Annotated in this window: 56 protein-coding genes, 2 tRNA genes and 1 pseudogene (2 of these 59 cut by a window edge); 24 read left to right on the forward strand and 35 right to left on the reverse strand. The window is 62.2% G+C overall.

Annotated elements, in window-relative coordinates; all coding sequences use genetic code 11:
- The 4 genes from I6F28_RS19180 to I6F28_RS19195 form a co-directional block, all read left to right on the forward strand.
- Positions 1-41: the end of an aldo/keto reductase gene (locus I6F28_RS19180; protein ID WP_225140507.1), read on the forward strand. The gene continues 970 nt to the left of window position 1, outside the view; 41 of the gene's 1,011 nt are visible here — the last part of the coding sequence; its start codon lies off the left edge, out of view; it ends in the stop codon at positions 39-41.
- 12 nt (positions 42-53) lie between these two features.
- Entirely contained in the window at positions 54-1,367 is a 1,314-nt protein-coding gene (locus tag I6F28_RS19185) for a tetratricopeptide repeat protein (RefSeq protein ID WP_225140508.1), read from the forward strand.
- Positions 1,368-1,596: 229 nt separating this feature from the next.
- Positions 1,597-2,202, forward strand: coding sequence for a hypothetical protein (locus I6F28_RS19190; protein ID WP_225140509.1), 606 nt, complete (start codon positions 1,597-1,599; stop codon positions 2,200-2,202).
- Between the two features lie 414 nt (positions 2,203-2,616).
- The gene (locus I6F28_RS19195; protein ID WP_036027019.1) at positions 2,617-2,919 is read left to right on the forward strand and encodes a hypothetical protein; all 303 of its coding nucleotides are present in this window, start codon (positions 2,617-2,619) and stop codon (positions 2,917-2,919) included.
- A gap of 50 nt (positions 2,920-2,969) precedes the next feature.
- Here I6F28_RS19195 and I6F28_RS19200 read toward each other — a convergent pair whose 3' ends face one another.
- The 4 genes from I6F28_RS19200 to I6F28_RS19215 form a co-directional block, all read right to left on the reverse strand.
- Entirely contained in the window at positions 2,970-4,244 is a 1,275-nt protein-coding gene (locus tag I6F28_RS19200; protein WP_225126894.1) for a flavin monoamine oxidase family protein, read from the reverse strand.
- Between the two features lie 9 nt (positions 4,245-4,253).
- Positions 4,254-4,961 carry a RibD family protein gene (locus I6F28_RS19205; protein ID WP_225140510.1) on the reverse strand — a complete coding sequence of 236 codons (708 nt, stop codon included), beginning with the start codon at positions 4,959-4,961 and terminating at the stop codon, positions 4,254-4,256.
- Positions 4,962-4,980: 19 nt separating this feature from the next.
- Positions 4,981-5,643 carry an FABP family protein gene (locus I6F28_RS19210; RefSeq protein ID WP_225140511.1) on the reverse strand — a complete coding sequence of 221 codons (663 nt, stop codon included), beginning with the start codon at positions 5,641-5,643 and terminating at the stop codon, positions 4,981-4,983.
- 188 nt (positions 5,644-5,831) lie between these two features.
- Positions 5,832-6,080, reverse strand: coding sequence for a hypothetical protein (locus I6F28_RS19215; RefSeq protein WP_025032359.1), 249 nt, complete (start codon positions 6,078-6,080; stop codon positions 5,832-5,834).
- A gap of 295 nt (positions 6,081-6,375) precedes the next feature.
- On the opposite strand from I6F28_RS19215, the gene I6F28_RS19220 reads away from it, so the two are divergent.
- From I6F28_RS19220 to I6F28_RS19235, 4 genes are all read left to right on the forward strand, one after another.
- A complete protein-coding gene (locus I6F28_RS19220; RefSeq protein WP_225140646.1) occupies positions 6,376-6,921 on the forward strand; it encodes a sigma-70 family RNA polymerase sigma factor in 546 nt (181 codons plus the stop codon).
- Complete coding sequence (locus I6F28_RS19225; RefSeq protein WP_225140512.1) at positions 6,918-7,559, forward strand: ChrR family anti-sigma-E factor; 642 nt, start codon at positions 6,918-6,920, stop codon at positions 7,557-7,559. The genes I6F28_RS19220 and I6F28_RS19225 overlap by 4 nt, the downstream gene beginning before the upstream one ends.
- A gap of 106 nt (positions 7,560-7,665) precedes the next feature.
- The gene (locus I6F28_RS19230) at positions 7,666-8,223 is read left to right on the forward strand and encodes a sigma-70 family RNA polymerase sigma factor (RefSeq protein WP_036039874.1); all 558 of its coding nucleotides are present in this window, start codon (positions 7,666-7,668) and stop codon (positions 8,221-8,223) included.
- Between the two features lie 18 nt (positions 8,224-8,241).
- Positions 8,242-8,544: a hypothetical protein gene (locus I6F28_RS19235; protein WP_109145369.1), complete on the forward strand. Its 303-nt coding sequence runs from the start codon at positions 8,242-8,244 to the stop codon at positions 8,542-8,544.
- Between the two features lie 59 nt (positions 8,545-8,603).
- Here I6F28_RS19235 and I6F28_RS19240 read toward each other — a convergent pair whose 3' ends face one another.
- Together I6F28_RS19240 and I6F28_RS19245 are read right to left on the reverse strand one after the other, a co-directional pair.
- Positions 8,604-9,005 carry a DUF2177 family protein gene (locus tag I6F28_RS19240; protein WP_036039858.1) on the reverse strand — a complete coding sequence of 134 codons (402 nt, stop codon included), beginning with the start codon at positions 9,003-9,005 and terminating at the stop codon, positions 8,604-8,606.
- Between the two features lie 123 nt (positions 9,006-9,128).
- On the reverse strand, positions 9,129-9,944 hold the full coding sequence (locus I6F28_RS19245; protein WP_370142805.1) for a DUF1295 domain-containing protein: 816 nt from the start codon (positions 9,942-9,944) through the stop codon (positions 9,129-9,131).
- A gap of 158 nt (positions 9,945-10,102) precedes the next feature.
- Here I6F28_RS19245 and I6F28_RS19250 point away from each other — a divergent pair, with 158 nt between their 5' ends.
- The 3 genes from I6F28_RS19250 to I6F28_RS19260 are packed head-to-tail and all read left to right on the forward strand — an operon-like array spanning position 10,103 to position 13,431.
- Positions 10,103-11,416, forward strand: a complete 1,314-nt coding sequence (locus tag I6F28_RS19250; protein ID WP_109145371.1) for an NAD(P)/FAD-dependent oxidoreductase — start codon at positions 10,103-10,105, stop codon at positions 11,414-11,416.
- 5 nt (positions 11,417-11,421) lie between these two features.
- The gene (locus I6F28_RS19255) at positions 11,422-12,210 is read left to right on the forward strand and encodes a DUF1365 domain-containing protein (RefSeq protein ID WP_109145372.1); all 789 of its coding nucleotides are present in this window, start codon (positions 11,422-11,424) and stop codon (positions 12,208-12,210) included.
- Positions 12,211-12,213: 3 nt separating this feature from the next.
- A complete protein-coding gene (locus I6F28_RS19260; protein WP_225140513.1) occupies positions 12,214-13,431 on the forward strand; it encodes an SAM-dependent methyltransferase in 1,218 nt (405 codons plus the stop codon).
- A gap of 6 nt (positions 13,432-13,437) precedes the next feature.
- Here I6F28_RS19260 and I6F28_RS37510 read toward each other — a convergent pair whose 3' ends face one another.
- The 5 genes from I6F28_RS37510 to I6F28_RS19295 all read right to left on the reverse strand — a co-directional run bounded on the left by I6F28_RS37510 (position 13,438) and on the right by I6F28_RS19295 (position 20,212).
- Positions 13,438-16,005 (reverse strand): bifunctional diguanylate cyclase/phosphodiesterase, encoded by a 2,568-nt coding sequence (locus I6F28_RS37510; protein WP_276573432.1) that lies wholly within the window; start codon positions 16,003-16,005, stop codon positions 13,438-13,440.
- A gap of 339 nt (positions 16,006-16,344) precedes the next feature.
- The gene (locus tag I6F28_RS19280) at positions 16,345-17,010 is read right to left on the reverse strand and encodes a DUF2182 domain-containing protein (protein ID WP_346656741.1); all 666 of its coding nucleotides are present in this window, start codon (positions 17,008-17,010) and stop codon (positions 16,345-16,347) included.
- A gap of 174 nt (positions 17,011-17,184) precedes the next feature.
- Positions 17,185-17,817, reverse strand: coding sequence for a DUF1326 domain-containing protein (locus I6F28_RS19285; protein WP_057027610.1), 633 nt, complete (start codon positions 17,815-17,817; stop codon positions 17,185-17,187).
- 487 nt (positions 17,818-18,304) lie between these two features.
- A complete protein-coding gene (locus I6F28_RS19290) occupies positions 18,305-19,129 on the reverse strand; it encodes an alpha/beta fold hydrolase (protein WP_225113367.1) in 825 nt (274 codons plus the stop codon).
- A gap of 63 nt (positions 19,130-19,192) precedes the next feature.
- Entirely contained in the window at positions 19,193-20,212 is a 1,020-nt protein-coding gene (locus I6F28_RS19295; protein WP_225140515.1) for an alcohol dehydrogenase catalytic domain-containing protein, read from the reverse strand.
- Positions 20,213-20,359: 147 nt separating this feature from the next.
- Here I6F28_RS19295 and I6F28_RS19300 point away from each other — a divergent pair, with 147 nt between their 5' ends.
- Positions 20,360-21,301 (forward strand): GlxA family transcriptional regulator, encoded by a 942-nt coding sequence (locus tag I6F28_RS19300; protein ID WP_225140516.1) that lies wholly within the window; start codon positions 20,360-20,362, stop codon positions 21,299-21,301.
- A gap of 109 nt (positions 21,302-21,410) precedes the next feature.
- On the opposite strand, the gene I6F28_RS19305 is transcribed toward I6F28_RS19300, so the two are convergent.
- The 13 genes from I6F28_RS19305 to I6F28_RS19365 all read right to left on the reverse strand — a co-directional run bounded on the left by I6F28_RS19305 (position 21,411) and on the right by I6F28_RS19365 (position 30,818).
- Positions 21,411-22,130 (reverse strand): hypothetical protein, encoded by a 720-nt coding sequence (locus tag I6F28_RS19305; RefSeq protein ID WP_036027003.1) that lies wholly within the window; start codon positions 22,128-22,130, stop codon positions 21,411-21,413.
- A gap of 239 nt (positions 22,131-22,369) precedes the next feature.
- A tRNA-Phe gene (locus tag I6F28_RS19310) sits at positions 22,370-22,445 on the reverse strand.
- A gap of 186 nt (positions 22,446-22,631) precedes the next feature.
- Positions 22,632-22,814, reverse strand: a complete 183-nt coding sequence (gene yacG / locus I6F28_RS19315) for a DNA gyrase inhibitor YacG (protein ID WP_036027000.1) — start codon at positions 22,812-22,814, stop codon at positions 22,632-22,634.
- Positions 22,815-22,980: 166 nt separating this feature from the next.
- Complete coding sequence (locus tag I6F28_RS19320; protein ID WP_057027605.1) at positions 22,981-23,610, reverse strand: Maf-like protein; 630 nt, start codon at positions 23,608-23,610, stop codon at positions 22,981-22,983.
- Positions 23,611-23,764: 154 nt separating this feature from the next.
- Positions 23,765-24,232 (reverse strand): arsenate-mycothiol transferase ArsC, encoded by a 468-nt coding sequence (locus I6F28_RS19325; protein WP_225140517.1) that lies wholly within the window; start codon positions 24,230-24,232, stop codon positions 23,765-23,767.
- 6 nt (positions 24,233-24,238) lie between these two features.
- A complete protein-coding gene (locus I6F28_RS19330; RefSeq protein ID WP_025032375.1) occupies positions 24,239-24,736 on the reverse strand; it encodes a UPF0262 family protein in 498 nt (165 codons plus the stop codon).
- On the reverse strand, positions 24,733-26,028 hold the full coding sequence (hisD, locus tag I6F28_RS19335) for a histidinol dehydrogenase (RefSeq protein ID WP_225113372.1): 1,296 nt from the start codon (positions 26,026-26,028) through the stop codon (positions 24,733-24,735). The genes I6F28_RS19330 and hisD overlap by 4 nt, the downstream gene beginning before the upstream one ends.
- 139 nt (positions 26,029-26,167) lie before the next feature.
- Positions 26,168-26,611 (reverse strand): DUF2948 family protein, encoded by a 444-nt coding sequence (locus tag I6F28_RS19340; RefSeq protein WP_036014359.1) that lies wholly within the window; start codon positions 26,609-26,611, stop codon positions 26,168-26,170.
- Positions 26,612-26,751: 140 nt separating this feature from the next.
- Positions 26,752-27,576 carry an alpha/beta fold hydrolase gene (locus I6F28_RS19345; RefSeq protein ID WP_225140518.1) on the reverse strand — a complete coding sequence of 275 codons (825 nt, stop codon included), beginning with the start codon at positions 27,574-27,576 and terminating at the stop codon, positions 26,752-26,754.
- A gap of 171 nt (positions 27,577-27,747) precedes the next feature.
- Complete coding sequence (locus tag I6F28_RS19350; protein ID WP_225140519.1) at positions 27,748-28,257, reverse strand: hypothetical protein; 510 nt, start codon at positions 28,255-28,257, stop codon at positions 27,748-27,750.
- A 191-nt stretch (positions 28,258-28,448) separates the two neighbouring features.
- Entirely contained in the window at positions 28,449-28,757 is a 309-nt protein-coding gene (locus I6F28_RS19355) for an EthD family reductase (RefSeq protein ID WP_225140520.1), read from the reverse strand.
- Positions 28,758-28,883: 126 nt separating this feature from the next.
- Positions 28,884-30,590: an FAD-dependent oxidoreductase gene (locus I6F28_RS19360; protein ID WP_225140652.1), complete on the reverse strand. Its 1,707-nt coding sequence runs from the start codon at positions 30,588-30,590 to the stop codon at positions 28,884-28,886.
- Between the two features lie 39 nt (positions 30,591-30,629).
- Positions 30,630-30,818, reverse strand: coding sequence for a hypothetical protein (locus tag I6F28_RS19365; RefSeq protein WP_225140521.1), 189 nt, complete (start codon positions 30,816-30,818; stop codon positions 30,630-30,632).
- Positions 30,819-31,135: 317 nt separating this feature from the next.
- Here I6F28_RS19365 and I6F28_RS19370 point away from each other — a divergent pair.
- The 10 genes from I6F28_RS19370 to I6F28_RS19415 all read left to right on the forward strand — a co-directional run bounded on the left by I6F28_RS19370 (position 31,136) and on the right by I6F28_RS19415 (position 39,429).
- Positions 31,136-31,210: transfer RNA gene (locus I6F28_RS19370), tRNA-Thr, on the forward strand.
- Positions 31,211-31,273: 63 nt separating this feature from the next.
- Entirely contained in the window at positions 31,274-31,624 is a 351-nt protein-coding gene (locus tag I6F28_RS19375) for a RidA family protein (RefSeq protein ID WP_225140522.1), read from the forward strand.
- A 388-nt stretch (positions 31,625-32,012) separates the two neighbouring features.
- Positions 32,013-33,257 (forward strand): site-specific integrase, encoded by a 1,245-nt coding sequence (locus tag I6F28_RS19380; protein ID WP_225140523.1) that lies wholly within the window; start codon positions 32,013-32,015, stop codon positions 33,255-33,257.
- Positions 33,258-33,509: 252 nt separating this feature from the next.
- Positions 33,510-33,752: a hypothetical protein gene (locus tag I6F28_RS19385; RefSeq protein ID WP_225140524.1), complete on the forward strand. Its 243-nt coding sequence runs from the start codon at positions 33,510-33,512 to the stop codon at positions 33,750-33,752.
- Between the two features lie 112 nt (positions 33,753-33,864).
- Positions 33,865-34,146: a hypothetical protein gene (locus I6F28_RS19390; RefSeq protein ID WP_225140525.1), complete on the forward strand. Its 282-nt coding sequence runs from the start codon at positions 33,865-33,867 to the stop codon at positions 34,144-34,146.
- Entirely contained in the window at positions 34,146-36,293 is a 2,148-nt protein-coding gene (locus I6F28_RS19395; RefSeq protein ID WP_225140526.1) for an AAA family ATPase, read from the forward strand. Before I6F28_RS19390 ends, I6F28_RS19395 begins: the two co-directional genes overlap by 1 nt.
- Positions 36,294-36,519: 226 nt before the next feature.
- Positions 36,520-36,912: a hypothetical protein gene (locus I6F28_RS19400; protein WP_225140527.1), complete on the forward strand. Its 393-nt coding sequence runs from the start codon at positions 36,520-36,522 to the stop codon at positions 36,910-36,912.
- A 1,196-nt stretch (positions 36,913-38,108) separates the two neighbouring features.
- A complete protein-coding gene (locus I6F28_RS19405; RefSeq protein WP_225140528.1) occupies positions 38,109-38,309 on the forward strand; it encodes a hypothetical protein in 201 nt (66 codons plus the stop codon).
- Positions 38,310-38,326: 17 nt separating this feature from the next.
- Entirely contained in the window at positions 38,327-39,040 is a 714-nt protein-coding gene (locus I6F28_RS19410; RefSeq protein WP_225140529.1) for a hypothetical protein, read from the forward strand.
- The gene (locus I6F28_RS19415; protein WP_225140530.1) at positions 39,037-39,429 is read left to right on the forward strand and encodes a hypothetical protein; all 393 of its coding nucleotides are present in this window, start codon (positions 39,037-39,039) and stop codon (positions 39,427-39,429) included. Before I6F28_RS19410 ends, I6F28_RS19415 begins: the two co-directional genes overlap by 4 nt.
- A gap of 182 nt (positions 39,430-39,611) precedes the next feature.
- Here the strand turns inward: I6F28_RS19415 and I6F28_RS19420 are convergent, their stop codons facing one another.
- From I6F28_RS19420 to socA, 7 genes and pseudogenes are all read right to left on the reverse strand, one after another.
- Positions 39,612-40,217: a GIY-YIG nuclease family protein gene (locus I6F28_RS19420; protein ID WP_225140531.1), complete on the reverse strand. Its 606-nt coding sequence runs from the start codon at positions 40,215-40,217 to the stop codon at positions 39,612-39,614.
- Positions 40,218-40,302: 85 nt separating this feature from the next.
- A complete protein-coding gene (locus I6F28_RS19425; RefSeq protein ID WP_225140532.1) occupies positions 40,303-42,483 on the reverse strand; it encodes a GmrSD restriction endonuclease domain-containing protein in 2,181 nt (726 codons plus the stop codon).
- A 73-nt stretch (positions 42,484-42,556) separates the two neighbouring features.
- A complete protein-coding gene (locus I6F28_RS19430; protein ID WP_225140533.1) occupies positions 42,557-43,720 on the reverse strand; it encodes a GIY-YIG nuclease family protein in 1,164 nt (387 codons plus the stop codon).
- Entirely contained in the window at positions 43,707-45,776 is a 2,070-nt protein-coding gene (locus I6F28_RS19435) for a DEAD/DEAH box helicase (protein WP_225140534.1), read from the reverse strand. Before I6F28_RS19435 ends, I6F28_RS19430 begins: the two co-directional genes overlap by 14 nt.
- Positions 45,773-48,549: pseudogene (locus tag I6F28_RS19440) on the reverse strand (class I SAM-dependent DNA methyltransferase). The gene I6F28_RS19435 and the pseudogene I6F28_RS19440 overlap by 4 nt, the downstream one beginning before the upstream one ends.
- A 302-nt stretch (positions 48,550-48,851) precedes the next feature.
- Entirely contained in the window at positions 48,852-49,577 is a 726-nt protein-coding gene (locus I6F28_RS19445) for a hypothetical protein (RefSeq protein WP_225140535.1), read from the reverse strand.
- Positions 49,552-50,103 carry a type VI toxin-antitoxin system SocA family antitoxin gene (socA, locus tag I6F28_RS19450; RefSeq protein WP_524536109.1) on the reverse strand — a complete coding sequence of 184 codons (552 nt, stop codon included), beginning with the start codon at positions 50,101-50,103 and terminating at the stop codon, positions 49,552-49,554. Before socA ends, I6F28_RS19445 begins: the two co-directional genes overlap by 26 nt.
- A 784-nt stretch (positions 50,104-50,887) precedes the next feature.
- Between socA and I6F28_RS19455 the strand changes: the two genes are divergently transcribed.
- Positions 50,888-51,091 carry a hypothetical protein gene (locus tag I6F28_RS19455; protein ID WP_036026980.1) on the forward strand — a complete coding sequence of 68 codons (204 nt, stop codon included), beginning with the start codon at positions 50,888-50,890 and terminating at the stop codon, positions 51,089-51,091.
- A 125-nt stretch (positions 51,092-51,216) separates the two neighbouring features.
- Here the strand turns inward: I6F28_RS19455 and I6F28_RS19460 are convergent, their stop codons facing one another.
- From I6F28_RS19460 to I6F28_RS19475, 4 genes are all read right to left on the reverse strand, one after another.
- Positions 51,217-51,693, reverse strand: a complete 477-nt coding sequence (locus tag I6F28_RS19460) for a cyclic nucleotide-binding domain-containing protein (RefSeq protein WP_036014373.1) — start codon at positions 51,691-51,693, stop codon at positions 51,217-51,219.
- 270 nt (positions 51,694-51,963) lie between these two features.
- Positions 51,964-52,752, reverse strand: coding sequence for a class I SAM-dependent methyltransferase (locus I6F28_RS19465; RefSeq protein ID WP_036026978.1), 789 nt, complete (start codon positions 52,750-52,752; stop codon positions 51,964-51,966).
- Positions 52,753-52,851: 99 nt separating this feature from the next.
- Complete coding sequence (locus I6F28_RS19470) at positions 52,852-53,490, reverse strand: ferric reductase-like transmembrane domain-containing protein (protein ID WP_036026976.1); 639 nt, start codon at positions 53,488-53,490, stop codon at positions 52,852-52,854.
- Positions 53,491-53,503: 13 nt separating this feature from the next.
- On the reverse strand, positions 53,504-54,007 hold the full coding sequence (locus I6F28_RS19475; protein ID WP_225140537.1) for a peptidase associated/transthyretin-like domain-containing protein: 504 nt from the start codon (positions 54,005-54,007) through the stop codon (positions 53,504-53,506).
- 252 nt (positions 54,008-54,259) lie between these two features.
- On the opposite strand from I6F28_RS19475, the gene I6F28_RS19480 reads away from it, so the two are divergent.
- A protein-coding gene (locus I6F28_RS19480) for an LLM class flavin-dependent oxidoreductase (RefSeq protein WP_225140538.1) crosses the window boundary here: on the forward strand, positions 54,260-55,220 show its 5' portion. The gene runs 47 nt beyond the window's last position; the window shows 961 of its 1,008 coding nt (coding positions 1-961); the start codon lies at positions 54,260-54,262; its stop codon lies beyond the right edge, outside the window.

A 55,220-nucleotide genomic window follows, 5' to 3' on the forward strand; every position in this document is an offset into this window, starting at 1 on the left:
CGGCCTATCCGATCGAAGGCCGCCGCGCGCGGACGGCGTGAGGGGGGCCTTCGATGGCGCTTCAAGACCGCTACGGCCTGCCGCTCTCCACCACCTCGCACGAGGCAGCATCCGCCTATCGCGACGGCGTCGACCTCATGCTCGCGGGCTGGACCGGCACGGCGGAGATGCTGGAGCGCGCGATCGCGGCCGACCCTGATTTCGCGCTGGCCCACATCGCCCGCGGCCGCGTTCATGCCTTCTACCAGCAGGGCGATCTCGCGCGGCAAAAGGCGGCACGCGCGCGCGAGCTCGTGGCCGGGCGCGGCAGCGAGCGCGAGCGCTCGCATGTCGAGACGCTGGCGCTCGCGATCGAGGGCCGGCTGCCGGAGGCGATCGCATCGACGCTGAAGCATATCGACGCATGGCCCCGCGACGCCGTCGTGCTGTCGCTGCCGCTCGGCGCGTTCGGCCTGTTCGCCTTCTCCGGCATGGCCGATCACGACCGCGCCCGGCACAAGCTCTGCGAGAACGTCGCGCAGCATTACGGCAAGGACTGGTGGTTCCTCACGATGTCCGGCTGGGCGATGACGGAGAATGGCGACGTCGCGCGCGGCCGCGCCGTCACCGAGCGCGGCTTCCATCTGCGCCGGGAAAATGCCCACGCCGCGCATGCGGTGCTGCATGCGATGTTCGAGGATGGATCGATTGAGGACGCCGATCGTCTCGTCGACGAATGGCTCCCGGCTTACGACCGCGCCGGCATCCTCCACGGCCATATAAGCTGGCATCAGGCGCTCGGCGCGCTCGAGCATGGCGATGCGGCGCGGGCGCTCGCGATCTATGCCGACGTGCTTCGGCCCACTGCCACGCAGGCGCCGCCGCTCAACGTCATCACCGACAGCGCTTCGCTGCTGTGGCGCCTGTCGATGTACGGTCATGCGGTGCCGAAGGCGCTGTGGCAGGAAGCCGACGCCGCCGCGCAAAAACTGTTTCCGAAATCGAGCCTGTCCTTTGCCGACGTCCACATGGCGCTATTCGCAGCCGCGACGCAGAATCGCGAAGCGCTCGCCGCCCGCCTTGCGGCGATCGAGCAGCGGCTGGCCGACGGCAAGCTGCCGGCGGGCCCTGTGGTGCCGGCGATCTTCCGCGCACTCGCGGCTTTCGCCGATGAGGATTACCGGACTTGCGTGCAGATGCTCGCGCCGGTGCTCGGCGAGGTGGTGCGCATCGGCGGCAGCCACGCCCAGCGCGAGCTGATCGAGGACACCTATATCGTCGCGCTCATGCGCAGCGGTGAGCTGCCCCGCGCCCGCGCCGTGCTGGACGCCCGCCTCCACCGCCGCCCCTCCTTCCGCGACAGGCGCTGGCAGGCGGCAATGGGTTAGGTTATTGTTTGAGCATGATTTTTTCGGAAAACCGCTACGCACTTTTTCGGATCATGCTCCGCCACGAAAAAAACACCGCCCTGATGGCATGTGGCCGCCGGGACGGATCGGGCGATTTGGACGAATCGCCCTCGGGGTTGACGCGGTGATATTCCAGACGGGATTTGCAGCACAAACGGGATCGCAACCAACTTGCGGTTCGATGGTTACGGTGCGGAACTCTTCCGCCATGGCCCCCTGGCTCATGAGCCCGACGACGCGCCTTCGCCGATTGGTCCTCGCCGCGTTGCTCGTGATCGCGGCAAGTCCTTGTTTTGCCGAGACTTCCAAACCCGTTCCGGTCAACAATCCGCCCGCGCAGCCGAACGCCTTCATCGATCTCCTGGCGCTGATGTCCGGCCACTGCAAGACGTTCAGGGTCGCGGGCCGCACCTTCCCGTGCAAGACGGTGGCCTATGCCCATGGCGACACGGGCCGGGTCAATTTCGCGGTCGCGGTCGACGATCCCTCCGATGACAGCCACGTGGTGTCGTTCTCCGGCGAGAATGGCAAGCGCGCCGACGACAATTCCTACGAGCTGCGGATCGACCGCGTGCTGCTCAACTCCAAGAACCGCCCCAAGGTCGACGGCCTGCCGGTGCCGGCCGAGCAGACCTCGACCGGCATCTGCCGCCAGACCGGCAACTTCGCCGCCAGAAAGGTGAACGACGTCACCTGCTCGGCGACCGACAGCGAGGGCCGCAAATACGAGCTGCTGTTCGTCTCCGACGGCACCCCGGTCAGCGTGCGCCGCATCCGTCAGTCGGCCCCGTCGATCCAGGACCCGTTCAAGTAGGTCCGTGTCCGCTGGCGTCAACGTGTACGATCGCGCTGATGCCACGGAGCCCTGGCACTGCGCTCAGCTATCACGGTCGTACATTCATCGCAGACAGGATGCGATCCTCGCTGCGCTCTCCGAGCGACACCGCTTTCCTAATCCGCATCCGTGCCAGTTGCGAAAATCTACATGCGCCACTCTCGTGTCCCGGACTCGCACCGCATCGTCGAAGAGAAGCTGCGCCGCGTTCGGGGCGCGAGTCGCAGGCCATGCCTCTTCATGCGACGATAGATCGCGCGGCCTTCGCTCGTTCACAAACGTTAACGTGCGTTCATCGGGGAACTGAAAATCTGCGTCGTTTCGACGCCCGCAGTGGCTGGAACGCGCGGGATACTCATGTGTTGTCACACGACCTTCAACTGGAGTGATGACATGAAATATCTCATTGCCGCGATCGCCCTTGGTGCTGCGGCGTTGGCCGGTGGATCGGCGAGCGCGGCCGGCAATACAAGTGCCAAGCAGACCGCGCAGGAAAGCCAGACCACCGACATCAGCGCGCACCGCAGGCATTACCGCCACCATCATCATTGGCGGCATCATCACGGCTATTACCGGCCGTATTACAGGAGCTACGGTTATTACCCGCGGCACCACGGCTATTACGGCGGCGGGCCCTACGGCTATTACGGCGGAGGCCCCGGCGTGACGTTCAGCTTCGGCGGCGGCCGCTGGTAAGATCTGGAGACAGACGCGACGAGAGGCCCGCATCAGATGCGGGCCTCTTTTCATTGTCCCCGAAGGATCATGTTCGCCGTCTCCAGGCCGCTCGCCAGTGCCGCCTCGACCGTGCCCATGTCGCGGCCGCGATAGAGCGCTTCGCCGGAAAACAGCACCAAGCCGTCGCCACGCGCGAGGATCGCCTGTGCCGCTCGGGTGCGCGGCGTCGCCCACGAATAGGCGCCGCGCGCGAACGGATCATGCGCCCAGTTGGTCGCGGCGGACGCCACCAGCTCGCGCGCGATGTGATCGCGCGGCAGGCCGAAGATTGCGGCGAGCGAGCCGAGCCCGGCATCGATCAATGCTCGCGCGTCGAGGCTTTCCAGCTCCGCCGTGCGCGGGCCGCCGAACCAGCCCGTCAGCACGGGATGCTGGTCCGGGTAGCGCGTCCACCAGACCGGGATCGCCTCATCCGACAGCAGGAAGGTCATGTCCGCAAGGTCTTCCTTGCGCTCGCGCCACCATGGCCGCGCGAAGCGCAGCAGGATCTTGATGACGTTGCCAAAGCCGATGTCGTCGACAGCAGCCAGCTTGGCACGCGCGCCTGCCGGTAGCGCGATCTCGCGCAGCAGCGGCAGCGGCACGGTGAGGATCATGCGGTCGCAGGCGTGCACGTCGCCGCCGGCGCAGCGAACGATCACCGCGCCGCCCTCCTCCGCAATCGCCGACACGACGCTGCCGAGGCGGATGGTGACGCCGTGCCTGCGGCAGTCGGCCGTCATCACGTCGATCATCGCGCCGTAGCCGCCTTCGATGCGCGCCTGCGGAGCGTGCCCGCCGTCCATCCATTCCGCGCGCAGCGCCAGCGTGGAGGCGCGTTCGGGATCGGCCGCGTCATAGCCTTCGACCATCCGCTCGATCGAATGGCGCAGCGGCGCGTAATTGTCGCCTGCAAAATGCCGGCGCAGGAAGTCGGCGACCGTGAGGTCGTCCTTCAAGTCCGCCAGCTTGGCCTGAAGCTCCGCTTCATGGGGATCGTCACGCGCCTCGCGTGTGAGCTTCGTCCCGTCAAAGCTCCACTGCTCGCCTTCGATCTCCTGAAGCGACAGGCCGGCCTCGCGCAGCAATGCGCGCGTGACCGGCGCCTCGCCATGGACGAACTCGGCGCCGCCGTCGGCGGCATAGCCGAACTGCGAGGCCGGCAGCGGATGAATGCGGCCGCCGCAGCGCTGACGCGCCTCCAGGATCGTCACCTTGCGGCCGGCACGCGCCAGCTCGCGCGCCGCCATCAGGCCGGCCGCGCCGGCGCCGACGATGACGATGTGCTCGGACGGATCGGACATGGCCGCGCCTTACCGGCTCACGGCTTGCGGATCGTTCTGGATCAGATAGCGCAGCAGCAGGACGTCGCCGCCGAGCTCGCGCGTGCTCTCCAGCGTCATCGCGGCGATCGGCGCGCGCCGGTCGCTGTCCGCCTCGGTGGAATCGAACACGAACGGGGCGCCTTTTGCGCCGTCGATCGCAGGGCTGAGGATCAGGTTGAATTCGTCGATGAGGCCGGCGCGCAGGAACGCGCCGTTGGCAACGCCGCCGCCCTCGACCAGCAGGCGCTTCACGCCGAGCTCGCGGCTGAGAATGTCCAGCGTCAGTGCGAGGTCGATCTCGGATTGGCCGGCAAAGATGTAGGACACGCCCTCGCCGCGGAGGCCAGCGAGATGCGAATCCGGGACGTTCTCGGTCAGCACGACGACGATCGGATCGCCGCCGATCTCCGCGCGCCCCCAGCCGATCTTGCCCTCTGCATCGAGCACGACGCCATAGGTCTTCGCGTCGCGCCGGGCGAACCAGTTTTCGCGCGGAAATTTCGCGTCTGTCGGGGGATAGGGCCTGCCCTTGGCGAACTCCGAACCCGTGACGCGGCCGATCACCCAGGCATCGCCGCCGAGCTCATCATGGATCTTCTCGAACCAGTCCGTGCCCGCGCCCTTCGGACGCCAGCGGCTGGGATGCGTGCGCCCGTCGAGGCTGGAGTGCATCAGGCAGATGACATACGGTTTCATGCAATCCTCAGGGCAGCGCTCAGGCCGCGGGTCCACCGCGCGCGGCACGATCGTTCACAATCGCCGCCAGCGGATTAAGCCTGGGTGGCGCTATGAGCTGGAGCGTGTTGGTGTCGTGGTGATTGAACGGCGCGCCGCGCACGAACAACTCGGTCTGGATCAGATAGGTCCAGCTGCCGTCGTCGTTGAAGGTGATGTCGCAGCGGTAAGCATCGGTGCGAAAGGCCTGCTCCAGAAAATCGGTCGAGCAGATCCCGTAGGCGGTGTCGCCGCGCTTGGCAGTGACCGAGATCGTCTTGTCGTCGGGCCCGGCCTTGCCCGAGGCCAGCAGCACCTGCCCGCGCGGGATCGCCAGGGTCTGCATGATCAGCCCGGTCGCCGGCTCCCACAGCCAGTAGCCGACCTGGTCGTGGAAGGTGATGTCTTCCTCGGGCGTGTTGATGTGGATGTGGTACCGCAGCCCGTACAACAGCTGCGGCCCGTTGGCCTGCGGATCGATCGGATCCATGCGGATGTGCTCGATGAAGGTCCGCCGCTCCGGCCCTTCCGCCTTCGGATTGATGTCGATGCCCTTGTCCGCCTGCCAGGTGCCGGCAAGACGCCGAAGCGGGCCGAGATTGGCCAGGCCGTCGGGCGAGACGTCGTCGGGTTCGGTGAAGATATCGGCGGGAATGGGGAGCATGGCGGCCTCGCGGGGGTGCAGAGACCAGCCATAACACGGGCAGGCGGCGGCCTGAATTCAACTGTTAGCGGCACAGCGTCGGAGGCATTCGAGCCATGCGAGGATGCGCATTGCATCCCGCGCCCGCCTCTGGCGCTGCAGCCGGCCGGTTGACGAAGACGTCGAGGCTGGCGCGCCCCGCGACCGCTTCAGGCCGCTTCCGACACCGATCTCGCACGCTGCTCGAGCACGCCGATCGTCGCGACCAGATTGTCGCGTCGGGCGCGAAGGTTGGCCGCGAGAAGCGGATAGGTCGGCTGAACCGGGTCGAACACCCCGGCGCGCGCCTCTTCCTCGAGAATGTCGGTATTAATCAGCCGAACGCGCCACCATAGATCGGCGATCAACGCGTCGAGCCGGAGTTCGTCAGCAGCACCAGAACGGGACACTTCCTGCATCACTTGCCTCAACCTGAAACGGCCTCTCCGCCGAGGCCTGGACTTGGGTCATGGATGAGCAAGCGGAGTGCCAGGACCGGCGGCGCGCAGGCGCAGGCTTCGGAACCGACAATTGAGCAGCTCACAGTGATCTGACGCCCGTTCCCGCCCGTTCTCAGCCTCAGAGGTCGCTTGTCGAGGCGCTATGATCGCTGCTATCCGGGCTTTAGACGTGCCAATCCGGGCTGAAGCTGGTTTGACCCGGCGGTTTGAGGCGCGGCGGTCGATTGGTACGAGCAAAGGGCCGAAGGCAAAGGTGGACTGGGCTGATTTGATCGGACGCGTCGCCTCTCACCACGACCGGGAGGCCTTCAAGGGGCTATTCGAGCATTTCGCGCCCCGTATCAAGGGGTTGATGCAGAAGGCCGGGTGCAGCCCCGACGAAGCGGAAGAGATCGCGCAAACCGCGATGTTCGCGGTGTGGCGGAAAGCAGGCCTGTTCGATCCCGCCACAGCGGGAGCGGCGGCCTGGATCTTCACGATCGCGCGCAATCTGCGGATCGACCTGCTCCGCCGCAGAGCACGGACCGACCGCCTGGAAGCCGTCTCCGAGCTGCCTGATGCACCGGACCCGGCCGAACCGGCTGACGCCGTCATTTCGCGCGGACAGGACGCCGCGCGCATCGAGTCCGCCATCAAGCAACTCTCGGCAGAGCAGATCATGGTGGTCAGGCTGTCGTTCATCGAGGAGAGGGCGCATCCTGAAATCGCGAGCCTGCTTGGTATTCCCCTCGGTACGGTGAAATCGCGGATCAGACTGGCGATGAACCGGTTGAGAGACATATTGGACGAAGACACATGACGATCAGCCACCATCCGCCTGAAGATCTTCTGGCCGATTTCGCGGCCGGCAAGCTGGAAGAGGCCCATCAGCTGGTGGTCGGGGTGCATGTGGCAGGATGCGCCCGGTGCAGCCGCTTCGTGCGCGCCATAGAGCAGCTTGCGGGTGCGGCGCTGGAGGAGATCGAGCCGGTGCCGACCGCGCCGGATGCGTTCGACCGCGTCATGTCGCGAATTGAGAATTCTCCCGCCGCTCGTGCGGCACCTCCCCCCGCCTCCGTCACGGATCATGAAGTTCCGCCGGCCCTGCGAAATTACCGCATCGGCAAGCGCCGGCGCATCGCACCCGGTCTGAGCATGCGGCCGATCGAGCTTTCCGGTTCGGGCAAGGCGCGCGCCTTCCTGCTTCGGTCCGCGCCGGGATCGCGCATGCTCGAGCACACGCACACCGGCACCGAGCTCACGCTCGTGCTCGAGGGCAGCTTCAGCCACGAGGGCGGTCGGTTTGGTCCCGGTGATTTCGACTACGGCGACGACGAGGTCGAGCACCGTCCGATCGTCGGCGACGAAGGCCCATGCCTCTGCCTGGTCGCGATGACCGGCGACCTGCGTATGAACGGCTTGCTCGGCCGTCTGATCGGGCCATTCGTGCGGCTTTGATTCTCCTTCCGTCCTTTCCGTCGGAGTGATCCGGGCCTGTACCCGAAGCGTTCAGAAAGAAACGCAAGGGAGACAGGACATGGCCTGTTCAAGCCTGGCAAGTCAGGTGCGGAGCGAGAGGTTACCCGAACTGCTGGCGCGCGTTTCCTCAGGTGAGGTGCGAGCCTTCGCGGAGCTTCATGCGCTGACACGCGCCAGGTTGCGCAGGATCGTGCTGGCCGTTGGCGCCGCGCCTGACGACGCCGACGACATCCTTCAGGAAAGCTTTCTCAAGATCTGGCGCAACGCTGCGCGGTATGATTCCAGGCGGGCCCCGGCTCTTGCGTGGATGTCCGCGATTGTCCGCAATACCGCAATCGACCATTTGCGGATTCGAAGACAGCCGACTTACGAACTGGACGAGGCGCTCCTGTTTGCATCGGCGTCCACTGCCTCGCCCGCCGAGGATTTCGATTACGCCAGCGCCGAACCGATTGCACGCGCAGTGCTGGCGCGGCTTCCGGAAGATCGCCGCAGGCTCGTCGCTCTGGCTTACCTCAAAGGCGAGAGCCGCGAGAGCTTGTCGCGACGCTTCGGTGTGCCGGTCGGCACCGTCAAGACCTGGCTGCACCGGACCATCGCCGCAGTACGCAAGGATTGCCTCGCGGCATCGGCTGCGGCCTGAAGCCGGAGAAATGCTGGCATGGCCGCGGACATCATCGAGTTTCCCGAGCGTGGGCGCGAGGACCGGCTTGTCGCTTCCGTCGCGCGGCTCGAAGCCATCATCAGTGAGGTCGAGCGGTTTGCGCCCGACGATCCCAGGGCCGGCCTCGATGGACTCCTTGCCGCCATGGAGCGCATGGGCCATCAGCTGGTCGACCTCGCATGCCTCCTGCTCGACGATGAGACGAGAGCGCAGGCCCAGAATGCACTCATATCCTTGACCGACAAGATTGCGGAAACCAGGGACACGTTCGACCGGCTCGGAGGGCGAAGCTCGACCTGACTTGCCCTGCACGATTGACCGAAATCAACTCGGCTTTGCGCGCGGCAGGCGGCCCATGTTCAGTGGGCCAGCTTCTGGGCGACGAGAAATCCAATCAAGGAGCTGACCCCGGCCAGCAAGGATCCCCAGCAAACGTCCGCAAGTGTCAGTCCGGTCGACCAATTCCGCAAGGTCGCCTGATTGGTGAGATCATAGGTCGCATAGGTGAAGCAGCCGAGCAGCAGGCCGGACGTGAAAGCGCGCAGCGCGCTTCCGTCATGATGCGCCGGCAGCACGGCGAACCAGATCAAGCCGATGGGATACAGCAGATAGAAGACGGCGGCGGCCGCCAGATTGGGCTCGGCACGCAACATATCGCCCAGCACCGGCCGGTAGAGCCGCGCAACCATGATGTTGAGCCAGACCATGTCGACTGCAACGAAGGTCACGGCCACGGCAAGATAGGTGAAGAGAAGATTCATGTCCGCATTCCCCGTGCACTGCATCTGGCCGATTGTCGAGCCGGCCAGCAGATAACGCCCGTGGATTCAAGCCGGATCACACGAGCGCAGGCATGTCCGTCATGGGCGTAGCGGCAAAACAAATCACAGCGCCTGTTTGGGTGGCCATGGGAAGAAAGCGTTGGTCCGGGCCTGATACTGCCGATACAGGTCGCCGCGCGATTGCAGCATCTGCTCCTCGAGCGGCGGTATCCCGGTCACATGCACAAGGATCCAATACATGATCGCTGGCGCCGCCAGGCTGGCCCAGCCCCAGGCGTATCCGGGCGTGAGCGCGATGACGGGGTAAGCCAGCCATCCCAGCCATTCGAAGAAATAATTCGGATGACGCGACCAGCGCCAAAGTCCGACATTGCAGACCTTCCCCTTGCTCGACGCGTCGTGTTTGAAGCGCCGCAGCTGCCGGTCTGCCAAGGCCTCGCCAGCGACGGCAATCAGGATGATGACCACCCCGACATAATCCTGCAGCCGCAGTCCCGGCGCCGGCGCGTGGCCTGCGAGGAACACGGCGAATGGCAGCGGCAGTGAGACCAGCGCCTGCGATTGCAGGAAGAAGAACATCCGGCGCGGGGCATCCGCCCCCCATTCGCGCGCATAGTTTGCGTATCTGGGATCGTCGATCCCGGCCGCGGAGCGACGCGCGATGTGCGTCCCGAGCCGCAACGACCAAAGCAGCACCAGCCCTGCAACAAGCGCTTGGCGAGCCGGCAGGGAGCCGTCAAGCGGCCACAAGGCAGCGGCCGCGCCGATGAGGCCGGTCGCGTAGGACCATATCGCATCCACCCATCCGGAATTGCCGGTGCGCTGCTGGACGACCCAGGCCAGTCCCATCAAGACACAGAAGGCCAGCGCAATTAAGCCGATCGCCTGAACCTGCACGAGAACCATGCTTTCACCCATGTTGACCTGCCCTCGATACGTCCGCAGCGGAAGCCGGTTTCGCGCCGCAAGGCGGGGCGCACCTGGCCATGTGATCCGCGCCGTCCCGCCGAACGTTTCTCACGAAACTGATTGTCGCAACGACCGTAGCTGGCGATACAGCATTGGGGGCGAGAGGTATGCGTTTGGCCGTGATCGGGACGGGAATTGCCGGCAACGCTGCCGCGTGGCTCCTGTCGAGGCGCTATGCGGTGACGGTGTACGAGCGGGAGCTGCGGCCGGGCGGGCACAGTCATACCGTTCGCATCGACTATGATGGAGAGGCCATCGATGTCGATGTCGGCTTCATCGTCTACAACGAGACGAACTATCCGCAGCTGACGGCGCTGTTCGCGCATCTGGGCGTGAAGACTGTCGAGACCTGCATGAGCTTCGCCATGTCGGCCGACCATGGTCGGTTCGAATGGCGGGGTGGCGGCGAGACGGCCCTGCAAACGGCCTGCGGCCTGTTCGCGCAACCGCGCAATCTCGTCTCCCCCTCATACTTCCGCATGCTCGGCGAGGTCGCGCGGTTCAACCGGCAGAGCGTGTCCGATCTGCGCACCGGCAAGCTGCACGGCCTGACGCTCGGCGAGTATCTGCGCAAGCAATCATTCGGACCCCGCCTGTTCGCCGATTATCTCGGACCGATGGGAGCGGCCATCTGGTCGTCCTCGTCGGCCGACATTCTGTCCTTTCCGGCAGAGAACTTCGTCGCTTTTTTCGACAATCACCGGCTCTTGCACCTTGACCGGCCGCGCTGGCGGACCGTCGAGGGTGGCAGCCGGCGCTATGTCGACAAGCTCACTGCTTTGTTCAAGGACAACATTCGGCTAGGCTGTGCCGTGACGTCGGTCAACCGGGCGGAGCATGGCGTGACCATCCGCGACAGTCATGGCGGGGCGGAAACCTACGATGCCGTGGTAATGGCTTGCCACAGCGATCAGGCCTTGGCTGCGCTGTCGGATGCCGATGCCCGCGAGCGGTCCATTCTCGGCGCGATCAGGTATGCTCCGAACGCGATCTATCTGCATCGCGATCGCAGTCTCATGCCCAGGCGCCGGCAAGCATGGGCTTCCTGGAATTTCCTGCAATGGCCGCGACAAACGCCGGCCCAGAACGACGTGGCGGTGACCTATTGGATGAACCGGCTGCAGGGCATCGACGACCGTAAGCCATTGTTCGTCAGCCTCAACCCTCCTTTCGAACCGGCGGCCCACCTGACGTTTGCAAAGTTCAGCTTTGCTCATCCTCAATACGACCTGGCTGCGTTCGCGGCGCAGCGACGGCTCCCCGCAATTCAGGGCCGACGCCGGACCTGGTTCTGCGGTGCCTGGACCGGCTATGGCTTTCACGAGGACGGCTTGCAGTCCGGCATCTCCGTTGCGGAGGCCTTGGGCGGCCAGGTTCCCTGGCGACGCTCGGACTCGCTGCTGGTCCAAGCTGCCGAGTAGCCCCGATGGTCCGAACCAACCCCGACAAAGCGGACGATGCGACAATGCCCGCCGCGCTCTACTGGGGAAAGGTGATGCACGCACGCTGGCGGCCTGTGCATCACAGGTTCACCTATCGCGTGATGAGCCTCTTGATCGACCTCGACCGCTTGCATGAAGCACCTCGCCAGTCCTGGCTGTTTGATGTCAATCGAGCAGCCGCCTTCAGCTTCCACGAGCGCGATCATGGCGACCGCAAGGGCGCGGGCCTCAGCCAATACGTCAGGCGAATCGCCGCGGAGCGCGGCATCGACCTCTCGGAAGGCCGCATACTCCTGCTGTGTTATCCCCGGGTTCTGGGCTACGTGTTCAACCCGCTTTCGATCTACTTCTGCTATGGGGCATCGGGCGATCTTGCGCTGCTGATCTACGAGGTCCGCAACACCTTCGGGGAGATGCATTCCTACGTGCTGCCCGTGCAGGACGCGCGACCGGACTGCGCAATCAGGCAGAGCCAGGCCAAGGAGTTCTACGTATCACCCTTCATGGAAATGGGGACGCATTACCGTTTCAGCATTTCTCCGCCGGAGCAGAATGTAGCAGTCAGAATCGTACAGACGGGCGATCAGGGCGCGATGTTCGCCGCAGCGTTCCGCGGACGACGCCGGGCGCTCACCAGCCGCGCGCTGCTGGCGGCGCTCGTCGGTCTGCCCTTCCTGACGTTCAAGGTGATCGCAGCCATTCATTGGGAAGCGATGCGGCTGTGGCTCAAAGGTGTGCCGTACTTGCCTCGTTTGAAACAACGCGGGATTTGATCCATGGACCTGGCAGCCGCTCATCAAGCCGCTCAATTCGATGGTGTCCCATTCCTTGCCCGGCTGGCCTTGCGCCTCGCATCGCAGCTCCGGCGCGGCACCCTCCATGTGCGCCTTCCCGACCAGCGAATGGTCACGTTGCGCGGCCAGCTTCCGGGTCCGTCGGCTACGATCGAGCTGAAGAATTACAGGTTTGCGCGCAGCCTCGTCATCGGCGGCGACATCGGCATGGCCGAGGCTTACGTCCGCGGCGACTGGACCACGCCTGATCTCGCCCAGCTTCTCTACGTGTTCTGTCTCAACGACGATCTGGTCGACAATGCCTTTGCCGGAAGCATGCTGGTGCGCCTGTGCCGGCGGGCGCTCCATCGCCTCCGCCGCAACACCAAAGGCGGTTCGCGGCACAACATCCACAAGCATTATGATCTCGGCAACGAGTTCTTCGCTGCGTGGCTCGATTCGAGCATGACCTACTCATCGGCTCTGTTCTCGGCCGAGACGCCCGACCTGCCGGCCGCGCAACGGCACAAATACGAACAGCTGGCGAAGGCGATCGAATTGCAGCCCGGCCAGACCGTGCTCGAGATCGGGTGCGGCTGGGGCGGGTTCGCCGAATTTGCCGCAAAGACTTACGGCGCCAGCGTATTGGCGCTCACCATCAGCAAGGAGCAGCACGAATTTGCCAGTCGGCGAATCCACCAAGCCGGGCTCGCCGAGAAGGTCGAGGTGCGGCTGCAGGATTACCGGGATCAGGAAGGCCGATTCGACCGCATTGCCTCCATCGAGATGATCGAGGCCGTCGGCGAGCAATTCTGGCCTGCCTATTTCAGCCAGCTGTACCAGCGCCTGAAACCGGGCGGTCTGGCGGGCATCCAGGCCATTACGGTCCGCGACGAGCTCTTCGGCCTTTATCGGCAGCGCGTGGACTTCATCCAGAGATACATCTTTCCAGGAGGGATGCTGCCTTCGACCAACATCCTGCACGGGCTCGGCGAACGCTTCGAGCTGCCCGTGATTCGCGAGCGTGTGTTTGGACAGGATTATGCCAAGACACTTTCACTCTGGCGGGACAATTTCAGCCGCGCATGGATCGACCTGACCTCTCTCGGCTTCGACGAGCCGTTCCGCCGGCTGTGGGAATATTACCTGTGCTACTGCGAGGCCGGGTTCAGGGCCGGAAAGATCGACGTCAGGCAGCTGGTGTTTGCACGGCGGGCGTGAGGCAACTCACGCCACCCGCCGCTTCCGGCGCGCCGTGGGGGCTTGCCAGGAGAGTTCGGTGAGCGGCACGGGCTTGCTGAAGTGAAATCCCTGGCCGAGCGGGATGCCGAGTGATTGGAGCCGTCTGACCTGTTCGGAGGACTCGACCCCCTCGGCGACGATCGACAGCTTCAGCGTCTTTGCGAGCTGCACGATGGATTTCAGCACGGCGACGGTCTCGCAGCGATCGATCCTGTCGATGAAGGATTTGTCGATCTTGACCTTGTCGAAAGGAAAGGCCGTCAAATAGGACAACGACGAGTATCCGACACCGAAATCGTCGAGGGCAATGGAGACGCCGAGCGCCTTGAGGCGCTGGAGCGTCCTGAGGTTCTCCTCGGTGTCGGCGAGAAATACGCTTTCGGTGATCTCGAGCTCGAGCCGGGTCTGCGGAAGCCCGCTCTGCGTCAACGCAAAGGTCACGGTGTCGACGAGATTGGCGCTGGCAAATTGCAGGGCGGAGAGATTGACAGCGACCTTGATGTCGCCCGGCATGCTCATCGCATCGCGGCAGGCCCTGGCGAGCACCTGGTGGCCGAGCTCGACGATCAGTCCCCCCGCCTCGGCAACCGCAATGAACTCCGCCGGAGGGACGTAGCCCCTGGTGGCGTGATGCCAGCGCGCCAGGGCCTCGACCGATTTTACCCGACCAGTGCCGAGCTCGATCACAGGCTGATAAAACAGCTCTATCTCCTCACGCCAGATCGCTTCACGCAGCTCGATCTCGAGCACGTTGCGTTGATCCGCTTCCGCCTTGAGCTCCGGTGAATAGACGTGGAAGCAGTTTCTGCCGGCATTCTTCGACCTGTAGAGCGCAAGATCGGCGTTGCGAAGGATCTCGTCGACCCGCGTGCCGTGCTCGGGCACGAGCGCAAGGCCAATGCTACAGCCGCTCACGACGGGGTGGCCATCGATGTGAAAGGGTTCGGCAATGGCTTCGACCAGCCGCGCGGCCAGGCTTTCAGCGCCGTCGCGCATCGCGGCCCCGCCGGCTGCCAAGATGACGGCAAATTCGTCGCCGCCGATTCGCGCCGCCGTATCGGCATCACGGATCTGCGCCTTGATCCGGTCGGCAACCTGCTTCAGCAACGCGTCGCCGCATTGATGGCCGAGCGCATCATTGACCGACTTGAACTTGTCGAGATCGAGCAGGAGTACGGCGAACGCGGGCTCCGGCCGGCGCGGGCGGGCCAGCGCCTCGTCGATGCGCTCCTTGAACAGATTGCGATTGGCAAGGCCGGTCAGGCTGTCGTAATGCGCGAGCCGCTCGATGCGGTCCGCCGACGCCTTGCGCTCGGTGATGTCCTCATGCGTGGCAACCCAGCCGCCGCCCTCGCGCCGGCCGTACGAGATGTAGACGACCCGTCCGTCCGGAAACTGCACGGTGTTCGAGATCTGCTCCGACTGGGCGAGCCGGTTCTTCAAATCGACGAGGTACGCTTCGACGTCGAGCACGGCGGTCTGCTTCGCGAACACCTCCCGGAAGTCCATGCCGATCCGGATGTCTTCCGGCACGAGGTTGTAAAGTTCGAGCCATTGCCGGTTGAACGCGATCAGACGGTCGCGGCCATCGAACATGCTCAAGCCCTGGGGAAGGTTCCTGAGCGCATCCTCGAACTTGCTGGCAAGATCGCGCCGCTCACGGTGGGCGCGATCCAGCGCCTGCTGCCGTCGCCAATGAAATGTGGTCGCGGCGAGGATGATGAACGTGAGCAGCACCGCGCCGCCGAGATAGACCTTCTGCCTGAAGGCGGAGCGGGAATAGATCTCCTGCTCCGAAATGCCGACGGTGAAGATGAGCGGAAACGCGCGCGACCTGCGCGCCGTGATCAGTCGGTCGCTGCGGTCCGGTCGGTTCTCGTTCCAATATTGCGCATAGAAGCCGTCGCCCAGTTCGCCCGCGACGCGGCTCGGCGCGCTTTGTCCCAGCACTGACCCCTGGTCCACGCCCCGGGCGGCGAGCACCACGTGGCTCGCATTCCTGAGCACCAGCGTTCCTCCGACGCCGAGCTTTGCGGTGTCGTAGAACCTGCCGACGACGTCGACGCTGATCGAGCCGACAACCACGCCGACGGGATTGCCGGCGAGATCGAACAGCTTTCTCGCGAGCTGTATCGTCCACTTTTTGGACGCGCGGCCCAGCACCGGCTTCGCCACGTAAAGGCGATCGTCGACCTGCGACATGGTATGAATGAAGTGCTCGCGATCACCGAGATAAAGCGGCGGACCGGAATAGCCCGCCGTCGTCTCGATCATGTATCCGTCCGATCCGATCAGAGCGAACTGGACCACGTCGCCGGTGGCGAGGCGGGCCTTGTCGGACCAGAACTTCAGGCTGAAGGCCTGCGGATCCTGGGCGTAGAGTGCCCGTACCACCAGCAACGACTGATCCACGCGCTCGAAGATGCGCTCGGTGTTCTCCTCGAACAATTCGGCGACGCTGTTGCCGTGCGACCGCGCTTGCTGGATCGCATCCATCCGCTCGGAGGCGGTAATTGCGAAATAGCCGATCCAGACTAGCGGCAGAAAGAACAATGCGATCTGCAGCGGAGCATTCCGCAGGATCGCTCTTCCGGCTTTGCGAACTGCCCCTGCGGGAATCACGACGCGCACCCCCGCTTCGGCCGCCAGGGCAGAACTGCGCTCGCCCGCAGTATTGGCATCGCCTTGTCTCCGCCTCGACTGCACAGGGACACCCGCGCGGGTGCCGTTCATAGCGCGAAGGTAGCCGAAACAGCCTTAAGTTTTTGTTTGGAGGAAGCTCAATTCTTCAGCTCAAAGCCTCCGTATCATCACGGAGGTCGGCTGGTATTGGGCAATCAGGCACATCGCCATGTCGCAAGCGGCACATTTTAACCGTCTTTGGACCGTTTTTCACATCGCGCGCGCAAGGACGATCGTGCCGGACAGGATGAGGAGCGCGCCTGCCGCATAACTCAACCGTTGGCCGAACGGCAGCAGCTTCTCGGCGGCGACATAGAGCGCGATGCCGATGATCCAGGCCAGGTTCATCACGCCGCCGACGAACAGCAATACCATCAGAAACCAGCAGCAGCCGACGCAGTAGCTGCCGTGGCGAAGTCCCATCCGGAATGCGCCGCGCGTGCCGGGCCGCCAATATCGACTGAGAAACAACAGCGGACTGTCGCAGTAGCGCAGGCAGGCCTGTTTGAGCGGCGTGAACTGATAGAGCCCTGCTGCAATCAGCACGCCGCCGCCCAGAATCGCGCTGGTGCTTGCCATCGCCATCGACAGCAACCCGAAGCGTTCGAATGCTGCTTGCACCAGGACCGCAGCGAGACTGAACCCGGCCCACGTCACGAGATAACCGGCGAGAAAGATCCAGCTATCGATTGCGGCGCGGGAGGCAGCCTCCTGCCTTCGCTTGACGGTCGCATACAGGAGAACGGTGGGCACCGCGCTCGGCGCCATCATCGCGACCATCATCACCCACCACATCACGAACAGCAGCGCCGCATAGAACGGCGTCCACGGCATCGGCGCCATGTCCGGCATGTCGGCCATCATCTCGGTGTCCATGCCGGCGCCCGCAGCGAGATAGGCCCAGGCGAGCGCGACCACTGCGGCGGTCCCGATCGCGACGATCAGCCGGTCGCGGTGGAGCAAGTGTTCGAGTATCGAGCGCTCCTGCATCGACTTGTCCATGGCGACGAGGAGCTGACACCGAGATCTCGTGTCGGTGTCAGCGCCGCATCATGCCGCAACGCCCTTGGGCGTCTGCACGACATTGGCGAGCGAGCTATGCGTAGCGCGGGTCTCGAACCGGATCGCGCCGGTCGAGCGGATGTCGGCGGATGCGACCTCGGCCGCCCGATGTTCGAACCCTTCGGGCATGACCACCTGGATGCGGTGCGGATCACCGGTCACCGGATTCTTGATCGGCTCGACATCGGTCTCGAGCACGCCCTTGGCGACGAGTCGTGCGACGCGTCCGTCCTTGTCGAAGGAGAACTCGAACGGCACAAACACCGGATCATGGATCTTGGTGACGATCATGCTGACGATCTGGAACAGCGTGCCTTCGGCCGAATGCTTACCGGAGAAGATATCGAACAACGCCTGTCGCTGCTCCGCCGTGGCGCGTTCGTCGATGATGGGCTGGATTGTCCCGTTGCCCTCATGCAGCGGCCCGGGGAAATCGACCGTGATCGCAAAGCAGAGACCATCGAGCCTGGTCCCTTCGAAATGTCCCTTGGCGATCCGCATGGCGACCAATCCCTTGCAATAGCCTTGGGTCGGCCGTGCGTTGAAATCGCAGGGGCAGCCGAACGCACAGGTGCAGTTCTTCATCCATTCGCCTTCGAGACGCCAGTCCGATGCAGTCATGGCACATCTCCTGATGTGAGCGGGGACGCGGCAGCCGTTGACGAATTTGTTCAGCGTTCTTGTCGAAGCAATGCGAAAAGGCGCGAGCGGGATCGAGATCCGATCAGAAGGCCGGCATCGCAGAAATAGTCTGGTGGCGAGCTGCCGTTTACTGTCGGAGGATCATATCAGCGGCGGCCGGCTGCGTATAGCGGACGAGGGTCGTGGCTCGGGGGCAGCTACAGCTCGGGGGATGTCCGACGTCCGGGGCGTGGTGCGCAGGGGCGGGATGCGCTCTCCGACGCTCTTGTAATTGAAATATCGAGAGAATTTCTAGCAAGCAACAAGAACGTATTGGCATGAGTGAGCACGTCCGGCTTTCCCTTCGGATTCCAGAGGATGCCAAATTGGTGAAGCCGCGCCGTGAGGAACGAGAACTGCCGAAACCGATCGAGGCCGCCATGGGCTTCGATCGCCAGTTGCTGAAGATTGGCATCGATCTCTTCCCTCACTCGTCCAGGAAGGTTCGGCAATGGGCGACGAACCTCGCTGGATACTGGAACAGCGCGCCGTGGCCGGAGTCCGGATAGAGAACGAGCTGGGCGTTCTTCATAGCCTTGAACATGTTGTAGGCGTTGATGCTCGGAAACATCGTGTCGTCGCTGCCGTGCACGATGAGCGTAGGCTGCGCGATGGCGCGGAGCGTCGCTTCGCCTTCATGCTTCCTGGCGCACCAGCCAATGATTGCCTTCGCCTGCGCGTTGCTGACATCCTCGCCGCTGTCCGGATCACGATCCTCCTTGCGCATGGTTGCGCGGGCGACGAAAGCGCGGCCGGCGCGCTGACTTTCTTCGGAGGGTGTGAAGAACAGGGGCAACCGCACATCCGTCCCGCTTTGAGCGAAGGCTTCGTCGACTACGGCGAGCAGATGTTCCTCGCCCCCGCGCGGTGCAGCGCCGGCGATGATGAGCTTGCGGATCAAGCCGGGGTGCTGCACGGCAAGCACTTGGGTGAGCATGCCGCCGAGGGAGAAGCCGAGGAGGTCAACCTTTGGCAGATCAAGGCCTCGTATGAATGTCTCGGCATCCGAGGCCATCTGCTCCACCGTGTCGGGCGTCCGGCCGGTGGAGGTGCCTATGCCGAGATTGTTGAACGCAATGACCGGCCGCGTTTCAGCAAGGCTATTCACCACTGCCGGATCCCAGGCATCCATCGTCCCGGTGAAGTGCTGCAGCAGGATGAGCGGCGTCCCGGCCGTCGGGCCGAGCCGCCGGAAGGCGAAGCGCACATCGCCGACGTTCAAAGATTCTGTTCTAGCGGTTTCGAGCGACATGGTTGCTCCTTTGTGAGTTGCATTTGCTTGATGCGGAGTCGATCCTGATGATTGGCAGCGCATCTACATGGTGAGGACGATGCGAAAGCGGGCTTCGCCCGCCATCATCTTGCGATACGCTTCCGGCGCGCGTTCTAGCGGCATCGTCTCGATCATGGCGGCAACGCCAGCGAGCGAGCTGAACCGCAAGGTGGCATCGGCGGTCGCTGGATCGCCGGTCAAGGCGCCTTCGATCGAACGCTCGCCGAACAGGAGGTCGGACGTCGCGATCTCCGCAGGTTCGGGAGATGCGCCGAGCGCGATGATCCGGCCGCGCGGCCGAAGCCCCTTCACCGCGTCTGCCACAGCTCTACCACCTGACGCGGTGATGACGACGAGCTGCGCGCCGCCCAGATCCTGCAGCGCGGAAGCAACCGCGACGCTCGAGCTGTCGACATAATGGTGGGCGCCAAGCTTTCCGGCGAGACCACCTTTGTCCGGTCCGCGCCCAATCGCCACGACCTCGAAGCCCATGCGCCGGGCGAACTGCACGGCGAGGTGCCCGAGGCCGCCAATGCCGATCACGGCGACCAGATCGCCGGCGCGAGCGGGAGAGTTGCGGAGCGCGCTGAAGGTCGTCAGTCCGGCGCAGAGCAGCGGAGCGGCGTATTCCGAGGCGAGCCCATCGGGAATCGACACGAGGCCACTTGAGCGCGCGAGCATGTACTGCGCGTAGCCCCCGTCATGATGAACGCCGGTGAACTCCTGGTTCCGGCAATTGACGAGATCGCCGCCGCGGCACTCTGCACAGTGTCCGCAACTACCTCCGAGGAAGCCGATGCCGACGCGCTGCCCGAGCGTCCAACCCTCGACGTTGCTGCCGACCGCGTCGATCACGCCTACAGCCTCGTGGCCCGGCACGCGCGGCCATTGGATCGGAAAAGCCCCTTCGACGGTCGCGGCGTCGGAGTGGCAGACACCGCAGGCCTCGACGCGAAGGCGGACCTGCCCGGGGCCGGGATCGACAAGCGGCTTTTGCGTCAGTTCGAGCTGTCCCGGCGCGACGGCCTGAACAGCGCTGTATGTCGTCGGATCGCTCGACATGAAAGCTCCAAGGTCTGAAAAACCTGTCGGAGCGCTACCAGCGGCCTGCCCAAGCCGACAGGACGTAGATGCCATCATTCCGGCCATGCATGGCGAAACATCGCTGGAACGACCATCTAGGCGATTAGCAACCGTCGCGGAGAAAGCATGAAGATCGGCCTCGTCCTTTGCCCGAGTTTCCAACCCGTCTGCTTCGGAGCCGTCGCAGCGTTCGACGTGGCCAACAAGCAGGCCGGCGAGAAGGTCTATGACGTGCGCGTCCTCTCGGAGGAAGGAGGACTGGTCGCCTCGTCATCCGGCATGCAGGTCATGACGGACCCAATCGACGATGCTCGCTATGACACGCTGATCGTCGCCGCGGGCCTGGAGATACCGACCTCGTCGCCGGGATTGGTCCGGCTGCTTCGCGCTGCTGCTCGCGACGCGCGCCGCGTCGCCGCCATCTGCCTGGGCTCGTTCGTCCTGGGAGATGCGGGCTTGCTGAACGGCCGGCGCGCCACCACGCATTGGCGTTACGCGCAGGCGCTGCAGGACCGTTTCCCCAGCTGCGAGGTCGACATGGACAAGATCTTCATCGCGGACGGACCGATATGGACGTCAGCCGGCATGACCGCGGGAACGGACCTAGTCGTGGGCATGATCGAGCGCGACCACGGCTCCGATATTGCCCGTTCGGTCGCGAAGGGCATGGTCATGTACCATCGCCGCTCAGGCGGACAGTCCCAGCATTCCACTTTGCTGGACCTCGGCGCGAATGAAGATCGGGTCCAGCGCGTGCTGAACTACGCTCGTCAGAACCTTGCCGAAAACCTCACCGTTGACGAGCTTGCCGAGGCCGCGTGCCTCAGCCCCCGGCAGTTCACGCGGCTGTTTCGGGCGGAAACCGGCACCACGCCCGCAAAGGCGGTCGAAGCGTTGCGTGTCGAAGCCGCGAAGTTGATGCTGGAACAAAGTCGGTGGCCGATCGAGGTCATCGCTCGCGAGGTGGGGTTCGCGAACCGAGAGCGGATGCGTCTGGCGTTTGCGCGCGTGCTTGGGGAGGTCCCTAGAGCCATCCGCAATGATGCCGGACCGCTGGCCGCACTATGATCGACGCGCGACCGCGGCAATGCGTGTGAGAAGGCGGCCCATGTCGGATCAATCGTCATAAGGCCACCGGCTTCTCACGCCGTCGAGTTTGGATTCCAAAGGCTCATCGCTAGCTGAGCCGGATGTTGGAAAGATCGATCGAAACGACGAGGGGCTCGGTGCTGAAGCTGCCGTCTGGCTGGCGGGAATAGATCCGGCGTTTCGTCGGGAATTTGATGCCCGAGACTTCCGTGTAGTCTTCGATGATATGCGCGCCGGGCGTGTTGCCGGAGATCTCGACGTTGTAGTCGTGGCGCTTCAGCAGCCCCTCACCGTCGAAATAGAGCGTCTGCACGGTGCTGTGCGTCGCGATCTCTGCCGGAAATCGCACCGCAAGGCGGCGCCAGTCTCCGCTGTCGGTCGGCCAGGGCTCCAGTTCCTCGGTCTCAAGTCTCGGCCAGGCAAGCAGGAACGGCATGTTCAGATAGGTCCACATCGCGCAGCCGGCGAAGTAGGCGAGTTGCAGTTCAGTCCACGGCGTTTGCAACTCATGGCCGGCAAAGCTCGCGCGCGGCTCAAGCAGCTCTTCGAGAACCGTTCCGTTGTCTGCTTCCAGAGCCACCCGGCTCGGCTCAAAGCGCGAGCGGCGATGGTCAGCGCCGAACGGAGCGTGTGACGCCCACTGCCTCTTCAGACCCACGGTGACGTTGGTCCGCTCGAGGGTGACTGCCTGTCCCTTCAAGGACCACAGGACGCCGCCCTGCACAAGATCGGCCGACACCTGCTCGAACTGCCGCCACCGATCGAGGCCTCCATGGGCTTCGATGGCTATATCCTTGAGTTGCTTCATGGTTGGGCTCCTGCGGAAGCCGCGCGGGATCGCGCAGCCTTTAGCGGGAGCCTAGGCGGTCGGCCAAGCCTGCCGAACGACTTAGATGCCTTGATTCCAGACGCCGCCGCGCGCCGGGTTTTCCAGATGCCTCTTGGCAAGCTCCAGGAAGAGAAAAGAAAAACGCGAGCGCGCTTCGCGCCGGTCATCTGGCAAGCGCTATCGTACGAGATCGTGCTTCAGTGTGGAAAAGCGTAGATTGGTGCCCAGGGGCGGAATCGAACCACCGACACTGCGATTTTCAGTCGCATGCTCTACCAACTGAGCTACCTGGGCGTGCTCCAAGAGAGGGGCCAAAGCCCATCGAGCGGGCGGTTTATAGTGGGCTCGGAGCGGCCTGTCCACCCGGCTTCGCCAAGTGGCTGCGCCGGGCGCGGCCCTTCTGTGCACAAGATCGGGCGGGGTTGCTGCGGCTGCTGCTCGGCGCTTCAGCGAGGTAATTAAAGCTTTGATACAGCTCGATTATTCGACGTCGTCGGTTTCGTCGTCGCGGCCGGGGATGACGTAGGAGCCCTTCAGCCAGCGGTTCAGGTCGACGTCGCGACAGCGCGAGGAGCAGAACGGACGGGTGGCCTGCGTCTGCGGCTTGCCGCAGATCGGGCAGGTTTTGAGCGGGCCGGTGGGCTTGTTGACCTGGTCGTCCATGGATGTCGGCAGCTTACACGGGGTGACGGGGTTCAAGAGCCTGCCCGGAAACGGGTTCCCGGTGCAGCCGCGCATGCGCCGCGGCGCGGACCCGGCAGGGCCATTCTACTGTGCATGGGGTTGTTTTCGAGGTTTTTGTCGGCGCGGCCCTTGGGCTCACTTGGGCTCACACCGCGGTGGTATTGAGCCAGCCGAAGCGGATCGGAAAGCCCTCGCCGCCGAGCAGCGTCGTGGTCTCGTACAGCGGCAGGCCGACGACGTTGGTGTAGGACCCCACCATCTTGACCACGAAGGATCCGGCGATGCCCTGCACGGCGTAGCCGCCGGCTTTGCCGCGCCATTCGCCGGAGCCGATATAGGCCTGGATGTCGTCCTCGGACAGGCGCTTGAAGCGCACGCGCGTCTCGACCAGACGCTGGCGGAAAGCCTCGCGCGGCGTGACCAGGCAGATCGCGGTGTAGACGCGGTGGTTGCGGCCCGACAGCAGCCGCAGGCACTGCGCGGCCTCGTCGACCAGATTGGCCTTGGGCAGGATGCGGCGGCCGACCGCCACCACCGTGTCGGCGGCGAGGATGAAGGCGCCGCGCAGCTCGTCGTCGAGCTGCACGGATTTCAGCGCAGCGTCGGCCTTGGCCCTGGCCAGCCGGTTGGCGCAGGCGCGCGGCAGCTCGCCCCGCTTCGGCGTCTCGTCGACGTCGGCCGGCCGGAGCGCATCCGGCTCGATGCCGGCCTGGTTGAGCAGCGACAGCCGACGCGGCGAGCCGGAGGCAAGTACGAATTTGGGGCGGCCAAGCATCAGGTGATTTGGAAGATGAGGCAGGGGTGAATTGCGCGCGGAACCTATCGGAAGGGGGCTGATTTCACAACCCGGGAACCGGAGTTTGGTGATTCGAGGTATCCGCCACGGCTGTGCCTGCTCTCTGTGACGCGGGTGTTACGGCGGGCTGATGCTACCCGCTCGCCGCGCCGACCTTGGCGAAGCGCCGCCGGATGCGCATCAGGAGCTGATCGCAGACCTCGCGATAGGCAGCTAACTTCTGGTCGCGGCTGCCTTCGATGGTGGTGGGATCCTGCGTCGGCCAGTATTCGACCTCGGCCGCGAGCGTTCGCGTCAGCTCCAGCGCCTTGTGATGCGCCTCGGGCGAGAGCGTGATGATGAGGTCGAAATTCAGTCCCTCCCAATCCTCCAGCTCCTCGAAGGTCTGCGGCTTGTGGCCGGAGATGTCCTGGCCGAGCTCGCTCATCACGGCGACGGCGAAGGGATCGAGCTCGCCCTTCCTGTTGCCGGCCGACTTCACGTAGAGGCCTTGCGGAAACATGTGCTGCAACAGGCTCTCGGCCATCGGCGAGCGCACGCTGTTCATCGCACAGGCGAACAGCACCGATTGCGGATCGCGTGCGCGTGGGGGCGCAGCCATCCGTGATCAACCCTTCCAATGGAGAACAGTAATGAGCGTGAACAGCCGGCGCGAGGTCTCGAAGTCGACCCGCACCTTGCCTTTCAGCCGCTCCTGGAGCGTGCGCGATCCCTCGTCGTGGATGCCGCGGCGGCCCATGTCGATGGCCTCGATCTTGTCGGGAGTCGCGGTGCGGATCGCCTGGTAATAGCTGTCGCAGATCATGAAATAGTCTTTCACGATCCGCCGGAACGGCGTCAGCGACAACAGATGCGCGACCACGGGCGTGCCGTCCTCGCGGCGGATGTCGAACATCAGCCGGTTGCCGGTGATGCCGATATGCAGCGTGAACGGGCCCTTGCCGTCCGCGCCCTCGGGCGCAAACAGGTTCTGCTCGATCAGATCGTAGATCGCGATCGCCCGCTCGTGCTCGATGTCGGGCCCGGAACGGCCAATCGATTCCTCGTCGAGCGTGACGCCGACGATGCGATTAGTTGAGTCGTCCTGTGCGGGCGGCTTTGTCATGACAGATTGAGGCGCAATCCAATCGAGCGGGAATGGGCATCCAGCCCCTCCGCCTTGCCGAGCGTCATCGCGGCCGGACCCAGCGCACGCAATTGGTCGGGCCCGCATTTCAGGATCGAGGTGCGCTTCATGAAGTCGTGCACCGAGAGGCCGGAGGAAAACCGCGCCGAGCGCGCCGTCGGCAGAACGTGGTTGGAGCCGCCGACATAATCGCCGATCGCTTCGGGCGTGTGCGGTCCGAGGAACACCGCGCCGGCATTGCGGATCTTCGCCGCGAGCGCGTCGGGATCGACGGTCATGATCTCGAGATGCTCGGCCGCGATGGCGTCGGCAAGCGGGACGGCGTCGCCCAGGTTCTTCACCATGATAACGGCGCCGAAATCGGCCCAGGACGCGCTGGCGATCGCGGCGCGCGGCAGCGTCTTCAGCTGCGCCTCGACCGCCTTTTCGACGTCGGCGGCAAGGCGCGCCGAGTCCGTGATCAGGATCGACTGCGCGCTGGAATCGTGCTCGGCCTGCGCCAAGAGGTCAGCGGCGATCCAATCGGCGTTGCCGGTGTCGTCGGCAATGACGAGCACCTCCGAGGGGCCGGCGATCATGTCGATGCCGACCTTGCCGAACACCAGCCGTTTCGCGGCAGCGACATAGGCATTGCCCGGGCCGACAATCTTGGCGACCGGCGCGATGGTCGCGGTGCCATGCGCCAGCGCGGCCACCGCCTGCGCACCGCCGACACGGTAGATCTCGGTGACGCCGCCGAGATGGGCGGCCGCCAGGACCAGCGGATTGAGCTTGCCGTCCGGCGAGGGCACCACCATCACGAGGCGCGACACGCCGGCGACTTTCGCCGGCACGGCATTCATCAGCACCGATGACGGATAGGCCGCCGTGCCGCCGGGGACGTAGAGGCCGGCGGATTCGATCGCGGTGTAGCGCCAACCAAGCTCGACGCCGAGCGGGTCGGTGAAGCGCTCGTCCTTCGGCAGCTGGCGGCGGTGATAGGTCTCGATGCGGTCGCGCGCGAGCTTGAGTGCATCCAGCGTCGCAGGCTCGCAGGCCTTGACGGCGGCCTCGATCTCGGCGGCGGAGACGCGCAAGGAGGATGCGTCCAGCCTCAAGCGGTCGAACTTGGCCGTCGCCTCGAGCAGGGCGGCGTCGCCACGCTTGGCCACGTCGTCGACGATCGCGCGCGCGGCGGCCTCGACGTCGGCCGACGCCTCGCGCTTGGCGGCGAGGAAGGCGGCGAATCGCTGGTCGAAATCAGCGCTGCTGCGGTCGAGGCGAACGGGCATGTTTCGCTTGGCTTCCGGCTGGTCTTGAGGGGCGGGTCGGCGCACCAGGTCCCCTGCTCAATGGCGCGGCGGGGAAGCTGCGTCAACCCTCGGCAGATGCCATCCCAGCCAGGGCCCATTCGGCTGGTATACGGCCTCTTCAGCCCTCCCCCTGGACTCCAGTGCCCAGCGTGTCGGCCCCGAGGTCGGTCAGCTCGCATTCCAGACACTCGACGTCCAGGCGGATGGCGCCGCCCTGGGCGAACAAAAGCAGGGCGCTGCCGCCGGGCTCCTCGGCGCGGCCGTCCCGGGGGTGAAATTCAATGCCGACGAGATCCAGGATCTTGTCCGGCGCGGCGAGGTCAATGTTGCGCGACTTGCAGGCGAGCACACGGTCGAAACGGAGCGCTGCGACCAGCCGGCGCGGCTCGGTCTCGCCCTCCAAGGTCTGCTCCCAGTCCAGCCGGCTCATTCCGACCACAAGCCGTTTCTCGCCCTGCCGCCAAATGATATCGGAAGCCTGAACGCGGGCGTCCTGGACATGGGTCGAGATCACGGCGAGGTCGTCGGCGTCGAGAGCGATCAGTTTGAGCTGGGGCGACATCGCCGCGCCTCTCCTTGAGTGGACGGGGCTCAACGCGCGCGAGCCCCGAAATTTCCACACAAGTTAAGCCCTCGTCCGGCTCGCCGCTACGCGGCGAGCCACCCATTCCCACAACAAGGGAGGGTGAGAGTCGTGAAACCTCACTCCCTGAAGAACGCCAGGAGATCCGCGTTGATCGTCTCGGCATGCGTGGTCGGCATGCCGTGGGGGAATCCCTTGTAGGTCTTCAGGATGCCTTTCTTGAGCAGCTTGGCCGAGAGCGGCGCCGAGTCCGCGTATGGCACGATCTGGTCGTCGTCGCCATGCATCACCAGAACCGGGACGTTGATCTTCTTCAGATCCTCAGTGAAATCGGTTTGCGAGAACGCGACGATGCCGTCGTAATGCGCTTTCGCGCCACCCATCATGCCCTGGCGCCACCAGTTCTCGATCACCGCTTCCAGCGGTTTTGCGCCGGGGCGGTTGTAGCCGTAGAACGGGCCGGCGGCGATGTCGCGGTAGAAGGCCGAGCGGCCGGCGGCAAGCTGGGCCTGGAAATCGTCGAACACGCTCTTCGGCAGGCCGCCGGGATTGGCCGCGGTCTGCACCATCAGCGGCGGCACCGCCGAGAGGATCGCGGCCTTCGCGACGCGGCTCTCGCCGTGACGGGCAATGTAGTGCACGACCTCGCCGCCGCCGGTGGAATGGCCGACATGGAGGGCGTTCTTGAGGTCGAGATGCGCGGTGAGCGCGGCGAGATCGTCGGCATAATGATCCATGTCGTGACCATCGGCGACCTGCGCCGAGCGGCCGTGGCCGCGGCGGTCATGGGCGATGACGCGATAGCCGCGCGTGATGAAGTACATCATCTGCGCGTCCCAATCGTCCGACGACAGCGGCCAGCCATGGCTGAACACGATCGGCTGGCCCGAGCCCCAGTCCTTGTAGAAGATCTCGACGCCGTCTTTGGTGGTGATGGTGGGCATGGTGGGGGCTCCTTTCAATGAGAGACGTCATTCCGGGACGCGCGTCAGCGCGAACCCGGAATCTGGAGATTGATAAATCGGGATTCTCTGGTGCGCGATTGCGCACCAGAGTTCATCGCTGCGCGATGCCCCAGAATGACGGGTGAACGCGCGCCGCGCTCGCGCGATCTTTCAGGCAAACGCCAGGGGCTTGTAGCGCCGCCAGGCGCCGATGGTCAGCACGACGAAAAATACCAGCACGATGCCCTGCACCACGGCGAACACCGGTCCCGATGGCGGCGCCGGGGGCACGGCGGGCGCGAGCGCGGCAAGCGCGGGCACCTTGAGGAACGACTGGATCACCAGCACGAAGACGTTGAAATAGAGCGAGATCATCGCGGTCACGATGTAAACTGGGCGCCAGACGCCGGCGAGCTTCATGCTGTAGAGCGCGAAACAGGCGATCGCGAGCAGCACCAGCGAGATGATGCCGATGATGTGCGAGGGCAGCAGCTCCTTGAATGGAAACAGGAAACCAGTCGCGCTGGTGAGAATGGTGAACAGCAGGAAGATCGCGGTCAGGCCCGGCATCGACTTAGAGCCGAGCAGTCCGAACATCACGACGAGCCCGGCGACGATGGCAATCAGGCTGATGATGACATGGATCAGCGTAAGGGCGGGCAGGCTTAGGCCAAGCACCATGACATCTCTCCTACTCTCTGCATTGAGGTGACGAGAATAGTATTACGGTCCTCATCGGATTACCACCTGCGTTGTCGTCACATGCATGAGCGCAGCCATGCGTCGTCGTGCGAAATCGAAAAACGCATGGCTGAACTTTTTGCAGCGCTGTCACAAACGACGGCAGGCTTTCGACGAAAGTTGAATCGAACTCACACGTTCTTGGTATCGAAGATCAGGATGTCGGCACCGCCGCTGGCGAATTTCGGCACGTCGGCGCCGGTTGCCTTGCCTTCCTCGCTGCCAAAGGCGGCCTGAACGTCGGCCACGCTGTCGAAGGTGAGGATGGCGACGAGATGGATTCCGGAAGGGCCTGCGGGAGATGCGACCGGCCCTTTGCTGACGGCGTAGTTCTTCAGGCCGGGAAGCTTCTTGGCGAGCGGGATGTGCGTCTCGGCATAGTATTTGTCGAAGGCGGCAGCATCCTTGGGTGTCTTGTAGAGCACGACGACTTCAGCCATTTGGTCCTCCCTGGGGAATCTTTGTTTTTCCACGCGCGATTGACCTCGCGACGAGGCGATAGTCTCGCGGGACGCAGCGCAATGGCAAGTCCCTTGCGGCTAGCCATTGCCTTGCCTTGTCCTTGACTAAAGCGCCGGTTTTGCGGCGTCGCCGAGATAGCCATGCAGGGAGGCAACGACCTGCGCGCCCTCGCCGATGGCGCCGCCGACGCGCTTGACCGAGCCGGAGCGGACGTCGCCGACGGCGTAGACGCCGGGCACTGAGGTCTCCAGCGGCGCCACCAGCTTGCCCTGATTCTGCTCGGACTGCGCGCCGGTGACGACGAAGCCGCCGCGATCGAGCGTCACGCCGCAACCGTCGAGCCAGGACGTGGCGGGATCGGCGCCGACGAACAGGAAGAGATTGCGGATATCGGCGGAATCCTCGTCATCCGACAGCCGGCTCTTCCAGCGGATGCGCCGCAGCAGCGAGGCCTCGTCGCCCTCGAGCGCGGTGATCTCGGTGTTGAACATCAATTCGATGTTCGGGGTCGCTTCGATGCGCTCGATGAGATAGCGCGACATGCTGGCGCCAAGGCCGCCGCCGCGGATGATCATCAGCACTTTTTTCGCATGGCCCGACAGGAACACGGCCGCCTGGCCGGCCGAATTGCCGGCGCCGACCAGAGCCACCTCCTCGCCGGCGCAGAGCCGCGCCTCCACGGGCGATGCCCAGTACCAGACGCCGCGGCCCTCGAACTTGTCGAGGTTGGCGATGTCAGGACGGCGATAGCGCGCGCCGCTGGCGACCACCACCGAACGGGAGCGCAAGGTCTCGCCGCAATCCAGCGCCAGCGCGAAGGTGCCGTTGGCGCGGGAGCAATCCAGCGAGCTCACCGACATCGGAATCATGATGTCGGCGCCGAACTTCTGCGCCTGGGTGAAGGCGCGGCCCGCCAGCGCCTGGCCGGAGATGCCGGTCGGGAAGCCCAGATAGTTCTCGATGCGCGCGCTGGCGCCGGCTTGGCCGCCGAAGGCGCGGGTGTCGACGACCGCGACCGAGAGACCTTCGGACGCAGCGTAGACCGCAGTCGCGAGCCCCGCCGGCCCGCAGCCGACGATGGCGACATCGTAGATTCGGTCGTCCTTGGCCCCGCCGATCATGCCGATGGCGCGGCCGAGCTCGGTCTCGCTGGGATTGCGCAGCACCGTGCCGCCGGCCGTGACGACGAGCGGCCAATCCTCCGGCTTCGGCGAATAGCGCGCGATCAGTTCGGCGGCGTCATGCTCGCTCTCGGGATCGAGCAGATGATGCGGCTGGCCATTGCGGGTGAGAAAGCCCTGCAGGCGCACCACGCCGGCGGAGTTCGAGGGCCCGATCAGCACGGGGCCGCCGATGCCGCCCTGGATCAGATTGACCCGGCGCAGGATCAACGCGCGCATGATGCGCTCGCCAAGCTCGGCTTCGGCCACCAGCAGCGCGCGCAGCCGGTCCGGCGGGACGAGCAGCACCTCGACATTGCCTTCGGCGCGGCCGTCGACCAGCGCCGGCCTGCCCGAGAGCTGGCCAAGCTCGGCCAGGAATTGCCCCGGCCCCTGATCGATCACCGGAGTGACGTGACCGAGACCGTCGCGCTGGGTGATGGCGACGTGGCCAGCCAGCACCACGAACATGCCGGGCCCGGGCTTGCCGGTCTCGAACAGCAACTCGCCGTCCGCGTAGGTGCGGATTTCGCCGAAGTGCCTGATCCGTTCGATCTCGGCGGGCGTCAGCGCCGGAAAGGTCTGCTCGGGGCGGGTGAACCGCAACAGCTGCGCATCACGGTCGGTTCGTTGTGTTTCGTCCTGCCCCATGGTCACTGCATGCACTCCAAAATTTCCAGCCGCCGGCGTTCAACGAGAGGTCTTGCCGGCGGCCCCCTCATTTAGGGAACCATCGTCATTCTGCGAGGGGTCGGTGCTTGCGGCGCGTTCGCGCGCCTGCACCTTCCGCCGCTTCAGGTTTTCGCGCAGCGCCGATTTCAGCCGGTCGTCCCGGGACGCCCTCGCCTGCCTCGCGCTCTTGTCAGTCTCGTCGCCCATCGCGGCTCCATCCCAGCAACCGGCCACAGGATGCCATCGAAGTGTGGCAGCTCAAGAGGGTGAGGCGATACGACCCCAAGCGAAACGCGAAATGGATCGAATCCGGCTCCCAGGCCAACTGCCCAGTTGGGCAGGGATATCAGACCCGAATCGGCGTGAAGTCGGTCAGTTCGGGCGAAAACGGGGATTTTGGCGCCGATATCGGCCCGATTTTCTCGTTTTGGCGGGGCTAGCAAGCTTGCGCAGGAGGGGGGCTTGTGGCAGATATCGGCCCGCTTGGTAGGCCCCTCGGGCGGCCGATTCTTGTCCCAGCACATGCTGCCGTAGCTCAGTGGTAGAGCACTCCATTGGTAATGGAGAGGTCGACAGTTCAATCCTGTCTGGCAGCACCAGCTTTCCTCACCGACGCGAGCCCTCCTCCTGGCAGCGAGCCCGCAACAGCCACGGATGCGATCGTGATCACCCGTTCCCTGCCCTATGAAGGACTGCTCCACGAGATCGTCGAGCATAATGGCGTGCTGTATCTCGGCGGCATCGTTCCTGAAGATGCCGGGCTCGACATGGCCGGCCAGGCCGACGATGTGCTGCGCCAGATGAAAACCCTGCTCGAGGGAGCCGGCTCCGATCTCTCCTGCGTTCTGCAGGTGACGATCTTCGTGGCCGACCTCACGGAGAAGGCCGCGTTCAACCAGGTGTGGAAGCGCTATTTCACTGCGGAGCATCTGCCGGCGCGGGCCGCGATCGGCGTTGCGGATCTCGGCCCGGGCGTCAAGCTGGAGCTGACGGCGATCGCCGCGCGCCGCTGATCCTCGAACGACGGGCGAGAAGAGCAAGCTCGGTCGTTTCGCCAGTCTTCCACACATGGCTTGGCATTCTCGCGGCCCGAAACGCCCGAGTTTTGCTCGTTTCCTTGTCCCTCTTTGAAGAGAGGGCGCAGGGAAGGCCGGGTGCCGGCTGGCACCCACGGTCCGCTGTGCGAAAGCACACGCAGAAAACTGCACAGCGGCATACAGGTGAAGCCCAACACACGGCCTTCCCTGCGCAGGGGAAAATAAATAGCAGCATGAAGTACAGTGAAGCTACGTGGAGTCATCAAGCTATTGATCAAGCGCGCAATATACCCATAACGTCTCAAGTGTCTTCACCAGGCTTCACAGACACGATCGCGACACTTCGCGAGAACGGGGACGCATCATGGCACGCAAGGTCAGCTTCAGTGCGCTGGAAAGTCGCAGCGCGCGTCTGCGACTGAAAGTTCGCCGCAGACCGTACAGCGGCCCTTCGCTCGCGCGCGGCATCTCGCTGATGTACAGGCGCAACAAGACCAATGGCACATGGGTGTTGAAAGCGTCCGACGGGAGCGGAGCATATTGGACAAAGGGCTTTGCACTCGCCGATGACTTCGAGGATGCGGACGGCAAGAATGTGCTGACGTTTCATCAGGCGCAGGATGCAGCCAAGAATCTTGCGCGCGGCGGTGACGGTGCGAACGGTGCGCCAATAACTTTGGATGGTGCGCTGAGCGCTTATAAGGCCGACCTAATCGCGCGGGATGCCAACCCCTACAATGCCGAGCACCCGCGCCTGCACCTCACCAGCGTGCTGCTATCGAAGCCTGTGCCCCTATTGACGTCGAAAGAGCTGAAAGCGTGGCGCGACGGCTTGCTCGGCACGATGAAACCATCGACCATCAACCGGCTGTGCCGTTGTATATCCGCCGCGCTCGCGTTGGCGGCGCAGCATGACGACCGCATCAAGAACGGTGACGCTTGGGAAATCGGACTCGCCTGCCTGCCGGACGCGACTGAGGTGCGCAATGTCATTCTGTCGGACGACAAGGTGCGCGAGTTCGTGAGCATCGCTTATGGACTGGATCGTCAGTTCGGCCTGCTGATGGACACGCTTGCAGTGACGGGCGCGCGACCGTCGCAACCGGTGCGGCTCCGTGTGGAAGATTTTCATGATCATCCCGTTCGGCCCAAACTAATGATGCCAAAATCGGCGAAGGGTGGCGGACGAAACCGCAGCCAGAGAAAGGTCGAGCGCTATTCTGTGCCGATCACCGTGCAGCTTGCGGCGAGACTGAGGGCCGCGGCAAACGGCCGTGCTGACGACGCGCCGCTGCTACTGCAAGCTGATGGGACTGCTTGGGACAAAAATCCGGGGCAAAATTATCACCGTCAAGTCGACAGGGTGGTCACCTCCATCGGCTGCGATCCCGCTGAGGTGACGGCATATTCCCTGAGACACAGCAGCATCGTCAGAATGCTCTTGGCAAACGTTCCGATCCGTCTGGTCGCGGGCCTACACAACACGTCGGTGGCGATGATTGAAAAGCATTACAGCCGGTACATCACTGAGTTTGCCGACGAGCACGCCCGCGCGGCCATGCTCCAACCCGCGACCCCGTCGTTCGACAACGTCGTCGCCCTGAGGTGAGTCGCGAAAAATAGCTTTCCTCTGTCAATCCTAGGTCGCGCCCCACTAAATCTCGCTCAAATCGAGTGCGGCGGAAATGTGTCGCTGGCGGCTGGCCATTCCGAAATCCCTAGATGGGCGAAGCATTTAGCCAGCGCCATAGGGTGCGGTACTTTCAAAATTATTTTGAAAAATCAAATACTTGACGTCCCAACGGTCGCCTCCCACCCTTCGCGAGGTCCTATGTAGATCTATGAAGGAAGGGTTCCACCAATGCCTCGCGAAGAAGCGACAGAGAAAAACGAGAACTTCCTAATCCCGACGCTGGCGATGTCGATTCCTCAGTTCTGCATCGCACATAACATCAGCCAAGGGTTCTACTATAAGCTGAAGAGAAACCGTCTTGCTCCTCATGAGCTTAGGCTCGGCAAACGCACTCTCATTACGTTTGAAGCCGCCGCCGATTGGCGCCGGAAGCGTGAGGCCAAGCCTGCGACAACGTTTGCTCGTGACTAAAACCGAAGACCGCCCGGCAGGCACCGAACGTCAGGGATTGAGCGTCTGAGGAATATAACACGCTCACCCCAAGTTCCCGACCCGCCGCGCATCCTCATGAGGGGCTTGCGTGATGTCCGACGATGACGCGCGTCCGCTCTTGGTAGTGATCCATCAGATCTCCAACGACCACCGCGGTCGACGCCGGTTCATGGCGACGACGAGCGGGCGAGTCCTATGCGACGCCACGCCGAACCCCATCCCCTGCGTCGCAGCCTGCTTGCTAAGGCGTGATTTTGATCCGTCTCAGCTCATCGTCTTTCGGGATGCCGTTACCGACTTTGAAGAAATTTTGACGATTGACGAGGCGCTTGCGCTCGATGATGTCGTGGTGCCGATGCGTGGGAGGCGGTGATGCTGGATTACAACGACGCCAAGCCGCAGGAAGAGTCGCCACGCAAGGGCGGTCGCCGTGACGGCAATGGCAACGGCTTCAAGGTTGACAAGGACGATATCAAGGATCGCCTGCGTCAGGATGTCCGCGGCTTCGTGCTTTGGCTCTACTCCGGCCGTGCCTGTCTCACGAAGCACGAAGCTCGCATCGGCAGCGTGCACGGCGAAGCCGGCGAAAGCCTCAACATCGAGTTGACGGGCTCGAAGGCTGGCGTCTGGTACGACCACGCCACCAATCAGGGTGGCGATCTGATCAAGCTGTACCGCCTGTTCATGGGTTATGTCGGCACCCAGGACTTCCAGCAGTCGCTGAACGAGATCGCGGCGGACTTCTTTCACGACCCGGTCAAGGTCGAACGTCGGTCGTCGCGGCCTTCACCGTCGGAGAAGATCGCGCAGGCTAAGAAAGAGTTCGGAGACAAGCCCCACAAGGACACGATCGAACTTGGCGCGTCGGTCGCGAGATTCCGCTACCACGATGTCAACGGCAAAATCATCGCCATCGTGTATCGCTACGAACCCGATGGCACCCGCGCAAGCAAGACTTTCCGCCCGCATTGTTACAAGATTGTCGAAGGTGTCGAGACATGGTGCGCCGGCATGCCGGACCCGCGACCGTTGTATCGGCTGCACGAGATCGTCAAGGTCGCGGCCGTTGTTCTGACTGAAGGCGAAGCTAAAGCCGATGCCGTGGTCGGGCTTGGGATCGCGGCGACTTCGATCATGGGCGGTGCCAACGCTGTGTCAAAGACCGATTGGGCGCCGCTGGCCGGCAAGTTGGTGATAATTTGGCCGGACAACGATAACCCCGGCCAGGACTTCGCTTGCGCCGCCACCGCGTTGCTGCTTTCGCTCGGCTGTAAGGTCAAGGTTGTTCAGATCCCGCCCGGCATGATTGAGGGCTGGGACGCGGTCGACTGCATCGCGGACGGAGGTGACGCCGCTGCGCTGATCACCAAAGCGTTGACGGCGGAAGGTTCGCCGCCGGACGATGATGGATCACCCGCGGAAGACCCAAAGCCGGAGGAGCCACAAGCACCGCCGCCGCCACCACCACCTGGCATCCCGCTCGACTATTACGAAAACTTGGGTAACGCCGTTCCCAAGACCTGGATCTTCAAGGGCGCGCTGGCCATCGGCGAGACCTCCAGCTTTGTTGGCCCGCCCGGCAGCGGCAAGTCAGCGCTGCTTGTGAGTGCCGCGTTGCATGCCGCTATCGGTACAGATTGGCGCGGCTACCGCTCAAAACAGCGCGTTGGCGTCGTCTATTTCGCGCTGGAGCGAGGTCAACTTGCCAAGCGTCGCATGATGGCGATGGCGGGGCCGCCCAACCTGCCAATCGCGGTCGCTAGCCAGGTGATCGATCTGGTGCACCCCGGCTGCGTGCAGATCATTGTCGACACCATCCGATCCGCGGAGGCGCATTTCGGTCTTCCGGTCGGGCTGATCGTCCTCGACACTTACCCTAAGGGAATTGCTGCCGGCGGCGGCGATGAGAACAGCGCCAGGGATCAGAACATTGCCGCGGCCAATCTGCGCCGTGTGCATGAACAGGTGGCGGCGCACATCGCCCTGATTGGTCACACCGGCAAGAACGAAGACAAGGGCGCCCGCGGCTCCAACGCTCATTTGGGCGACGTCGACTTGATGGTGCAGATCGCTGTGCAGGGCGAGATCCGCACCGCAACCATCACCAAGAACAATGATGGCCCGGAAGGTGTGCTGACACAATTTACGGTGAGAGCCGTAACACTCGGGCAGGACGAGGACGGCGACGACATCACCACGGCCGTCGTTGTCGACGAGGTGCCCGCTGGTGGCGCTGCCGGCCGTCGGGAAAACCTGACCAGCGCGCAACGCAAGGCGATGGACATGCTCCTTCGCGTCATCCTCGACTTCGGCAAGCCAGCACCTGCCACCAGCGACTACCCGAAGGGCGTCAAGACGGTGACGGTGAAGCAGTGGCGCGAGGCTTGCCTCAAGGGCGGTTTGTCGCCGGGGGGCACAGACGAGAGCGCTGGCCGCGCGTTCCGCCGCGCCATGGCTGATCTAGACCGTATGAAGATGATCAGCACGTGGGACGGTCTGGTCTGGGTGGTTCGCGAATGAGTTCTTCCCGGACAAACGGACAAAGTCGGACATGTCCGGACAGTGTCCAAAGGCCATTTCCGGACAGACACGGACACACCCCTACAGGGTGTCCGTTGTCCGGAGGCCCGACTTTCGATGGAATGGCAGGATGCAACGCGGACCGGCAGTCCTAGGTTGGGCTGGACGGGAGCTGTGAGGCGCGTAGGGTGTGCAACGCCACTCTGTCTATTGAAGGCGACATGGCATGCCATCATCGCTCGCCGGCGCCGACCAACGGCTCAAAAATCTGAAGTCCGGACGTGGCCGACGCTGGGGCTCGCGGAATAGGATCCCGCGCGATCTTAGACAGGCTGTAATCGACGCTGCGATTGCTCACGGCAGCGACGGTCATGGCCGCGGCGGCTTGACCGGTTACGGATTCTTTCTCGCGTCCCGCCATCCAAAGGCATTCGCCGGCTTGCTGGGCAAGTTGTTGCCGCTTCAAATCGATGGTCACGTCACCAGTCACTTCTCCCAGATCAACATCGTTCCGATTCCGTCTGATCACTATCTCGGCAGCGACGGCATTGCGAAGGTGTTAAAGCCCGCTGAGCCCGGTCATTCCCTCAGCAATGAGGTGACTCGGCCGGAAAACTAAACAATATCAACTCCCCCATCGTCCCGTGATCACCGTAGTGTCGCGAAACGGTTTCACGACAGCCTGCCTGAACGTCGGACTGCATCGATTGCGCAGAGCTGCCCCCCCGGGGGGGGTGCGTTTACCTCCGGCCGCTGAGCGATCTGGGCCGGCTCCCTCCCTACAAGTTTTCCCAAATCCGATATGTTGCAGTACAACAAGCGTACTGCGCCAACGAACGCACACGCCATCCTCAGATCGCCCGGCAGCCGCTGCGTTTGGCCACCTCCCGCTACAGGATCGCGCAAAATGTCCGGCGGCTACCCGACCACCCGGTCGCGCGCAACGGCTCTCCAGGCGGCCAGCCGCCAGCTTCTGGCAGCGCGAGGATTCGGTTTTTGCTGATGCCGAGATCCTTGAGCTTCGGTTCAAGGGGGTAGCAGCTCGCGACCTCCCGAAGATTCTGTTGGTTGAGCCCGGATCGCGCTCGCTGCGCTCCTTCATCTGGATCAGCCGCCGGCGCGACGCTCAATCAGCTTTTCGGCAAGGACTCCGAATTTATTACCGTGGTAATAGATTGAAGACCCGATATGCCGCTTTTCGAGGTTTTCCCCCGCTGGGGGAATTCTCAATTCCCGACTGAAGAACGTCACTCAGCGCAGCCTTCTTGGCCGCTTTATTGTTTTGGCGGCCGGTGACGACCTCGTGACCCAACGGCTGCATCACGTGACATCCGCCGTCCCTTGACGTCACACCCGGCCGGCAGGATGGGTCGCGCGACCGAGTCTCCCGTCCAGGACAAAGCCACTGCCGAAGGATAGCCGGGACAAGCCGCCATCGCACAGGCAGTTCGAGAAATTCGACGACCTCATTCGAGCTGCCGGGCCGCAACCGACCTCTCGCGAGCTTGCCCGCTACTGGACCGAACGCGCCGACCATGAGGAGCGAATGGCGGAGCTGAAGCGGCGCGGCGTTTCGTCCGAGCGCAAGTAGCTCCATAGCGTTCGAGAATTTAGTCGGTTCCTGAATTTTTCCACCACGGTGGAAAATCGAAGAACCTATCAGCGCGCCGCTTCCGCTCGTTCCAGGTTTGAACTGAAAAGCAAAACGAAAACAAGCGCTCGCGCATCGCGATGCGCCGATCACCGTGCTAAGCTTGGCCGGTGTTTCGCGGCGCGCGCCGGAGGCTCGCGCGTCCGAATTCGGGAGACGCGACCATGCAGGACCGATCCGGAATCCGAAAAGGTGCATTCATCCAGGGCGGCTATTGTCCTGGCCATCACGTTACGACGCTGTCCCTCGACGCCGATCCGCAGGCGACCGAACGGCTCGCAGAGCTTGCCGCCGAACGCGATGCTTTGGGGGAGCGCCTGGCGGAGATCCGGCGGAAGGTCACCGTCCTGAGGGGCGCGAAGTGAGCGGCGAAGCGCTCCGGATGCAGCTCGAACTGAAGCGCCTCGCGCGCAAGCATCGGATCGCTCCTCCGCCAAGCGTGCCAACCGCGCCGCTGCCGCCAGTCGACGGCGATTGGATATTTGAAGGTCTTGCAGCGCCGGCCACGATTGATAGCGAGCGCACGAAGTTTGCGGCCGAATGCTGGATGCCAGTTCGGCAAAACATCCCATTGCTGTATCGCCACGGCCGGCTGGCCGGCGAAGTCCTCGAAGTCCGCACGACTGACAAGGGCTTGCATGTGCGAGCGCTAGTTCGCGACAATGAAGCGAAGCAATGCACTCACTTCAGCGTCGCTGCGACAATTCACGGCTATCAGCTTCGGGAGGTCAATAATCGCGAGAGTTTTCATGCCGTCATCACTTGCGCCGCCTTGGACGAAATCACGCTGACCAACGCCCCGGCCAATCCTGCCGCGGTGGTCCTGCATCGTTATCGGCAGTCAGCGGCAGTCGAGTTCTATGACATCGTCAAGCGCGGGATTATTTGTGCGCAGGGCGTTGTGGCGGCCTTGCGAGTCATGAATGCCGCTCAAGTTGCGCCTCCCCAAACCGTCGCGGGTCCCGACAAACGATCTGCGTGCGACTTGGCGGGCTCTAGGCCAACACCCGTGAAAGCGCCGACAAGGCCACGACCGAAAACTGAGTTCAGAACCTTGGTCGACGCGATCAATGCAACGTCAGGACAGGTACAATGACCGAAATCACCGGCACGGAGCTTCTTCGCCAAGTCGCGGCGGCTCGCGTCAAAAAAATCGACTACGCACGTCTGGCAAAAAGCGTCGGGATTGCGCCGGATGACCTGCTCGATTTCTCACAGGGGCGCAAAACCTTGCCAGCCGACACGCTCTGCCGGCTCACCACCGAGATGATGCAGGGTACGAGGTATTATCCCGAGCAGGATATGCTGGGTCCTCTGGAGCAGATCGAACCGAGGCCAATGGGCATCAGGCCTGATCCGTTCGTGCCGACACCGCGGACGTGGGCGGTTGGCATAGCGCAAGGGCCGGGACCGCAGCCAGTGAGGCCGTCCCCAGAGCAGCAGACGCAACCCAAGCGGCCGGGCTGGATTGGCGGATGGCTCTAGGCGGCGATACGACAGTCGCTCGTACTTTTCCCGCCTAAGTAGTTGTGCTTTGATGCCCATGCACCAGTTGTGGGGGATTGCGATGGCTAGCCATCAGCATATTTTCACCGCTGCCTACATCGCGCTCGCGATCCTGAATACGGCACTTGCAGCAATAGCCATCTTTTCCTTTTAGGCGCTCGCTAAGTGAATTCGTACGCGGACTTGTCGCGTCGATTGATTGCCAGATAGAATTCCTTGCCCTCAATCACCGCTGTTATCGCTTCCATCGCTTGTTTGATCGAGCAGCGCCGAAGCTCGATGGATTGCTGGAGCACTCCGTCCTTCCAATATGTCGAATAAATCGAATAGGCAGCCAGCCTGGCCAGCACACGGTCTTCAAGTTCTCCCGCTCGCTCGATTTCAACGGCGTAAAGAATCTCCCAATCTCGGGCGTCCCCATGCCGCTCGCTACATATTTGGCGGATCCGTTGACCCAAATCCTTGCAGACCCCGATCTTGATCAGCCGGGCTTGTAGGGAGCCAGCGATGTAGAGGTATTGCTTGAGATTGAACCGCCCCGCAAACGCGAGCTTTTTTGTGTCGCATTGAACACAATGGCCCTTCGTGGACCTGAGCCTATGGCCGACTTTCCGGCATTCGCTGCCGAGCGCAATCGTTTTGCCTTCCTCCTTTATTCGCTGAAACCAAAGCCACTGAGGCATTCCTCTGACGTCCATGACGTCTTCAGGACCCAAGTTTTGGCTTCTCAGAAACCTCAATTCAATTTCAGTGAGAATGTCTTGCATCTCGGCCCTCCAAGCCCCGCTGGGTCAGCCAACTCGCGCAAGTCAGCTCATGAACGTCTAATAATGTGCTCGCATCTAAACTCGCTCAAACCTCGTCGTCATCACCATCATCATCCTGCTCATCATCATCGGAATCGACTGCCATAGCTTCGATGTACTCGCGACGTACCGTACGTAGCGACCGACCGGAGGAAGGATCAACCAGGAAGAACCACCAGCCCCCGGTTCGTTTTCCCGCAATTGCAGTTGCCGCCTCACGCGCATTGGCGAACGCAGCACCGTCTACCTCAACACTTCCATCGGCAAGAAGCGTCGCGATCCGATGGCTAAACTTCTTGCGCTTGGGCACCAGCGACATGCCCGGCTGGAGCAGGCCGGCATTTATCAGATCCGAAAGATCCACCTTTCTACCTGGTCTGGGCCGCGCTGCTGCGAAGCCGGAGCGGTGGTTGGGCGGAACAGGCCAAATTGCACTGATCAGTTTCACCAATGCTGCCGTGCGGGCTCGAATGGCCTCATCAGTCCACTGATCTCCCGCGCCCTTGAGAAGCTCACGATTCAGCATTAGGACATCATGTCCTTCAAGACCGGCTCGCTTGCTGTCCGTCCCAATCCACGGGCCATTCGAAACCTTCGAATTGAGCTTGCCTGTTAAAAGGGTGAGATTCCCCAGGGTGTGAATAAGACGATCCCGCTCGGCTTCATCAGCTGCGGGCGGCCAGTGCGCCTGCCATTTCCGCGGCATCACGTGTTCAATTGCCAATCTGCCGCGAGCGACTCTTTCGCCCCCAAGCCCTTGCTTGCCGTCACGCCATCCACGGAGATAGTCTTCAATGGCTTCGAGCACCATGCGCAGACGCCCGCGGCGAATGCGACGGTATGCAAGAAGGTCAACAAGCTCTTGCTCAAGCTCAACGTCATCTGGCCAGTACCGCCCCCCACTAGGTTGCGCAGCCAGTTGCTTTTCGATTGCGTCGCCCGCGTGCAGCCTTTCGTCCGTGTGCAATAGCTTGATAATTTCGGCCACCGCTTGCCCGTAGCTCTTGGCTGAGGCTCGAACCAGCATTCGCCGGACCATCCAGCTCTCAACAACATCCAATACCTTGATCAGCTGATCGTCCGGGATTGCTGGACGGTCCGGGTCGAGCAGATCAAGGACTAGCGGCTTGATGATCTCGCTTTCAAGAACGCCGGTCCGATAGCCGAACAGTCCAAGGCGGTCCACAGGCCCAGTCTCTCGGGCTGCGCCATCGATGAACTTGCGATAGCGACTAGCTGCGGCATGAAGGCGCCGCAATAGTTCGAGCATCGAGAGCCCGGATTCGTGGTCCGCATACCGCTTGAAACGGTCAAATACCTCACGAGCAACAACTTCCTCTGTTGTTTGTGCAGCCAGCCAGTGGTTCAAAAAGACGGAAGATCGCGGATAACGGAGGCGTCCGACACTGATCTCAGTCTCCCAGAACCCGGTCTCGAACTCCTTCCAGTACTTCTGATAAGCATCTTCGACGTCCGCATCTGACTCTAACAGGCGCTGGAAAATGAAGTTTTTGATCAGGTCAGCGGCCGTGAGTTGAGCGCCGCGCGCGTTTAACGTCTCAAAAATTTCTTGCGCATTTTCATCCGCGGCGAGATCAATAACGACGACTTGAAGCAGCTCGCGCGCCGCACGTTCAATCGCTGCCGCGCGGGCCTGCGCCCTTTCTTCGCCCTTTTCCCGCAACCATTCGCGTGCCTGCTCGCTGAAGTACTGATGAGCCTGAGCCATCTTCTCGCGCCGGTGGACCAAGTTCGCGTGGCTAACAGGCGGCTTCGCGCCCATGACCTCGTTAAAGGCAGGACGGTCGCGATTGGTTGGCCAGACCTTAAAGCGATCTTCTGGCTTTGCACAGAACGGCTCGGCATTGACAACAAGCGGCTCGATGCGTGCGGCGGATGAAGTGGCGTTTACGGCTGCAAGCTCGGCCGCTAGTGCATCGAGGAGAAGCTGCAAGGTTGTCAGGCGCTGCTGACCATCGATTATTGTGCGCTGCTGCATCAAGCCCGCTTGATTTGGCATCTGCTGGAGGACGACGGCGCCGAGAAAATGGGGCTGGTGTTTGGCCTCCGGCTTCGCAAATACGCGCTCGGCGATCCGGCTCAGATCTTCCCACAGCGGCTCCCATTGAGTTTCCTGATTCCAGACGTATGGCCTTTGAAACAGGGGCACGATCAGCCGCTGTGGCTGCATGAATACCAGCTGCGGCGTGCGGACCTGCGTTTCCATTGTCTAGACTCTGCGCTGCGATGCTTTGATGTTTGCTCAATCTGTGCCTAGTGATATCAAGATCAGCCTGCTCTTAACCGATGATGCTCGCACTGTTTACGTCATACCTACAATTGGTGATCGTCCCGTCCTTGATCCGACGCACTGCCTCGTCGATTGCCTCAAGTGGCACCAGAAACCATTCGCGCGGACGAAACGGCCTTCCGAAGCGATCTTGCATCTCCAGGTCCAGCCTCGCCGGCTCGAAAAATCTATGGACCAGATTCTCTAGCTTCACTCTGTTGACATTGAAGAGCACGTAGCTCGCAACGATTTCCACGTCAGCGAGAAGGAACGTAGGATCGACCTTGGCAGAGGCGATCCGGCTCTCGACATCGTTGCCGGTGACTCCGATCTTGTGGATGACGTCACGATTGTTTTGGATGCGAGGGTCTTTTGAATAGCTCCGCAGCACATAAATGGTGCCGCTGCCGAAATCTCCTTCTTCGGACGAGTCACCGAAGAGAGGACCAACGTCGGGATCGCTGATGCGTCTTCCCGCTGGGTCAGCGTTTAGCTGTCGCTGAAGTGACCGCATGAGCATGTTGCTCTCGGTCCCGTTGTCGAAGACAACGCGCAAGCGAGCGTCGCGGCGACCCTGATCATTGGTGAAGACCTCTGCCTTCTCCGCTACATAGGCAATTTGTCCGTTGACGATGAAGTAACGATCCGACTCGATCTCGGATTTCAGTTCGAACGGTCTGGCTGTGCGGAGCTTGGCTATCAGCTCTTGCTGAACTTTTTGGAATAGCGGTTTAAATCTTTGGAAGTCCGCGCATGGTTTTCGTGTCGCAATCTCGTCTGGCTGCACCACATCTTCCGGGCGCGGCACGTGCACAAGATTTTCGATTTCGGATGGCGCGTCTACACCTTCCAACTCGGCCAGAAGGGCATCATCGTCCAGCTCGGCCTGAAGTTCAGCTGCCTCACCGAGTAGGCCTTGCCGGTCGAGAGGAGCGAGAATTTGGCTACTCTCGGGAAGGTGTCGGAGCCTGTCCAGGCGAACAGCAAGAAGGCGTTCGAATATTTCTCGCCCTTCGCCGTGCAAAGGAAGGCGCCCATGTTCATCCACGAATTGTTGAATGTCTTCGAATCCGGAAATGATTCGTTCCTCTCGGGCTGAACGGCCAACCTTCTTGTCGGGCTCGGCAAAGTCCCTGAGTTCGTTCGCGAGGTCGTCAAGATCAAGATCCGTCATAACGGCCCTCTTTCTTAAAGCGGAGAAAAGCCGTCGCGCCCTCTGCTAAACGCTTCTCCCATGCATCGGGTGAGGTCGGCGAAGGCAGACGGCCGTGTTCCTTTTTGAATCTGGCTGCGCGTTGCGCTAGATCTTTAGCTTCCTCCGGGGTGAGCTTGATGTTGCGCCGCGCGATCGCGGCGGCGACTTGCTGAAACCGCTCTTCGTTCATGGACTTGGCGAGAATGGCATATGCAGATCCAAATGGGTTGACGCGTTCAATGAGGTCGATGCTCAGTTCGCGGACGTCCATTGCGATCTGCCGAACCCCATCGATGAAGGCGGTATTTCCCTTGATCTCTCCATCCGGGTTGGCGGCGACTTTAGCGGCTTGTTGCGTTATATTCAAAGCGGCTATCGCCTGCTGCCGGACTGCCTCTTGATCGGTCTCGCTCAGCTCGCGGTATCGATCTCGAACGATTTTACCCATACGAACGTCCGTTAGCTCCTCTGGCACAAGTTCCTGATCGAACAAGCCCCGCTCTATCGCAACTTTATCCTGCACAAAAGCCGCGATGATCTCGTTCAGGTCCTCTCTGCAAATTCGCTGGGCTTCCGGGCTCTCGGGCTGAACGAGACCCTTAATCTCGACGTGGACTTCGCCAGTCTCACGATTGAAGCCGTAATTCGTCTTGCTCGGATCATAGCCATCGGGCCCATAGTCGAACCCCGCCTGCGGCTCGCTCTTAGTTGTCTTAGGAGTGAAGTTAAAGCGAGGCGCGAGGACTTGCTCCATCAGCAAGCTTGCTGCGATTGCTTTCAATGTATCGTTGACCGCGCTGACGACGGCTTCCTCTGAGGCGTCAGGCTCCGCAATGAGGTTTGTGAAGCGGGCGCTTGTCTTGCCTTTAGCGTCTCGGGTCGCCCGCCCGATGATCTGGACGACCTCAGTCAGGCTCGATCGATAGCCTATGGTGAGTGCGTGCTCGCACCAGATCCAATCAAAACCTTCCTTCGCCATGCCGAGTGCAATGATCACATCCACATGATCGCGATTGTTCTTCTGCGTAGGGTCTTTTAAGGCTGTGACAACCTTGCTGCGCCTGAGTTCGTCATCATCGACGAGGTCTGCAACGCGTAGGGTGCGGCCATCGGCCGTATCAATGAGCTGAAATCCCGTCGCGGGGTCGGTCTCGCGCCATTTCCCCAGAATGGACATGACGCCTTCCGCCTCTTTAATTTTGTCCTTTAGGCTTTCCCGGGCGTTCACATTGGGAATGTGGACAATCGTCTTGAGCTTGCTGTCGAGCACCGCTTCAAGACTGTCGAGATACGGTCCGGAATAGAAGAAGTACCCGATGTTGAGGGTCTTAAGATATTCGTATCCATTAAGCTGTTCGAAATAGGTGTAGGTGACTGTCTCGAACTTCGTCTCATCTTCAGGCGATAGAACAGGCGCTGCGTCGCCACGAAAGTAGGAGCCCGTCATCGCGACGAGATGGGTCTTTTCGCGCGCAACAAGCTGACTCACTTGAGAGCCCAAGACATTGTTGTCGGCCGCGCTAACATGATGAAATTCATCAATGGCGATTAACCGATCATCAAACGCCTCAACTCCGATTTGCTCAAAGGCAAAGCGAAAGGTCGAATGCGTGCAGACCATGACGTGATCGCCACTTTCAAGAAATTTTTTGACTGCGCCGACGTTGGTTGGATCTGCGCGCGGGTTGTCTGCACCCGGCGCATTGCATAGGTTCCATTGTGGCCTGATGGTCCAGTCGGCCCAGAACCCGAATTTACTCAATTGTTCATCAGCAAAGGAGCTTCCGATTGAGCGCTCCGGTACGACAATGATGACCTGCTTCAAGCCTTGGTTTTGTAGCTTGTCGAGTGCGACAAACATCAGCGCGCGGCTTTTACCGGAAGCTGGCGGCGATTTTATGAGAAGAAATTGCTCTCCGCGCTTCTGATAAGCTCGCTCCTGCATGGGGCGCATACCGAGCACGTTGGCTTTCGCCGATGCGCCTGTTTGCGCGAGCGAAACGGAGACTGAGGGAATGCCTGAGACGTTGATCATTTGCCAATCGCCCTAATTTTTTTGCGCTCACCCGTAGCTGCTGGCGAGCTGGAAGTCATTTTGGTGTAAAGTTCGAAGAGCTTTTCGAGCCGCTCCGTGTCGTTGCGAAACCGGCGGCCTATATAGATGCGTTCAACGACCTCGTCGTTGCGCTCGTGCGCCCTGCGCAGTTCAGCCGGCATGTTGTTTTGTTCGTAGAGGTCTGCGATCGTCGCGGGGAAATTGGACTCTCGTGCGAGGAGGATGCCTTCGGCGCAACGAGTAAGATCGATCTTGTTGTTTTCGGTCAGTTTGGGGACAGGGAACGTGTTCCAACCGAGCGTTGATGCATATCGCAATCTGCTTTCTAACTTACCGCATACTGTCGCAATCCAAGTCAGGTGAAGCTTGGACAGAAGTACCGCAAGCTCCCACATTGACGGGTTGCAGATAGTGAGAGCCGCATCTGAAATAACATTGCCGGCGTCAAAAATATCTACCGGAAGGTACTCGCGAGTTTCGGAGGAATGTCGTCCGATGCCGATAGAGTTGCCACCCTTGTGCGCACGTTGCGCAAACTTGTGGGCGATATTGGCGTAGCCCTGAGTAGTCTTAGCAGAAGAGCTTTTCCGAAACGCTCGTACATTTTCGATTCTCTGTGCGACACTAGGAATTGACATTGCAAGCGGCAGCAACTCATCTTCAATCCACAGGCACTTTCGGTTGCGGTAGTGCAGCAGTTCTTGAGACCGATGAAAGTACGCAGCAATAAAGATGCCGACGGATGTGAGTGCGTCAGCTCCTTTGCTTCATCAAGGCTCAGGATAAGATTGCCGTCATCACGGGCCATGCTTCCGGAGACCATGGGGGTCAGCTCTTTGCAAAGAAGCTCGTCCCGAGTTTGTACGTAGAGTTCCGGTCCGGCGATCAGGTACGGCGATATCGAATCGACTTCTCTCTTTGTGCCGTCCTCATAGAGGGCGCACCTCATTGGCTTCTTAAGGCAAACTCCAATGATTACGCATTGGACGACCGCATTGCTCGAAGCGTTATTTCTCCACCTGAACCCCTGATGAGCAAAAATGATGTGGCAGCCAGCGGCGTAAAGTCGTGACCAGAGGTGTGCGACTTGTTCACCTTCGCTGATTGAGCTGGTGGAAACAAATGCGAATGTAGCGTCGCAGTGCCGAATGAATTGCGCCGCTTTTAGGTACCAAGCAATAACGTAGTCGCAGTCCTTGAAGTCCTTATGTCCTTCAAAGATTAGTGCCATGTCTTCCTTTTGTGCTTTGGTTTGTTTTCTAGCTCCTTTGAACTGCGGATTGCCGCAGATGTAGGTCTCTCCCCCCTCGTTCTCAAAATCAATCTGAGCTTGTTCGAGTGGTGTGTGAAACAGATCGTCGGCTTTGAATTTGACACCCGTACCCGTCGGGGGACAGATGCTGAGCCAGTCAAGCCGCAGAGCGTTTCCACAAGTGATCCAATTGTCTGTGTCGAGCGGCAAAAACTCCTGGAGCGCTTCTTTTTGTCCCCGATACAGCGCATCACACTGAAACTCTGCGATGATCAATGCGAGACGTGCGATTTCGGCTGGAAAGTCACGCAATTCGATGCCACGAAAGTTGGTTACCGGGATGTCTGTCTTTCGACCCTCTTCTCCGCGCCGTCGGTTGATCTCTGCTTCGATCGCGCGCATTTCCTTATACGCGATGACGAGGAAATTCCCTGAGCCGCAAGCAGGATCGAACACGCGGATGCGCGCAATGCGCTTCCGCAAATTTAGGAGCGTGCGAGCATTCTCGCCCGCCTCTTCAATCTTCGCGCGCAGGTCGTCAAGGAACAGCGGATTGAGTACTTTCAGGATGTTCGGCACGCTCGTGTAATGCATGCCGAGCGCTCCGCGCTCATCATCATCGGCAATGGCCTGGATCATTGATCCGAAAATGTCAGGGTTGATTTTGCGCCATTCAAGGCGACCTATGTGGAGCAGATAGGCGCGGGCGATCTTGTTAAAACGGGGAACTTCTGTGCTGCCCCCAAAGAGCCCGCCGTTCACATAGGGGAATGTCTCGGCCCAGCGTGGGAGCTTTGCGGCAGGGCGGTCGGCGGTCTTGACATTCATGGTACGAAAAATCGTCTCAATCACCTCGTGGGTATTAGACGAGTCTCGGGCGTCGCTCATCCGTTCGACTGTGTCGGTGAAGAGTCCGTTCCCATGAAAAATGTCGGTATCTTCGGCGAAAAAGCAGAAGATCAGCCGCGCCATGAAATTGTTCATGTCGTGCTCTCGCCCCGGGGTGTCCCATTCAGGATTGTCTTTACGGAGCTGGAGATAAAGTTTGTTCAGGCGACCGGTCGCACGTACATCGAATGCGCTCTCGCGAACCTGTTTGACAGTGCTGATGCCCGCCAATGGTAGAAAGAAGCCGAAGCGGTCTGGCAAATCGGCGAACGCACAGGCAAGCGTTTCGCCCGTGGTAAGGTCCTCTGCTTCAAGGCTCACTCCATCGGTGGCTAGAACGAAGCGAGCCTTGGCAGACGCGGTTTTCGGACTCTGATTGAGTGCAACCAGGAGACGGGCTGTCTCGCCTTCCAGGCATGTCGCAACATGGATGTGGCTGCGTTGAAGTACACCACCGGGAAATTCCGAAGAATTCGACGCACCCGACCGGAGACGCGCGATGGTGGTCGGCTTGTTTCCAAAAGCTTCGAGGAATGAGAGCGGAAATTCCACCGGATCGAAAGGTTTTTCAGCAAGATTGGATACGGCTTCTGCGATCTCGACCGCGTTCATTCTGGTTCCCTTGAATCGAATTCGGGAAACCTTTTACGACGTCCCGGTGACCTGTTTCCATAGACGATCAGGATCTCAGGCGGCAACCTCTAGAGAGGGCGAGCTTATCGTGCATCCTCGAAGGAACCAAGGGCATACGTCCAAGGTCTCTGGCTAGGCCCGGCTTCGAGGAGAGCAAGGGGCGTCGTGCCGGGAAGGCTCAATAAAACATTGTTCGCAGGCGCAGTTGGCGTACCGGCTTACCCGTCCGCGCGTTCAACAAATAAATGGCAGGCGAACCGCAGGATTTTCAGACCACGCGCCTAAAAACCAAAGCCGCCGTCTTCAGTGCCGGTCGGCCGTTGGCGACGCTGCTCAACTTGTCTCTCCGCCAAAATCTCCCGCCAGACCTTGTATGTGTCGTCGATGGCCTTGTTGAGCGACGCCTCTGGCACGATGTCACGCTCATCAAACGTGAAGACCTCAACCTCGCGCTCACCAGTGTATTTATTTTTCGGAAACCGGATGATCTCCAGCCGTGCGCCTTGAAAGTCACCGATGGCGACGTTGTGATGCATCGCGGAAAACACGAAGGCCCGGCCAAACATTCCGAGACCGTCAGTCAAGCGAGGATCCAGGAAGGAAAGCACCGGCACGCCATCTTGGATCGAGTAGAAGTCGTGCCAAAATTTGATCTTGGCGCCATAGCCGACCGGGATGAATGGGAATTCCCACTCGACCGCCTTGATGCCCCGCTTCTCGTTGAACTCAGAGAGGAGTTTGGCAAGAGCTAAGTTCGGTTCAATCCAGTGAAGGTTCGGCCCGCTGTATCGCCGGATCGCGGCGTCGATTTCAGACCAAGTGCATTTCGGCAGATCAAACAGTGAAGGCCGGGCGGCGTACAACGCGCCTGCGACCTTTCTGAGCGGAGCGAGAGAATGCGGCGGGACGAATGATCGCACTGCGCGTAATACGATCCGCTTTTGATCATCCGGCTGAAGTGCAACGCGAGCTAAGTCCGTCTCAGGCAACGAGCGGGGAGTCTTCATTTGGTTCTTTGTCCCTAGAATTCGGCTGCTTTCCAAACCACAGGTACTTAAAACGCTCAGCGATCACTTCATCGCTTATCTTCAACGCCATGTTTGCGTGACTCTTCGCGGCACTCACAACGTGATCCCACGGCCCACCCTTGGCGTGGGTTATGTCCACTAACTCGCCGGGCGATCTGTCGCCGTAGAACTGAACAACTTTTTGCACGACATCGAGGAGAGCGCGGTCAGTGGGCAGCTCGATTGGCTGCCGCACGCCAGTTACCGGATTGAACCTTTGAGCATCTTCGGTAATCGGCTCAGCACGAAAGCTCTTGAACGCGTCGTAAACTTCACGATGCACCGGACCGTACTGCCACGCCTCGAAACTGCCCCGCACAAGAGGACGTCCGGTATGCACGAGATAAAGCGCGTGGCACAGAAACAGCAGCTTCTGAAGTTTCAAGTTCGAGACGTGCTGTCCTCGACCACGAGCCTCCTGAAGTAGGAGGTTCGCAATCGCTCTGGGGTCAAATGGCTTAGACAACTCGAATCGCCCTAAATGTCACAATAGAACGTAGCACGAACGGCTTTCTAACGCCACGTGTGCCCACCGCGGTCGAAACCATCCACAGACCTTGATGAGCGCGTTCAAACATTTTTTGCCGCAGTCAGACCAACCGGATCGCGACACAGACGTAGACACTATTTCGTCAACCAGTTGAATAATTTAGTATTTTTGCGCCTGGGCCTTCCCTGCGCAGTGGTTTGACGGCTTATGCCTGCTCTCCCCGGAGCCGAGTTCCTTCTGGCCTCCGTCACCTCGCGAATTGACGATGCCTCAAGGCCCGGTTGAGCCCAGAAGCATCTCCGCAAGGCTTGACCGTAGCAACGACGGTCAGGACCACACGGTTTTGCCGTACGCAGCTTCCGGCTCCGCCAAGAGGCTTCGCCGGATGTTGGCGCCGTCCGTTCCGTACGCTGTGAGACCTCACGAGGTTCATCTCGCCCTGGTCCCGCCCCGCGTGCCCGACGCAGCCGCGTCCACCGCACCCTGGCCCTCGTTCGTGACGACGTACGATCGCCCCTCTCCCTGGGCCGGGATGAGCGATGGATACTGCAATTCCGAATTTCGGCAAAGTGGAATATATTTGCGGGAAGGGATTGACGGGGGCTGCGCGGGAGAGGCGGTGTTTTGCCCGACGGGCCAGAAGCGTTGCGATCGGTGTCCTTCCGGTTGCGCCTCTTCGAAAGGTTGCGGCCACACGGCACGTTGACCCCTCATTTCATGGTGCTAGTCTTTTCGCTCGCGACCTGTCCGGGAGGACACGATGGGATGGTTCGACCGCCTGTTTGGAAGGATGTCGGAGCCGACGATTCCTCTTCTTGCGAGATTTCGGCGGAAATCAAAAGCACCGACCGATCCTGATCTTTTGAAAATCGCCAAGGACCGGAAGGGACATGTTTCCCGCAGAGCCGTCAGGGACGAGTATAATCGGCTGGTCCTGGAGAAGTACGCGCACGACAAGTCGTGATGCGCGTCGAGGATCTCAGTAGCCCGTAGGATGGGTAGAGCGAAGCGAAACCCATCTGCTCCTTGTCGAGCACGAAACATGATGGGTTTCGCAAGGGCTCTACCCATCCTACGCACTGCGCACCATCAATGGTCGCCATTCATTTGCAGTGCTGCGAAGCGGTCGTCCGAACGGCGCAACCGCCGGCATAGCTCGCGATTGATGTTCTGCAGAACGATCACGTAGGCGTGGATGTCGGCCTTGTAGCAGGCATAGAGCTTTTGGGCCGTCAGCTCGTACAGCACGGTCGGCGCCTCCGCGATAACAGTGGCGGAGCGGTTCTGCATTTCGATCAGCGTCATCTCGCCGAAGAAATCGCCAGGCTCCAAACGCGATATCGGGATGACCCTGCCCGCATGCGTGCGTTTGCTCACCGCCAGCCGGCCGGACTTGACGATGAACATCGAACGTCCCGGCTCGCCCTCGGCCACAACGGTCGCGTCGGCCTCGAAGCGGCGCTCGACTAGCATCGAGATCAAGAGGTCGAGGCCTGCCTCCGAAAGCCCGCCGAAGAACGGCGTCGCCAGCAGGAACGCTTTCAGATCGGGGGACGTGACGAGCATTGCGCGAGGTTACGCCCGGTCGAAGGCTGCGGCAAGCTAAGTGCAGCCAGGTTCCGTCATTGCGAGCGTAGCGAAGCAATCCAGGAATGTGTCCGCGGAAACAGTCTGGATTGCTTCGTCGCAAGGGCTCCTCGCAATGACGCGGCGAGAGATTTCACCTCTCGACTCTGGACCACTGCCGCGCGCAGCGAAACCCATCAGACTCGTGCGGTGGCGAAGATGATGGGTTTCGCAAGTGCTCTATCCATCCTACGGGCCGCACAGTGCGAGCTATTTGGGCCGGCGCCCCGTGATCGCGTGCGCGCGCGCAGTGCAGGTGATGCGACCGTCCGCATGCGCCGGCAGGCCCGCACGCACCCGCGCTATGAGCGTCTCGACGTCTGCGGGCCTCATGGCGGCAACGGAAGGCCGGAGCGCGGGGGACTTCAGACTGATTGCCCAGAAGTCGTCGAAACCTGAGAACGTCCGTTGCACCGTAATCTCTCGCGTTTGCACGTCCTCGAGACCTGCTCCTCGCCACAGGTCCCGCAACGCTTCCATGCGAGAGGCGTCCATCCGCGGCGGGCGCGTTGCCGGAATGCCCATTGCCTTCATCTCGTCGTAGATCGGGTCGAGCGGAAAGCCGCCGCCCAACATGTCCCACATATACGTCATGACCGCACCGCCGGGGACAACGACCCGCACCATTTCGCTGACGCCCCTGGCGGGATCCGGAACGAATACGAGAACCAACGCCATCACGGCCGCGTCGAAGCTGGCGTCGGCGAAAGGAAGTGCCATCGCATCGCCCTGGTGAAACTTTGCCACGCGCGCCGCAGGTCGTGTGCGCGCAAAAGCGAGCTGCTCTGCCGAGGGGTCAATGCCCTGGACCTCGGCGGGGCTGCAGCGCTCGACCAGGAGTTCAGTGAAGGCGCCGTTGCCGCAGCCGATGTCGATCCAACGCAAGCCTGCAGGAGGTGCCAGCCAATCAAGGAATATCTCGCCGGCGAACCGGCTCCAGATTCCCATCATCTGCTCGTAGGCGGCACCATCGTCGAAGCGAATGGTCTGCTCTGCCATTTCGAGATCCTCCCGGCCCGATGACGATGCTTGGCGCGCGCCATTCTGCGCACAAGAGATGGGACTGGGGAAGTGCTGGAGCTGACCAGATCCGCCGGATTATTGCCGTGCGACATTCTCCCCGCGCGGCGCCTGTCGCTTCCGCCACACCTGCAGGTCAATCATGACTTTCACGGCCGCCGCGAGGACGAGCGCACAGAGTGCCACCTTGGAGATCGTCTCCATCGTCCCCTCGATCAGCAGGCAATGGACCACGCTACCTGCGACGATGACGATGGCGAGGGGAATATGGATGATGCGCCAGGTTCGCGGCCGCAATCCCAACCGCCTTCGCAGCAGAGCCAGGAACGCAACCGCGAAGATGGCCCACATCGCGATCACGCCGAAGGGAGAGAACGGCGTCGGCGATGAGAAGGTCAGTGCGTCCACCATGTCGGGCGGGCTGGTGATCCAGAGGCCGGCGACGTGGATCAGAATCGCGACAGCAAGCGCGCCGCCGATCCAGTGATGGGCGCGCCTGCCGCGATAGGCCGACAATCGTGGCAGGTAGCCGCCGATCAGCAAGGGCTGCACGAGCACGAGACCGAGGGCGATGATGCCGGCGAAGCCGGCGATAATGTAGACAGGATCGCGCCATGCCAGCTGCTCGCTGGCCGCAGCAAGCGCAACCGGCACGCCGATCGCCAAGCCAAGGGCGCCCCAGATCAGGGGCGCCCGGGCCGATCTCCATCGCGTCATTTGCAAGTGGGGTTCAAGCCGGCTGCAGCACGAAGTGCGCCTCCAGGCTGGTCTCCTTGGCGCTCCGCATCACCGGCCGCAGGAAGACGGTCTTGAACTCGCCGCTGTCATAGGCGAGGTGGCCGTGCGGCTGGCCGAAGATCGGAATGATCTGCGGCATCTCCAGCCGGAACCTGCCGTCCTTGTCGGTGAGCGTTGCGCCGTGGCTCTGCGGCTCGTGCTCCCGCCCTTCGACGGTGTGCGCCCAGATCTGGATGCGCTGCCCGGCCAGCGGAGCCCCGTCGCCGGCGCGGCGCACGGTGCCGCTCATCCAGAAACCGCCCTTGCCGATCCGCTCCACGATCGCCGCGCCCTTGCGGTAATTGTTCGCGCCGCCCGACATCGACTCGGTCGGTGCGAGGCCCGCCGCGCGGGCGGGCAGCAGGACGCCGGAATCGCCGGTTGCCAGAAGGCCCGTTGCGAGGACGGAGCCGCCGGCAGCGAGGAGGTTGCGGCGGGTGAAGACGACCGTGGTCATGTCAGTTCCTCCTGGCAGCAGCGCAGCTGCTTCCCGCAAGCTACAATACCAGGTGTAAAACGCCCAGTTGGCGCGAGGGGCGCCAGGGCCTGCAATAACAGTGTTGTGAACGGCCGTCTTCGCGGCGTGCATCTCTCAGATGAGCTGACAAGAGGGGCCCGCAAGTGCTCTACCTATTCTGCGCGCTGCCACTACATGTGTGTCCTGCAAGCGCGCACCGTCACGCGGCCCCTCCACACCGGCAGCCCTCCCATGATCCCCTTCTCCGTGCTCGACCTCGCCCCCATCTGCCAGGGCGGCGACGCGTCGCAGGCGTTCCGCAATTCGCTCGATCTGGCCCGGCATGCCGAGACGTGGGGCTTCAAGCGGTTCTGGCTGGCCGAGCATCACAACATGACGGGCATCGCGAGCGCGGCGACGTCGGTAGTGATCGGCCACATCGCGGGCGGAACGAAAACGATCCGCGTCGGCTCCGGCGGGATCATGCTGCCGAACCACTCGCCGCTCGTCATCGCCGAGCAGTTCGGCACGCTGGAATCGCTCTATCCCGGGCGGATCGATCTCGGGCTCGGCCGGGCGCCGGGCACCGACCAGTTCACCGCGCGGGCGCTGCGGCGCGACCTCGCCACCACGTCCGAGAACTTTCCGCATGACGTGCTGGAGCTGCAGGCGCTGCTCGGCGACGTGCAGCCGAACCAGGCGATCCGCGCCGTGCCCGGCATGGGGACCAAGGTACCGCAGTGGATCTTGGGATCGAGCACCTTTGGCGCGCAGCTGGCGGCAATGCTCGGCCTGCCCTTCGCGTTCGCCTCGCATTTCGCGCCGCAGATGATGATGCCGGCGCTGCGCGAATATCGGGCGCGCTTCGAGCCCTCGGCGCAGCTCGACAAGCCCTATGCGATGATCGGCGTCAACGTGTTCGCGGCCGACAGCGATGAAGAGGCACAGCGGATGTTCTCCTCGCTGCAGCAGCAATTCATCAACCTGCGCCGCGGCACGCCGGGGCCGCTGCCGCCGCCGGTGGAGGACATGGACGCGTTGTGGTCGCCGGCCGAGAAGGCCGGCGTTGCGCAAGCGCTGTCGTGCTCAGCGGTCGGGTCGCCCGATGTGGTCGAAGCGAAGCTGAAGGCGCTGATCACTGAAACCGGCGCGGACGAATTGATGACGACGGGGCAGATCTACGACCACACGGCACGGCTGCGCTCGTTCGAGA

Source organism: Bradyrhizobium sp. NBAIM14, assembly GCF_020193895.1.
GTDB lineage: Bacteria > Pseudomonadota > Alphaproteobacteria > Rhizobiales > Xanthobacteraceae > Bradyrhizobium > Bradyrhizobium yuanmingense.

Bases quoted from the DNA above. Each gene is read 5' to 3' on its own strand.
- I6F28_RS19185 (WP_225140508.1), top strand. From the start codon at position 54: ATGGCGCTTCAAGACCGCTACGGCCTGCCGCTCTCCACCACCTCGCAC.
- I6F28_RS19190 (WP_225140509.1), top strand. From the start codon at position 1,597: ATGGCCCCCTGGCTCATGAGCCCGACGACGCGCCTTCGCCGATTGGTC.
- I6F28_RS19195 (WP_036027019.1), top strand. From the start codon at position 2,617: ATGAAATATCTCATTGCCGCGATCGCCCTTGGTGCTGCGGCGTTGGCC.
- I6F28_RS19200 (WP_225126894.1), bottom strand. From the start codon at position 4,244: ATGTCCGATCCGTCCGAGCACATCGTCATCGTCGGCGCCGGCGCGGCC.
- I6F28_RS19205 (WP_225140510.1), bottom strand. From the start codon at position 4,961: ATGAAACCGTATGTCATCTGCCTGATGCACTCCAGCCTCGACGGGCGC.
- I6F28_RS19210 (WP_225140511.1), bottom strand. From the start codon at position 5,643: ATGCTCCCCATTCCCGCCGATATCTTCACCGAACCCGACGACGTCTCG.
- I6F28_RS19215 (WP_025032359.1), bottom strand. From the start codon at position 6,080: ATGCAGGAAGTGTCCCGTTCTGGTGCTGCTGACGAACTCCGGCTCGAC.
- I6F28_RS19225 (WP_225140512.1), top strand. From the start codon at position 6,918: ATGACGATCAGCCACCATCCGCCTGAAGATCTTCTGGCCGATTTCGCG.
- I6F28_RS19235 (WP_109145369.1), top strand. From the start codon at position 8,242: ATGGCCGCGGACATCATCGAGTTTCCCGAGCGTGGGCGCGAGGACCGG.
- I6F28_RS19240 (WP_036039858.1), bottom strand. From the start codon at position 9,005: ATGAATCTTCTCTTCACCTATCTTGCCGTGGCCGTGACCTTCGTTGCA.
- I6F28_RS19245 (WP_370142805.1), bottom strand. From the start codon at position 9,944: ATGGGTGAAAGCATGGTTCTCGTGCAGGTTCAGGCGATCGGCTTAATT.
- I6F28_RS19250 (WP_109145371.1), top strand. From the start codon at position 10,103: ATGCGTTTGGCCGTGATCGGGACGGGAATTGCCGGCAACGCTGCCGCG.
- I6F28_RS19255 (WP_109145372.1), top strand. From the start codon at position 11,422: ATGGTCCGAACCAACCCCGACAAAGCGGACGATGCGACAATGCCCGCC.
- I6F28_RS19260 (WP_225140513.1), top strand. From the start codon at position 12,214: ATGGACCTGGCAGCCGCTCATCAAGCCGCTCAATTCGATGGTGTCCCA.
- I6F28_RS19280 (WP_346656741.1), bottom strand. From the start codon at position 17,010: ATGGACACCGAGATGATGGCCGACATGCCGGACATGGCGCCGATGCCG.
- I6F28_RS19285 (WP_057027610.1), bottom strand. From the start codon at position 17,817: ATGACTGCATCGGACTGGCGTCTCGAAGGCGAATGGATGAAGAACTGC.
- I6F28_RS19290 (WP_225113367.1), bottom strand. From the start codon at position 19,129: ATGTCGCTCGAAACCGCTAGAACAGAATCTTTGAACGTCGGCGATGTG.
- I6F28_RS19295 (WP_225140515.1), bottom strand. From the start codon at position 20,212: ATGTCGAGCGATCCGACGACATACAGCGCTGTTCAGGCCGTCGCGCCG.
- I6F28_RS19300 (WP_225140516.1), top strand. From the start codon at position 20,360: ATGAAGATCGGCCTCGTCCTTTGCCCGAGTTTCCAACCCGTCTGCTTC.
- I6F28_RS19305 (WP_036027003.1), bottom strand. From the start codon at position 22,130: ATGAAGCAACTCAAGGATATAGCCATCGAAGCCCATGGAGGCCTCGAT.
- yacG (WP_036027000.1), bottom strand. From the start codon at position 22,814: ATGGACGACCAGGTCAACAAGCCCACCGGCCCGCTCAAAACCTGCCCG.
- I6F28_RS19320 (WP_057027605.1), bottom strand. From the start codon at position 23,610: ATGCTTGGCCGCCCCAAATTCGTACTTGCCTCCGGCTCGCCGCGTCGG.
- I6F28_RS19325 (WP_225140517.1), bottom strand. From the start codon at position 24,232: ATGGCTGCGCCCCCACGCGCACGCGATCCGCAATCGGTGCTGTTCGCC.
- I6F28_RS19330 (WP_025032375.1), bottom strand. From the start codon at position 24,736: ATGACAAAGCCGCCCGCACAGGACGACTCAACTAATCGCATCGTCGGC.
- hisD (WP_225113372.1), bottom strand. From the start codon at position 26,028: ATGCCCGTTCGCCTCGACCGCAGCAGCGCTGATTTCGACCAGCGATTC.
- I6F28_RS19340 (WP_036014359.1), bottom strand. From the start codon at position 26,611: ATGTCGCCCCAGCTCAAACTGATCGCTCTCGACGCCGACGACCTCGCC.
- I6F28_RS19345 (WP_225140518.1), bottom strand. From the start codon at position 27,576: ATGCCCACCATCACCACCAAAGACGGCGTCGAGATCTTCTACAAGGAC.
- I6F28_RS19350 (WP_225140519.1), bottom strand. From the start codon at position 28,257: ATGGTGCTTGGCCTAAGCCTGCCCGCCCTTACGCTGATCCATGTCATC.
- I6F28_RS19355 (WP_225140520.1), bottom strand. From the start codon at position 28,757: ATGGCTGAAGTCGTCGTGCTCTACAAGACACCCAAGGATGCTGCCGCC.
- I6F28_RS19360 (WP_225140652.1), bottom strand. From the start codon at position 30,590: ATGGGGCAGGACGAAACACAACGAACCGACCGTGATGCGCAGCTGTTG.
- I6F28_RS19365 (WP_225140521.1), bottom strand. From the start codon at position 30,818: ATGGGCGACGAGACTGACAAGAGCGCGAGGCAGGCGAGGGCGTCCCGG.
- I6F28_RS19380 (WP_225140523.1), top strand. From the start codon at position 32,013: ATGGCACGCAAGGTCAGCTTCAGTGCGCTGGAAAGTCGCAGCGCGCGT.
- I6F28_RS19385 (WP_225140524.1), top strand. From the start codon at position 33,510: ATGCCTCGCGAAGAAGCGACAGAGAAAAACGAGAACTTCCTAATCCCG.
- I6F28_RS19390 (WP_225140525.1), top strand. From the start codon at position 33,865: ATGTCCGACGATGACGCGCGTCCGCTCTTGGTAGTGATCCATCAGATC.
- I6F28_RS19395 (WP_225140526.1), top strand. From the start codon at position 34,146: ATGCTGGATTACAACGACGCCAAGCCGCAGGAAGAGTCGCCACGCAAG.
- I6F28_RS19400 (WP_225140527.1), top strand. From the start codon at position 36,520: ATGCCATCATCGCTCGCCGGCGCCGACCAACGGCTCAAAAATCTGAAG.
- I6F28_RS19405 (WP_225140528.1), top strand. From the start codon at position 38,109: ATGCAGGACCGATCCGGAATCCGAAAAGGTGCATTCATCCAGGGCGGC.
- I6F28_RS19410 (WP_225140529.1), top strand. From the start codon at position 38,327: ATGCAGCTCGAACTGAAGCGCCTCGCGCGCAAGCATCGGATCGCTCCT.
- I6F28_RS19415 (WP_225140530.1), top strand. From the start codon at position 39,037: ATGACCGAAATCACCGGCACGGAGCTTCTTCGCCAAGTCGCGGCGGCT.
- I6F28_RS19420 (WP_225140531.1), bottom strand. From the start codon at position 40,217: ATGCAAGACATTCTCACTGAAATTGAATTGAGGTTTCTGAGAAGCCAA.
- I6F28_RS19425 (WP_225140532.1), bottom strand. From the start codon at position 42,483: ATGGAAACGCAGGTCCGCACGCCGCAGCTGGTATTCATGCAGCCACAG.
- I6F28_RS19430 (WP_225140533.1), bottom strand. From the start codon at position 43,720: ATGACGGATCTTGATCTTGACGACCTCGCGAACGAACTCAGGGACTTT.
- I6F28_RS19435 (WP_225140534.1), bottom strand. From the start codon at position 45,776: ATGATCAACGTCTCAGGCATTCCCTCAGTCTCCGTTTCGCTCGCGCAA.
- I6F28_RS19445 (WP_225140535.1), bottom strand. From the start codon at position 49,577: ATGAAGACTCCCCGCTCGTTGCCTGAGACGGACTTAGCTCGCGTTGCA.
- I6F28_RS19455 (WP_036026980.1), top strand. From the start codon at position 50,888: ATGGGATGGTTCGACCGCCTGTTTGGAAGGATGTCGGAGCCGACGATT.
- I6F28_RS19460 (WP_036014373.1), bottom strand. From the start codon at position 51,693: ATGCTCGTCACGTCCCCCGATCTGAAAGCGTTCCTGCTGGCGACGCCG.
- I6F28_RS19465 (WP_036026978.1), bottom strand. From the start codon at position 52,752: ATGGCAGAGCAGACCATTCGCTTCGACGATGGTGCCGCCTACGAGCAG.
- I6F28_RS19470 (WP_036026976.1), bottom strand. From the start codon at position 53,490: ATGACGCGATGGAGATCGGCCCGGGCGCCCCTGATCTGGGGCGCCCTT.
- I6F28_RS19475 (WP_225140537.1), bottom strand. From the start codon at position 54,007: ATGACCACGGTCGTCTTCACCCGCCGCAACCTCCTCGCTGCCGGCGGC.